This window comes from Streptomyces sp. SudanB182_2057 (assembly GCF_964272715.1).
Classification (GTDB): domain Bacteria; phylum Actinomycetota; class Actinomycetes; order Streptomycetales; family Streptomycetaceae; genus Streptomyces; species Streptomyces rubradiris.
Genome location: NZ_OZ186798.1, coordinates 4119175 through 4174792, shown reverse-complemented (window position 1 = coordinate 4174792; position 55618 = coordinate 4119175). Strand labels below are relative to the sequence as shown.

Here is a 55618-nt window from a genome sequence, read left to right as displayed (position 1 = left end):
GCAGGTACGGGAGGAAGGGGTGCTCGCCGGGCACGCCCAGCCCGAGCCGCTCACCGACGGCACGGCGGCCCGTATCGCCACCGGCGCCCGCGTTCCCGCCGACACCACCGCCGTCCTGCGCACCGAGCACGGCCGGACCGACGCCCAGGGCCGGCTGCACCCCACCCGCGAGATGTTCCACGGCCAGGACATCCGGCCCCGGGGCCAGGAATGCCGGACCGGTGACCAGTTGCTGCCCGTCGGCACCCTCGTCACCCCCGCCGTCCTCGGCCTCGCCGCGGCGGCCGGCTACGACACGGTCACCGTCGTTCCCCGCCCCCGCGTCGAAGTCCTGATCCTGGGCGACGAGTTGCTGACCGAGGGCCTGCCGCACGACGGGCTGATCAGGGACGCGCTCGGTCCCATGCTGCCGCCCTGGCTGCGCGCGCTCGGCGCCGACGTCGTGGCCGTGCGGCGGATCGGCGACGACGCCCGGGCGCTGCGCAAGGCGGTCACCGCCTCCCGGGCCGACCTCGTCATCACCACGGGCGGCACCGCCGCCGGGCCCGTCGACCACGTCCACCCGGTCCTGGAACGCGTCGGCGCCGAACTCCTCGTGGACGGCGTCAAGGTGCGGCCGGGCCACCCCATGCTGCTGGCCCGCACCAAGGAGCACCAGCACCTCGTCGGCCTGCCCGGCAACCCTCTCGCGGCCGTCTCCGGTCTGCTCACGCTCGCCGAACCGCTGCTGCGGACCCTCGCGGCCCGTCCCGCCCCCGAGCCGTACACCCTGCCCCTGAAAGAGGCGGTGCAGGGGCACCCGTACGACACCCGTCTCATCCCCGTGGTGCTGCGCGGCGACCACGCCGTGCCGCTGCACTACAACGGCCCGGCGATGCTGCGCGGCATCGCCGCCGCCGACGCGCTGGCCGTCGTACCGCCGGGCGGGGCCCGGCAGGGGGAGGAGGCGGAGCTGCTGGACCTGCCATGGGCGACCGCCGGAATCGGGGTGTGTTTCACGTGAAACTTCCGGGCCATGACGCCATCGCCCGCCAAGCGGACGAGCATCTCGTGACCCATCGGGTGAAACTCCCGAGAAAAGTGGTGGAGCGTCCGATCCGCCAGGTCGTCAAGCGGCTGGTCATGGCGCTGGCGGTGCTGGTGGCCACCGCGCTGATCGTCTACGCCGACCACGAGGGCTACAACGACAACTCCGACGGCTCCGTGGACCTGCTCGACTCGTTCTACTACGCGACCGTGACCCTCTCCACCACGGGATACGGAGACATCACGCCGGTCAGCGACGGTGCCCGGCTCACCAACATCTTCCTCATCACGCCCCTGCGCGTGCTGTTCCTGATCATCCTGGTCGGCACCACGCTGAAGTCCTCACCGAACGCACCCGTGAGGAATGGCGCCTGAACCGCTGGAGGTCCGTCTTGCGCGATCACACCGTTGTCGTCGGCTTCGGCACGAAGGGACGGTCGGCCATCCAGACCGTCTGCGCGACCGGGCTGAAGAAGGAGCAGGTCGTCGTGGTCGACCCCAGCTCCAAGGCGATCGACGCGGCGGCTGCCGAGGGGTTCGCCGGGGTGATAGGCGACGCCACCCGCAGTGATGTGCTCAAGCGGGCCGAGGTGCACAAGGCGCGGCAGATCATCATCGCCCCGCAGCGCGACGACACCGCGGTCCTCGTCACCCTCACCGCCCGCCAGCTCAACCGGGGCGCCAAGATCGTGGCCGCCGTCCGCGAGGAGGAGAATGCCCCGCTGCTGCGGCAGTCCGGCGCCGATGCCGTCATCACCAGCTCCGGAGCGGCCGGCCGGCTGCTCGGCCTGTCCGTGCTGAGCCCGGCCGCCGGCATGGTGATGGAGGACCTCATCCAGCAGGGCAGCGGCCTGGACCTCGTCGAACGGCCGGTGGTGCGCGGCGAGGTGGGCAAGACGCCCCGCGAGACGGACGACCTGGTGGTGAGCGTCCTGCGCGGGCACCGGGTGCTGGGCTACGACGACCCGTCCGTCGGCACCCTCCAGCTGACCGACCGGCTCATCACCATCGTCCGGGCGACTCCGGGCAACCAGGTCACTCCGGACACCCGCCCCCTGCCACACGGCTGACCGGACCGGCGGGGAGTAGCGTCACGGGCATGCATGCGATCACGATTCCCGAACCTGGTGGTCCCGAGGCTCTGGTGTGGACGGACGTCCCCGATCCGGTGCCCGGCGAGGGCGAGGTGCTGGTCGAGGTGGCGGCCAGCGCCGTCAACCGTGCCGACATCCTCCAGCGCCAGGGCGCCTACTCCCCTCCGCCCGGCGCCTCCCCCTACCCCGGCCTGGAGTGCTCCGGCAGGATCGCCGCGCTCGGCCCCGGCGTCTCGGGCTGGGCCGTCGGCGACGAGGTGTGCGCACTGCTCGCGGGCGGTGGCTACGCCGAGAAGGTCGCCGTACCGGCCGGGCAGCTGCTGCCTGTGCCCGAGGGCCTGTCCCTCCGGCAGGCGGCGGCGCTGCCCGAGGTGGTCTGCACGGTCTGGTCCAACGTGTTCATGATCGCCCACCTGCGGGCGGACGAGACGCTGCTGGTGCACGGCGGCTCCAGCGGCATCGGCACCATGGCGATCCAGCTGGCCAAGGCCCTCGGCGCCAGGGTCGCGGTGACCGCCGGTACGAAGGAGAAGCTGGAGCGCTGCGCCGAGCTGGGCGCGGACGTGCTCATCAACTACCGCGAGCAGGACTTCGTCGCCGAGATCAAGCAGGCCACCGACGGCGCGGGTGCCGACGTCATCCTCGACAACATGGGGGCCAAGTACCTGGACCGCAACGTCCAGGCCCTGGCCGTCAACGGCCGCCTGGCGATCATCGGTATGCAGGGCGGGGTGAAGGGCGAGCTGAACATCGGCGCGCTGCTCGGCAAGCGGGGCGCCATCAGCGCGACCTCGCTGCGCGGCCGCCCGCTGGGCGAGAAGGCGGCCATCGTCGCCGCCGTCCGAGAGCACGTGTGGCCGCTGCTCGCCGCCGGGGACGTCCGGCCGATCGTGGACCGCGAGCTGCCGATGCCGGAGGTGGCCGAGGCGCACCGGCTGGTGGAGGAGAGCGGTCACATCGGCAAGGTGCTGCTGGTGGCGCCGTAAGAGAGCCGGTCGGACCCCGTCTCGGCGGGGTCCGACCGGTCAGCTTCTGCGCAGCCTCAGCCCCAGCAGGGCCAGGCCGAGACCCAGGCCGATGAGCACCAGGCCGCTGCCCAGCGGCAGGATCCGCAGGACCGGCTCCGTCACGGCCTCGCTCTGCCGGCTCGCCTGCCGGGTGCCGGGCCGCGTCGCGGGCGGGGTGGAGCCCGGGCCGGCCTCTTGGACCGGCTCCTCGGAGGCGGCGGGCACGTCGGTGGTCTCCGGCTCCGCCGGCTGGACGGCCTGGGTGGCGGCGGCGGAGTCGTCCTCGTCCTCCGTCTCCGCCTCGGGCGGGTCGGGCCGGCCCGGGCGCATCCGCCCCTCACCGGCCCGGCTGCCCGCCCGGGTGGGCTCGGTCCAGGCGAGGGAGCGATAGGGGTGGACCGACGCTGAGGCCGAGTCGGACGGCGTGGGCACGGGGGTGGCGGAGTCCTTCCGCGCGGGACCGGCGGAGGCGGAAGGCCCCCGACCGGGCCGGTCGTGACCCGCGTGGTCCTGGCCTTGGTGGTGCGGTCCCGGGCGGTCCGGTTCCATGTCGCCCCGGCCCGCGTCGTCCCGGCCCGTGTGGTTCCGGTCCGGGCGCTCCTGCTGCGAGGCGCCGTGGTCCGCGTCCGGATGCCGGTCGTGCGGGCGTGCCCCGGCGGAATGGGCAGCGGCCGAATGGGCGTCGGCGGAGTGGTCCGGGGACGGGTGGTGCTCCGGCCCCGGCCGCCCCGGCGGCGCGTCCCGGACGGGACCCTGCCGCCCCTCGCCGTGGCTCGGGGCGGACGCGGGGGCCTGGCTCGGCCCGGCGGCGTACGCGGGCGGACCGCCGTGGACGGCGGCGATGCCGTACCACGGCAGCGTCGCGGCCGTGAGGACGGCCGGCAGCCGCAGACAGCGCGACGTGAGTCGCAGGCGTGGAGTCACGTCGGTGACCTCCCGGAGCCCAGGTGTCGTGACCGATGGATAACCGACGGGAACCAGCCTCACATCCCCGCCCGAAGAGGGCATTCCGGATTGGTCCGTCGGGGCGAAACGGCGGATCCGCGCCACGCGGGGGCACCACGGTGATGAGGTGGCGGCGTGCGAGAGAATGACGGCATGGAGATGCCGAGGAACGAACGGTCGCCGGAGAATCCCCAGATCCTCGTCGTGGGTCAGGACGGGATGGCACTCGGCGGCGGGGACGAGGACTCCCGTGAGACCCCGCTGACCGAGCAGGTGGAGCAGCCGGCCAAGGTCATGCGGATCGGCAGCATGATCAAGCAGCTGCTGGAGGAGGTGCGGGCGGCTCCCCTCGACGAGGCCAGCCGGGTGCGGCTGAAGGAGATCCACGCCAGCTCCGTGAAGGAACTGGAGGACGGCCTGGCCCCCGAACTGGTCGAGGAACTGGAGCGGCTTTCCCTGCCGTTCACCGACGACGCCACGCCGAGCGACGCGGAACTGCGGATCGCCCAGGCACAGCTGGTGGGCTGGCTGGAGGGCCTCTTCCACGGGATCCAGACGACGCTGTTCGCCCAGCAGATGGCCGCGCGAGCCCAGCTGGAGCAGATGCGCCGCGCGCTCCCGCCGGGGGTGGCCGGCCCCGAGGGCGTCGACGAGCACCACGCGGGCGGCCGTTCGGGCGGGCCCTACCTGTAACCCGTACCCCGCGCGACCCGCGCCCGGAGCGGTCCACGATCCGACACCACACGGAAGGGCCCGGCGGACGACCGCCGGGCCCTCGTCCTGTCCCGTGACCGCGGGGCGTGCGCGTGCGCACGGGGGCCGCCGGGGCCCCGACGGCGGCTACTGCGGGGGATTGCCCGTCGACAGGCTCAGTTCGATGGTGCCCACGTCGTCCGGGTCGACGTCGGCGCCCTGGGCGGGGAACTGCTTCAGGACGGTCCCGTCGCCCCAGGTGTTGTCGTCCTCGTGGCGGATGGTCCACTTCCAGCCCGCGGCCTGGAGGCACTCCTTCACCGAGTCGATGTCCTTGTACCGGAAGTCGGGCAGCTCGATCTTGGCCGAGTCCTGCCACGACTCCTGCGGGTCGGTGCACTCGGTCTTGTCGATCCGCCGCGTGTGGTCCGGCCCGCGGTAGCCCGCCCGGTGGGAGGCGGAGGCCGAGGGGACGGCCTCGCCGCCCTTGGCGTCCGCGCCGTCGTCCTTCAGCGACAGCGCGACGATCACCCCGGCGACCACGATGGCCGCCACCGCGACCGAGGTGACGATCACCGGCCGCCTGCCGCGCCCGGAGCCGCCGGACGGCCGGGACGACTGGGCCGGCCGGGGCGAGATCGTGTACGGCGGCGGCGTCCGGGCGGCGGAGCCCTGCGGACCGTAGGCGGCGTGCGGGGCCGGGTAACCGGCCTGCGGCGGGTAGCCGTAGGCCGGGGCGGGCGGTGTCGGCGCGCCGTACGGGTGCGGCGCCGGGGCGGGCGCCGGCTGGTACGGCGTCAGCGGCTGCGCCTGCGGGGCCGAGGCCGCCCGGTCGACCGGCGGGAACACCGCGGCGCCGACGCCCGAACCGCTCTGCCGCGGCCCGGCGTCCGGCACGATGCTCGGCGTCGCCGCCTGGAGGGAGGCCGCGACGCGCAGGCACTCGGCGCGCATGGCCTCGGCGGTCGGGAAGCGTTCGTTCGGGTTCTTCTTCAGCGCGCGGGCGACCAGCGCGTCCACGGCGGGCGGCAGCGCTCGGTTGACCGAGGAGGGCGCCACCGGCTCCTCCTGCACATGCGCGTACGCGATCGCCAGCGGCGAGTCCGCGTCGAACGGCAGCCGCCCGGTGACCAGTTGGAACAGCATGATGCCGACCGAGTACAGGTCGGAGCGGGCGTCCACACCGCGGCCGAGGGCCTGCTCGGGCGAGAGGTACTGCGGGGTGCCCACGACCATGCCGGTCTGCGTCATCGAGGTGACGCCGGACTGCATGGCGCGGGCGATGCCGAAGTCCATGACCTTGACCACACCGCGCTTGGTCGTCATCACGTTGCCCGGCTTGATGTCGCGGTGGACCAGCCCCATCTCGTGGCTGATCTCCAGGGCGGCGAGCACGTCGGCGGTGACCTTCAGCGCCTTGTCGGCGGGCATCGCGCCGTACTGCCGGATGTCCTCCTCCAGGACCGAGCCCAGCGGCCGGCCCTCGACGTATTCCATGACGATGTACGGCGTGGCCATGCCGTTCAGCTCGTCCTCGCCGGTGTCGAAGACGGAGACGATGTTGGTGTGCGTGAGCTTGGCCACGGCCTGCGCCTCGCGGCGGAAGCGCTCGCGGAACGCCTGTTCCCGGCCGAGTTCGGTGTGCAGGGTCTTGATCGCGACCGGACGGTCCAGCACCGTGTCGTGCGCCAGGTGCACCGAGGCCATGCCGCCCTCGCCGAGCAGGTCGCGCAGCTGGTAGCGGCCCTGGGCCAGGGCCTGCCCCGCGTACCGGCCCGGTGCGCCGTGCTGGCTCATCTCTCCGCGTCCCCCACTGGCCGTCCGGCGCCGTGATCCAGCGAACAGGCCTTGATCGAATGTCTCATTCCCGGCCAAGTCTGCCGGAGGGCACCGACACGTCAAGCTCGGTGCCCGTTCCGTGACCGTACGCGCAAGAAGCGTCGCGCAAGCGTTACAGGGGACGTACGACCGGCGCACAGAATTTGCACGACAGCGCCTGCTGGAGGTTTCATGACCGGTCCGTCTCGGGTCCGTCCCGGTTGCGGTTCCGGACCGGCGGCCCCCACGAAGGCTGTAGCGTGGCCGACGGAGACCGTAACAACACCGCGCGCACCGCGGGCAGAAACGACGGCGAGGACTGATGGCACAGACGCAGCGCTCTCAGGGCCCGTCCGACCCCGAGGCGACTGGCGGCGGCATGTCGGACGCGCCGGAGCTGTGGGGCAACGGCGGGCTCGTCGGCGACGGGCGGTACCGGCTCACGCACCGGCTCGGCCGGGGTGGCATGGCCGAGGTGTTCGCCGCCGAGGACGTCCGCCTGGGCCGCACGGTCGCGGTCAAGCTGCTCCGCGCGGACCTGGCCGAAGACCCGGTCTCCAAGGCGCGGTTCACCCGTGAGGCGCAGTCGGTCGCGGGGCTGAACCACCACGCGATCGTCGCCGTGTACGACTCCGGCGAGGACGTGGTGGGCGGCCAGTCCGTGCCGTACATCGTCATGGAGCTGGTCGAGGGCCGCACCATCCGCGATCTGCTGATGAACGCCGAGGCGCCGGGCCCCGAGCAGGCCCTGATCATCGTCTCGGGGGTGCTGGAGGCGCTCGCCTACTCGCACCAGCATGGCATCGTGCACCGTGACATCAAGCCGGCGAATGTCATCATCACCCACAGCGGTGCCGTCAAGGTGATGGACTTCGGCATCGCCCGCGCCCTGCACGGCGCGTCCACCACGATGACGCAGACCGGCATGGTCATGGGCACCCCGCAGTACCTCTCCCCGGAGCAGGCGCTCGGCAAGGCCGTCGACCACCGGTCCGACCTGTACGCGACCGGCTGCCTGCTGTACGAACTGCTCGCGCTCCGGCCCCCGTTCACCGGCGAGACGCCGCTCTCCGTGGTCTACCAGCACGTCCAGGACATGCCGGTGCCGCCGTCGCAGGTCGTCGACGGCACCTGCCCGCCGGAGCTGGACGGCCTGGTGATGCGCTCCCTGGCCAAGGACCCCGACGACCGGTTCCAGACGGCCGAGGAGATGCGCGGCCTGGTCCAGTACGGCCTGCAGATGCTGTACGAGCAGGGCGGCCACACCGGCACCTGGAACACCGGCCTGGTGGAGGCGCCCGACACCCGGCACACCCCGTCGGCCGGTTTCGCGGGCACGACCGTCATGCCGCACCCGGTGGACGCGGGCGGCACCGCGCAGATCCCGCAGCCGATCCTGCCCACGGGCTACGGCAGCGGCGACGACGGCGCCTTCGAGGGGCACGGCAACCGGGGCAGCGGACGCGGCAAGCTGTGGATCCTCGCCGTCCTCGCGGTCATCGCGATCTCCGCGGGCGTGGCACTCGCGCTGAACAGCGCGAACAGCGACGGCGGCAAGGGCGGTACCGACACCAAGCCGACCACCACGCACTCCAAGAACACCGAGAAGGAGTCGCCCTCCCCGACCCCGACCGACGAGGACACCGGCGAGCCGTCGGACACCTCGGCGGGCACCGGTGAGTGGAACACGAGCGGCGGCGGCTCCGGCGGGGTGCCGGAGACCACCCCGTCGTACACCCAGACGCAGTCGGCCTCCCCGCCCCCGAGCAACCAGCCGTCGAGCCCGCAGACCACGCCGTCGCAGCCGACGGGCACGGTGAACGGCGGTACCGACGCCGGCACCGGTGACGGCGGCACGGACGAGGGCACCAGCGAGGGCAACACCGACGAGGGCACCACCGAGGGCGACAGCACCGAGGGGACGACGACCGTCGGCACCACCACCGGCGACACCGCCGGTTGAAGCGCACCGGCGACGACCGGGCCGGCGACACCCTGAGGTGACGCCGGCCGCTCACCGCACGCATCGAGGTGCCACCTCCGTACCCCGTACGGAGATGGCGCCGGCCGTTCACCGCACGAACGCGTCGCACACCGCGTCGTACTCGCGCGTCCACCACACCGCGAGCGCCGACGCGGCCGGGAACTGGCAGTCCGCGCGCGTGTCGCGGCGTTCGTAGTGCCAGCGCAGCATCCAGAAGTCGTTCAGCCGCTCCCACCACACGCGGTGCACGGCCGCCGCCAGCTCCGAGGCCGTGGCACCGGCCGCGCGCCGGTACGCGCGCGCGTAGGCCCGCACTTTGGGCAGGTGCAGCCGTCCGGAGGGCCGCACGAAGAAGATGGCGGCGGCGCGCACGGCCTCCTCCGCGCGCGGCTGCACCCCGAGCCGGTCCCAGTCCACGATGGCGGCCGGGGCGTCGTCCTTGTAGAGCAGGTTGAACGGGTGGAAGTCGCCGTGCACCCAGCCCACCGGGCCGCCGCGCGGCGGGCGCCGGCCCGCGTGCTGCTCCAGCAGCGCGCGGCGCTCCAGCAGCCGGTGCCGGGCGAGTTCGTCGAAGGCGTCGGCGGGCCGGTGCCGGCGCACGTGCGCCAGCAGGTCGTCGATGAGGGCGAAGGTGTCGGCCGGGTCGGCGCTCTCCACGGGGTGCGGGCTCGTCGCCGGGCGGGTACGGCCCTTGGGCGGCATCACCCGCTCCAGACAGGCGTGCACGGCGCCCAGGAGCGCGCCCAGGCGGGCGCTCTCCGCGCGGGTGAGCTGACCGCCGTGGCGGTGTCCGCCGTCGATCCAGGGGTGCAGGGCGTAGGCGTGGCCGCCGACCACCGCGACCGTGCGGCCCCCGCGGTGCGCGAGCGGCGGGGCGACCGGGACGCCGAGGGCGGCCAGGCGCTGGGTGGCCCGGTGCCGGCGCTCGATGGCGGCCGGGTCGGCGGTGTCCGGATCGAAGTGGTGCTTGAGGAAGTACCGGCCGCGCGTGGTGCACAGCCGGTAGCCGCGGTTGAGCAGCCCCTGGTCGACCGGCTCACAGGTGAGGGCGGTACCCGCGGCGTACAGGCGCAGCAGGGCGCCCAGAGGGGGCGCGTGAGGCACGACAGGTGGTACACATGAGCGCGGCACGCGCCAGATGTTAGGGCACGCGGTGAGCCCGTGAGCTGGGCGTTGTCACAGGCAGTCGCCGACGGTCGCTTTCGGTCATGGGATGGGCATTTGCTCGTGCATTCGGGTGACAGTGAAGGGCTTTCCGGTAACGCCGTCGCTTTCCGGCCCCGGGTAACCGGGCGGTAATAACGGGATTTCTCCCGCTTCGCCTACGAGTCCCGTCTCACATCGAACTCTTCCCGTGACCTGGGTCGGCGGGATAACGTGCGCTTGCTCGGGCCTGTCGCAAGGCTGTGACCAGCATGCTTTCCCATCCCCTCGATTTACTTGGAAATCCAAGCAAAATCGCAGGTCAAACGGGGTTTCACAGAAATGTGGGGCACTGGGTAACGTGATGGTTGCAGGGCGCTCGCCGGGGCACCTGTCACGCCTGTTCCCGGCCGAGTGGCACCCACCCCGTGCCCGGTGGTCGAAACAGGTGAGCCGCACTGGCCTACCGGCAACCCCGGGGGCCGGAACGACGGAGGAGCACACGTGACCGTGGAGAGCAGTGCCGCGCGCAAGCCGCGACGCACCGCCGCAGGCAAAGCCGGCACCACCGGCAGCAAGACCGGAGCCACCGGCACCAAGCGCACCACCCGTACCACCCGCAGTACCGCGAAGAAGAGCACCGACCCCGAGCTCGTGCAGCTCCTGACGCCTGAGGGCGAGCGGGTCGAGAACGCCGAGTACGACGCCTACGTCGCCGGCATCACCCCCGAAGAACTGCGCGGCCTGTACCGCGACATGGTGCTCACCCGCCGTTTCGACGCCGAGGCCACCGCCCTGCAGCGCCAGGGCGAGCTGGGCCTGTGGGCCTCCCTGCTGGGACAGGAGGCCGCCCAGATCGGCTCGGGGCGCGCCACCCGTCCGGACGACTACGTCTTCCCGACCTACCGGGAACACGGCGTCGCCTGGTGCCGCGGCGTCGACCCGACCAACCTGCTCGGCATGTTCCGCGGCGTGAACAACGGCGGCTGGGACCCGAACGGCAACAACTTCCACCTGTACACGATCGTGATCGGCTCCCAGGCGCTGCACGCCACCGGCTACGCGATGGGCGTGGCCAAGGACGGCGCGGACTCGGCGGTCATCGCCTACTTCGGCGACGGCGCCTCCAGCCAGGGCGACGTGGCCGAATCGTTCACGTTCTCCGCGGTCTACAACGCCCCCGTGGTGTTCTTCTGCCAGAACAACCAGTGGGCGATCTCCGAGCCCACCGAGAAGCAGACCCGCGTCCCGCTGTACCAGCGCGCCCAGGGCTACGGCTTCCCGGGCGTCCGGGTCGACGGCAACGACGTGCTGGCCTGCCTCGCGGTCACCAAGTGGGCGCTGGAGCGCGCCCGCAACGGCGAGGGCCCCACCCTGGTCGAGGCGTACACCTACCGCATGGGCGCCCACACCACCTCCGACGACCCCACCCGCTACCGGGGCGACGAGGAGCGGCTGGCCTGGGAGGCGAAGGACCCGATCCTGCGCCTGCACCGCCATCTGGTGGCGTCGAACCACGCGGACGACGGATTCTTCGCGGAACTCGAGGCCGAGTCCGAGGCGTTGGGCAAGCGAGTGCGCGAAGCGGTCCGCACCATGCCCGACCCGGACCGGTTCGCCCTCTTCGAGAACGTGTACGCGGACGGACACGCGCTCGTGGACGAGGAGCGCGCCCAGTTCGCTGCCTACCAGGCGTCGTTCGCCGATGAAGGGGGTCACTGAGATGGCCGAGAAGATGGCGATGGCCAAGGCCATCAACGAGTCGCTGCGCCGCGCCCTGGACGCCGACCCCAAGGTCCTGGTCATGGGCGAGGACGTCGGCAAGCTCGGCGGTGTCTTCCGGGTGACGGACGGCCTGCAGAAGGACTTCGGCGAGGGCCGGGTCATCGACACCCCGCTGGCCGAGTCCGGCATCGTCGGCACCGCGATCGGCCTGGCCCTGCGCGGCTACCGCCCGGTGGTGGAGATCCAGTTCGACGGCTTCGTCTTCCCGGCCTACGACCAGATCGTCACCCAGCTGGCGAAGATGCACGCCCGCTCGCTGGGCAAGGTCAAGCTGCCCGTCGTCGTGCGCATCCCCTACGGCGGCGGCATCGGCGCGGTCGAGCACCACTCCGAGTCGCCGGAGGCGCTGTTCGCCCATGTGGCGGGCCTGAAGGTGGTCTCGCCGTCGAACGCCTCGGACGCGTACTGGATGATGCAGCAGGCCATCCAGAGCGACGACCCGGTGATCTACTTCGAGCCCAAGCGGCGCTACTGGGACAAGGCCGAGGTCGACCCCGAGGCCATCCCGGCCCCGCTGCACAAGGCGCGCGTGGTCCGCGAGGGCACGGACCTGACCCTGGCGGCCTACGGCCCGATGGTGAAGCTGTGCCAGGAGGTCGCGGCCGCGGCGGCCGAGGAGGGCAAGCACCTGGAGGTGCTGGACCTGCGCTCGGTCAGCCCGCTGGACTTCGACGCGATCCAGGCATCCGTGGAGAAGACCCGCCGCCTGGTCGTGGTGCACGAGGCACCGGTGTTCTTCGGCTCCGGCGCGGAGATCGCCGCGCGGATCACCGAGCGCTGCTTCTACCACCTGGAGGCACCGGTGCTCCGGGTCGGCGGCTACCACGCCCCGTACCCGCCGGCCCGTCTGGAGGAGGAGTACCTGCCCGACCTGGACCGCGTGCTCGACGCCGTCGACCGCTCGCTGGCGTACTGAGGAGAGGGACGTGACGACGATGACGGATGCGTCCGTACGCGAGTTCAAGATGCCCGACGTCGGTGAGGGGCTCACCGAGGCGGAGATCCTCAAGTGGTACGTCCAGCCGGGTGACACGGTCACCGACGGCCAGGTGGTGTGCGAGGTGGAGACGGCGAAGGCCGCCGTCGAACTGCCCATCCCCTACGACGGCGTGGTGCGCGAGCTGCGCTTCCCCGAGGGCACCACGGTGGACGTGGGCACGGCCATCATCACGGTCGCCGTGGCCGGCGCCGCCGCGCCCGAGGCCCCTGGAGCTCCCGAGGTACCCGCCGAGCAGCCCCAGGCGGAGCCCGCCCCGGCCGCGGAGGAGCCGAAGCCGGAGGGCCGCCAGCCGGTCCTGGTCGGCTACGGCGTGGCCACCACCTCGACCAAGCGCCGCCCCCGCAAGGGCCCCCAGGCCGACGTGCCGGGACCGGCGCAGGCGATCCAGGCCGAGCTGAACGGCCACGGCGGCGCGCTCGCCGAGAAGGCCCGCCCGCTGGCCAAGCCCCCGGTGCGCAAGCTGGCCAAGGACCTCGGCGTCGACCTGGCCTCGGTCACCCCGTCCGGCCCGGACGGCGTCATCACCCGCGAGGACGTCCACGCGGCGGCCGCCCCGCGCGCCGCCGAACCGGTCACCGAGGCCCCCGCCGCCCCGGCCGCCCCGGCCGCCGCCCCCGCGGCTCCGGCGCCCGCGGCGTCGTACGACGCCACGCGCGAGACCCGCGTCCCGGTCAAGGGCGTCCGCAAGGCCACCGCGCAGGCGATGGTCGGCTCGGCGTTCACGGCACCGCACGTCACCGAGTTCGTGACGGTGGACGTGACCCGCACGATGCGGCTGGTCGAGGAGCTGAAGCAGGACAAGGACATGCAGGGGCTGCGGGTCAACCCGCTCCTGCTGATCGCCAAGGCCCTGCTGGTCGCCATCAAGCGCAACCCGGAGATCAACGCCTCCTGGGACGAGGCCAACCAGGAGATCGTGCTCAAGCACTACGTCAACCTGGGCATCGCGGCGGCCACCCCCCGCGGGCTGATCGTGCCGAACATCAAGGACGCGCACGACAAGACCCTCCCGCAGCTGGCCGAGGCGCTCGGCGAACTGGTGACGACGGCCCGCGAGGGCAAGACCTCACCGGCGGCGATGCAGGGCGGCACGGTGACCATCACCAACGTCGGCGTCTTCGGCGTCGACACCGGAACGCCCCTGCTGAACCCGGGTGAGTCCGCGATCCTCGCGGTCGGCGCGATCAAGCTCCAGCCGTGGGTGCACAAGGGCAAGGTGAAGCCGCGCCAGGTCACCACCCTGGCCCTCTCCTTCGACCACCGCCTGGTCGACGGCGAACTGGGCTCCAAGGTCCTGGCGGACGTGGCGGCGATCCTGGAACAGCCGAAGCGGTTGATCACCTGGGGCTGAGGCTCCGTCGACGGGTAATCTCCGGCAAGCGAAGGGGACGGCCGCAACTTGCTCTTGCGACCGCCCCCTTCGTCATTCAGTGCCTGTCAGCCCTGAGTGAGCACGTACACCGGTGCTCCGTCCTCCGCACCGCCCCGCGAACGGATGCAGGCGTGCTTGCGCAGCAGCCGCAGGCATTCGTTGACGCGGTGCACGGACAGGCCGGTCCGCGCCGCGATGGCCTCCAGCGGCTCGCGCAGCTCGCCCTTCTCGACCAGGACCGGCGCGATGACGACGGCCACCGCCCACACGTCCGCCGTCACGGACAGCCGCTGCCGCCAGTCGGCCAGCAGGGCCTCGGTGGTGGGCGGCACCACCGGATCAGCGCCGGGCAGGTAGCGCGGGAGGGCCATTCCGTCGAGCCGGTCCGCGATCCGCTCCATCGCCCGCACCATGGCCTGCTGGACGGCCAGGGTGGCCTTCTGCAGTTCGATCGACTCGCGCTGCCCCTTCGCCAGTTCCTCGTCCAGCCGGAGGTTGTGCGCCTCCAGCCGGACGATGGCCTCCGCGACCTGTTCCGGCATGGCGTAGGCGATGGGCGCGCCCGGCTCAGCCGGCTGCACCTCGGCCTTGTCGAGAGTGTAAGAACCCTCCCTCTGTACGGTCTCGATTACTTCGGCGACCCACAGTTTGAAGGGCATGCAGGCCGGCTTGGTGCAGGCGTTGACGAGCAGGATGAGACCCTGCAGAGAGATGAGATTCAGATCTCGGCGCCACTCCCTACCTGCGGGAATGCTGAGACCGTAAGCTCCACTTACGGTCTCGAGTGTCTCTCGGTGCTCTTCGGGCAGGTGGTCGGCGAGAGCTTGCCGAGAGTTGCTGTGCCCGAGTTCCTTGCAGACATCCACCGCCGGGAACCAATGGCTTCCGTCCGGCATGGTGAGCCGGCGGACACGGGCTCCGGTGGCCGCGTACACGAAGTCGCTGATGTCGATCGCCTGACGCCGTCCCTCGGCGTCGGGCCGCCTCCTGGGTTCGTTCATGTGAACACCTCCGTCGCGGAACGTAGAACGGAGGAAATCGAATATGCCAACTGCAAGGCTGATATTCGTGATTACAGGTGAATTAGCGGCATGTGGGTGACAAAAGGCGGACCGGTGAGGTAGTCCGGTCAGTCGGTGGACGGCCGGGTGCGGAGGGTGTTGAGCAGGGCCGCGCCCCGTTCCGCGTCGTCCACGCTTACCGCGAAGTCGGCGCGGCGGCCCCGGGGGCGTATGACCAGGCAGTCGCCGGCGCGGAGCATGACCGTCGTGCCGAGGCCGCTGATCCGGTACCCCCAGCCGCCGACCTGGGACGGCAGCCGCCGCTCGGCGCGGGCGGTCTCGATGGCGGCCGGGGACCAGCGGCGGACGGGCCAGCCCAGCGGGCCGAACGACACCTCCAGGCCCGCCTCCGACACCTTCGCCTGGACCGAGGAGAACGTGGCACAGCTGAGCGAGACGACCGTCGACGCCGCGCACGCCGTCCACAGCCCGGCGGGGTCGGCCAGGCCCATGGCCAGGGCGACCAGCGCGACGACGGCCACCAGCCCGGCCACCGCCGCCAGCAGCCGCAGCCAGGGGTTGGCGGTGCGGGAGAACCACACCAGGCGTTCGCCCTCGGGCACCTCCAGCGTGGGCGCGGCGGCCGGGGCGGCGGCGGGCCGCGGGGTGAGCCGCCAGGCGGCCACCGCGGCGACCGCCGCGAGCGCGCCGATCAGGACCACCCCGAGGACCGGCTGGCGGGCCTGGTGCCAGTCGGTGTGGTCCCAGTTCGCCCGGACGACGCACACCTGGGCGCCGACGAGCACCGCCCCCGTGGGCGCCAGCGTCATCGCCCGCCAAGGGTGCGCGGTCGCGCCGGAGCGGCGCGGGCGCACGCTCGTCGCGAGGACGGTCAGCAGCCAGACCCCGGCCGGGAGAAGACAGGCCGCCCACAGGGGGAGCGAGCCGTCGGGGGTGCCGTCACCGCTCCAGTGGGTCGCCGGCCGGCCGGGGAGCCGGTCCCGCGCGGCCCAGGGCAGTCCGGCGAGCACGGCCGTGACGCCCGCCGTCGCGCCGATCGTCCACCACCGTGCGGTGCGGCCCCGGTTCACCGGCCCGGTTTCCACGCCCGTCATGTCAGCCCCCGGATCATCTCGATGACATCGGTCCGGCTGTAGCCCAGCCGGGACGCCTCCGCGACCAGCTCACGCACCCTGATCTGGAGGCCGGAGCGGCGGGACGCCCCCTCGGCGACCGTGATGCCCCGGCCGCGCCGGAACTCCAGCAGGCCCTCGTCCCGCAGCTCGCGCAGTCCGCGCAGCACGGTGTTGACGTTGATGTCGAGGGCCGCGGAGAGGTCGCGGGCGGAGGGCAGCCGGTCGCCGGCGCGGCACTCGCCCTCGGCGATGGCCCGCCGGACCGCCGCGGCGACCTGTTCGTGCAGCGGGCGGGTGTCGGACGTGTCCAGACGCAGCAGCATGGTGCCAATGAAACTAGCACCATGCGTGCCATCGGGGAACCGGGCGCAGCGAAAAGGGGGCCCGTCGCGGCAGGCGACGGGCCCCCTCGGGGTGACCGGGTGTCAGCCCAGGCGGGCGAAGCCGTAGTTGAGGAGCTTCTTCGCGTCCGCCTCGCGGTTGGCGATGGAGGAGGAGGCGAGGACCGTGCCGATGACCGTCTTGTTCTTCCGGGTCGCGGCGAAGACCAGGCAGTACTTGGCCTCCGGGCCGGAGCCGGTCTTCACGCCGATGGTCCCGCTGTAGCTGTTGAGCAGCCCGTTGGTGTTCTTCCAGGGGGCCATCGTGCGGGTGCCGCCCGACTTGGTGCGGGTCTTGGCGGTGTACGTCTTGGTCTTGACGATCGCGCGGAACGTGGAGTTCTTCATCGCGCTGCCGGCGATCTTCGTCAGGTCGCGCGGCGTCGAGTAGTTGCTGCCGTTGCCGATGCCGTCGAAGGAGTCGAAGTGCGTGTTTTTCAGGCCCAGGTTCTTGGCGGCGGTGTTCATCTTGCCGATGAAGTTCTTCACGCGCGCCGCCCGGGTCGAACCGGAGCCGTACTTGTCGGCGAGCGCGTAGGCGGCGTCGCAGCCGGACGGCAGCATCAGGCCGTACAGCAGCTGCCGGACGGTCACCTGGTCGCCGACGATCAGATGGGCCTGGGAGGCGTTGTTCTTGACGACGTAGTCGCTGTACGCCTTCTGGATCGTGACCTTGGCGTCGAGGTTGAGGTTCGACTGGGCGAGCACGACCTTGGCGGTCATGATCTTCGTGGTGGAGCCGGTGGCGAGCCGGGTGTCCGCCTTCTTGCCGTACAGCGTCGCGCCGCCGGCGTTGTTCATCAGGTACCCGCCCTTGGCCACGATCGAGGGCGCGGTGACGGCCTGTGCGGGCGCCGCGGTGAGGGCGCCGGTGGCGGCCAGCGCGCCGGCGGTGACGGTGACGACAGCGGCCCTGCGGAGTTTGGTGCCCTTGATGCCGGTAATCAACTGATGTACCTCGAATGTATTGAATGCCCCTGATGTGCGGCCGAGTTGAGGTGAGTGCGCAAAAGGGCCGCGTATGTGTGACACGTAAGTAGCACAGAAGGTTGTGCGGTCGCCGGGGGATGAACGTTTCCAGGCCGCGAGGGTCCGCATCGTGGACGGTCCACCGCTTGCGCACGTGTTGTATCTATCCTGTGGGCATGAGAACGGCCGTCGAGCACTCCGCGCCCCAGTCCCTCAAACAGCCACCCGCCGCCGAACGCGTGTACACCCATGTCAAGCAGGGCGTGCTCGACCGCCGCTACGAGGGCGGCACCCTGCTCACCGAGGGTGAGCTGGCCGAGGCCGTCGGGGTCTCGCGCACGCCCGTCAGGGAGGCGCTGCTGCGGCTGGAAGCCGAGGGTCTGATCCGCCTCTACCCCAAGAAGGGCGCCCTGGTCCTGCCGGTCTCCGCGCAGGAGATCGCGGACGTGGTGGAGACCCGCCTGCTGGTCGAGGAGCACGCCGCCCGCAAGGCCGTACCCGCCCCGCCGGGTCTGCTGGAGCGGCTGACCGAGCTGCTGGAGCGGCAGAAGGCGCAGGCCGCCGCCGGAGACCTGGCCGCCGCCGCGGTCACCGACCGCTCCTTCCACGCCGAGATCGTGCGCAGCGGGGGCAACGAGATCCTCTCCCGCCTCTACGACCAGCTGCGCGACCGCCAGCTGCGGATGGGCGTCGCCGTCATGCACTCCCACCCCGACCGGATCGCCAAGACGCTCGCCGAGCACGAGGAGATCCTGGACGCGCTGCGCGCCGGGGACGCCCAGACGGCCGTCGGGGTCGTGCACCGGCACGTGAGCTGGGTCTCGAACCTCGCGCGGGGTGAGGTCCGATGAGCGCCCCGGAGCGCGGCGCCGCCCTCCCGGGCGACCCGCCGGGCGGCCGGCGGGCGGTCGTCGTCTGGTCCATAGGCGTGGCGGTCTACTTCGTCGCCGTCATCTTCCGTACGTCGCTGGGGGTGGCCGGGCTCGACGCGGCCGACCGCTTCCACGTGGGCGCCTCCGCCCTCTCCACCTTCTCCATACTCCAGCTGCTGGTCTACGCCGGCATGCAGATACCCGTCGGCCTGCTGGTCGACCGGCTCGGCACCAAGAAGGTGCTGAGCATCGGCGCGCTGCTGTTCACCGCCGGACAGCTGGGCTTCGCCTTCTCCCCCTCCTACGGCACCGCCCTCGCCTCCCGGGCGCTGCTGGGCTGTGGCGACGCGATGACCTTCATCAGCGTGCTACGGCTGGGCACCCGCTGGTTCCCGGCCCGGCGCGGCCCGATGGTCGCGCAGCTCGCGGGGCTGGTCGGCATGGCGGGCAACCTGGTCTCCACCCTGGTCCTGGCCCGGCTGCTGCACGGCATCGGCTGGACCCCGGCGTTCGCGGGGAGCGCGCTGGCGGGCGCGGTCGTCCTGGTGCTGACCCTGCTGTTCCTGAAGGACCACCCCGAGGGGCTGGAGCCGGAGCCGTCCCCGCACCGGGGCGCCGCCTACGTCCGCGGGCAGATCGCCGCCGCCTGGCGGGAGCCGGGCACCCGGCTGGGCCTGTGGGTGCACTTCACCACCCAGTTCCCGGCGATGGTGTTCCTGCTGCTGTGGGGCCTGCCGTTCCTGGTCGAGGCGCAGGGGCTCAGCCGTGCCACGGCCGGCGAGCTGCTCACCCTCGTCGTGCTGTCCAACATGGTGATCGGCCTGGTCTACGGCCAGATCGTGGCCCGGCACCACGCGGCCCGGCTGCCGCTGGCGCTGGGCACGGTGGGCGCGACCGCGCTGCTGTGGGCGGCGACCCTGGCCTATCCCGGGCGGCACGCGCCGATGTGGCTGCTGGTGGTGCTGTGCGCGGTGCTCGGCGCGTGCGGACCGGCGTCCATGCTCGGCTTCGACTTCGCCCGGCCGGCCAATCCGCCCGAGCGGCAGGGCACGGCGTCCGGCATCACCAACATGGGCGGCTTCATCGCCTCCATGACGACGCTGTTCGCGATCGGCGTGCTGCTGGACGCGACCGGGGACGACTACACCGTGGCCTTCGGCTCCGTGTTCGTGCTCCAGGCGCTCGGGGTGAGCCAGATCCTCCGGCTGCGGGGGCGGGCGGCCCGGCGGGAGCGGGAGCAGTTGATCTCCAGCCGCATAGAGACGGTGCACGTGCCCGCGTAGCCCTACGGCGGAAGTGCGCTTCCGGTGGCAGGGGTTACGGGGTGACCGCGAAGTTGCGCAGGATGGCCGCCGCCAGCTCCTGGTCGCCCTCCGTCTTCACCCGGTCCGCCACCGCCTCGGGCGTGACCCGGCCGCAGGCCAGGCGGACGTAGGTCTCCCAGTCGAGGGTGAGGGTGGCGGCCGGGCCGAGGGCGGGCACGGTCTCCACGGTGCCGCGGCCCTGGATGTCGACGCGGACGGTGCGCAGGAACTCGACCGGGCCGTGCACGTCGAACACGATCGCCGAGCTGCGCGGGGCGTTCGCGTCCCGCGCGACCACCTCGGGCAGCGCCTCCAGGAGCACGTCCCGGGTGACGTACGCGCCCGGCGAGTCCAGGCTGCCGGGGCGGCCGAGGGCCGTGCGCAGGTCCTGCTCGTGCACCCACACGTCGAACGCCCGCATGCGGTAGGCCTGCTCCAGGGTGATCTCCTTGCCGAGCGGGCCGCGCACCAGGGTGCCGGGGTCCCGGGACTCGCCCCGCAGCTGCCGGTTGCGGCGGATGACCGTGTACTCCAGCTCGGCCGTCATCTCCGGCGCGGTGTGGTGCCGGCGGACGTCGACCTGCATCTCCATGTAGCGCTGGTGCTCGGTGGCGACGTGGAAGAGGTCGCGCGGCAGGGCGTGGATGGGGCGCGGGTCGCCGAGCATCTCGCAGTCCATGCCGATGACGTGCGACACGATGTCGCGCACCGACCAGCCGGGGCACGGGGTCCGCCGGTTCCACTCGCCCTCGACGAGTGACTGGGCCATCTCGGATATCGCTTCGATGGAGTGCGTCCAGGCGTCGGCGTAGGGCTGGAGAGTGGGATGCAGACTCACGGAACGGGACCCCTCGGCGGTCGGTACACGGGCGGGTTTGCGGCGGCTTTGCCGGCGGACGGCGGCTGCACTTCGGCGGGTGTCTTGAGACGCTAAGTTACGCTGCGGACAGGCACCCCGGCAGTGCTTTCGTGTGACGATCGTAGGCCCGTATGGACGACTCGAATCCCAGGACGGTGGTAGTGTGCGCGCCTCGCTGATCCAAGCAGCCGTGGACGAGCGGGAACCGGTCGACTCCCGGCGGCGGCGCCTGGCCGCGCTGGTGCGTGAGCAGAGCGGCGCCGACCTCGTCGTCCTGCCGGAGCTGTGGACCACCGGCGCCTTCGCCTACGAGGAGTTCGGCCGCGAGGCCGAGCCGCTGGAAGGGCCCACCTACGAGGCGATGGCCAAGGCGGCGAGCGACGCGGGCGTGTGGCTGCACGCGGGCTCCATCCCGGAACGCGATCCCGAAGGCCCCCTCTACAACACCTCGCTCGTCTTCTCCCCCTCCGGTGAACTGGCCGCGGCCTACCGAAAGATCCACCGCTTCGGCTTCGACAAGGGCGAGGCCGTGCTGATGGGCGCGGGCCGGGACCTGGTGACGGTCCGGCTGCCGGAGACCACGCTCGGCGTGGCCACCTGCTACGACCTCCGGTTCCCCGAGCTCTTCCGCGCACTGGTCGACGCCGGCGCCGAGACGCTGGTGATCCCGGCGGGCTGGCCCGAGCGGCGGCGCGCGCACTGGACGCTGCTGGCCCGGGCGCGGGCGGTGGAGAACCAGGCGTTCGTGCTCGCCTGCGGAACGGCCGGGACGCACGCCGGAGTTCCCCAGGCGGGGCACTCGATCGTGGTGGATCCGTGGGGCGAGGTGCTCGCGGAGGCCGGACCCGGCGAGGAGGTCCTCACGGTCGACATCGACCCGGCGAAGCCGGCCGCGACCCGCGAGCAGTTCCCGGCGCTGAAGGACCGCGTCCTGGGCCTGGAACCGCCCCGGCACCGGGCCTGAGCCTCCTCGCGACCGGGGTCGGGCCTCTCCCGCGGCCGGGGCCGGTCCTCTCCGGTGGCCGGGATCAGTCCTCCTCGCCCTCCTTCTCGGCGAGGTGGATCACGCACACCGCGACCGCGATCAGCAGCGCCGGATCGGCGTCCTCCCGGACGACGTCCACGCCGTAGGTGTCGCGGACGGTCAGCCAGCGGCGGGTGATCACCGCCAGGAGTTCGCCGTCGTACTCGACGGCGAACTCGCGGTCCAGGATTTTGCCGCTCACGTCCAGCTCGGTGCCGTCCGCGAGGGCGACCCGGTAGTGGTTGCGCAGCAGGGACAGCCGCTTGCGCCGGATGCGGGCCAGGACCTCGCCGTCCCGTTCGATCACCATGGTGTCGCGCAGCGCGAACATCTTCTGGTGGATGTCGATCAGGACCCGGCCCTCGGTGTCCTTCAGCTCGAAGGTGTCCCGCAGCCGCATGGCTTTGCCGTCGACGAGGTAGACCTTCCGGCCGTGCTCGTCCTCGATCCACCAGTCGTCACCGATGCCGAGGATCCGGTCGCGTACGAGGAATCTCATACGGAGCATGCTTCCCCGGGCCCGGGCGATCGTCACAAACCCGTCATACGGGCACGGCTCCCTCTCCCGGCACCCCGCCGAACCGCTTGCGGTACGCCGACGGGCTCAGCCCCGTCTCCCGGCGCAGCCGGGCGCGCAGGTTGGCCGCCGTGCCCAGACCGCTGCGCGCCGCCACCACGTCCAGCCGCTCCTCACCCCGCTCGATCAGCCGGCAGGCCAGCGCCACGCGCTCCCCGGTGAGCCAGGCCAGCGGTGTCGTGCCGAGCTGGCCGCGGAAGCGGCGGTGCAGGGTGGCCGGTGAGACGGCGGCGCGGGCGGCGAGATCGCCGACGGTCAGCGGCTCGCCCAGGTGTTCCTGCGCCCAGGCCAGCAGCGGGCCGAGGGACTCGTCGGGCACCTCGGGCACCGGGCGCTCCACGAACTGGCGTTGCCCGCCGTCGCGGTGGGCGGCGAAGACCAGGCGGCGGGAGACGGCGTTCGCCGTCTCCGCCCCGTGATCGCGGCGCCAGATGTGCAGTCCCAGGTCGAGCGCCGCGGCGCTGCCCGCGGCGGTGAGGATGTCGCCCTCGTCGACGAACAGGACATCGGGTTCCAGCCGCACCGCGGGATGCAGGTCCCGGAAGGTGTCCGCCCACATCCAGTGGGTGGTGGCCCGGCGGCCGTCCAGCAGCCCGGCCTCGGCGAGCGCGAAACTGCCGGTGCAGAAGCTGACGACGCGGGTGCCCCGCGCGTGCGCGCGGCGGATGGCGGCCAGGACGTCGGGCCCGCGCGGCACGACGTTGTCCGGGCGGCCGGGCACGATCAGGGTGCCGGCCGTGTCCACCGCCTCCAGGCCGGACAGGCCGCTCATGGTGAAGAAGCCGTGGTTCATCCGGATCTCGGGGGCGGGCGCGCACAGCGTCACCTCGTAGAGAGGCCCGTTCAGGCCCAGTTCCGGGCGGGGCAGCCCGAACATCTCGGTGGCGACACCGACTTCGAACGGATTGGTGCCCGCGTCGACGAGCACCGCCACCCGGTGCGGGGGGTGAGAGGATCCTTGCGGCATATGCGATTCCTAGCACTCGTACGGCGGCCCGGCCACCCGCACGATGAGCGCATGGCACACACGGAACACACCGCACCGGTCCTCCTGGACCAGGCCCTCGCCTCCTTCACCGAGCAGTGGAGCCCCCGCATCGTCACCACGGTCAACGACTACGACGTGCGCGTGGCGAAGGTGGAGGCCGAGCACCTCTGGCACGTGCACGAGAACACCGACGAGTTCTTCCTGGTCCTGTCCGGGGAGCTGCGCATAGGTCTGCGCGAGCCGGCCGGCGAGCGCACGGTGGTGCTGCCCAGGGGCTCGGTGTTCACCGTCCCGCGCGGCACCGAACACAAGCCGTACGCGCGCGTGCCCACCGAGATCATGCTCTTCGAGCCCACCGGCACCCTCACGGTGGGCGACCGGCGCGAGGAGGTACCGGAGTACGTGGACGTCACCGCGGGCCACGCCCTCGGCTGACCGGACGGTGGAATCCACCCGGCGGCGAGGCGGCGGGCCGGTGAACTTCTCACCCCGTCACGGAAGTCGCCCAACCAAGCGGGAGCGACCCGAGTCGGAAGGTGCGTAAGGCGCACGGCCGCGCACGTCCTCCCGGAGGTTTGCCATGCTCGCTCGTCCCGCCCGCCACCGGCTGCTCCGCGCCGTCCCGGCGACGGCCCTCGTCCTCGGTACGGCACTGGCCGTACCGCTCGCCCTGGCCGGTCCGGTCGGCGCCGCCCCGGCGCCGGCCACCGCCGAGGTCAACCAGTACGACTGGCAGCTCACCTACAAGGCGGCCCCCGGCCAGTCCAACAAGGTCACCGTCACCGCCTCGCTCACCGCCGACCGCACGGGCATCACCTATCTCGTCGACGACGTGGTGCCGGTCGGGGCGGGCCACGGCTGCGGCCACCCCGTCGCCGCTGACCACACCAAGGTCTCCTGCACGGTCACCCTCGTGGACAGCCAGGACCCCTACGCCGCCCTGGTCATGGACCTCGGCGACCGCGGCGACACGGTCGCCTACAAGAACGCCACCGACCAGATCTACTCCTACGCCGAGATCGCGCTGGGCGCCGGTGACGACAAGGCGACCGACTCGGGCCGCCTCGACGGCGCCTACGTCTCGGGCGGCGCGGGCGACGACACCCTCACGGTCGGCAAGGAGGGCCTGGCCTGGGGCGGCGACGGCAACGACACGATCACCGCGGCCGGCGGCGGCAACATCGCGCAGGGCGGCAAGGGCGACGACACGCTGCGCGGCGGTGCCGGGTCCCAGTCCCTGTCCGGCGACGACGGCAGGGACACGATCACCGGCGGCACCGGCGCCGACGAGCTGTACGGCGGCAAGGGCGACGACGTCCTGTACGGCAACAGCGGCAACGACAAGCTCTACGGCAACAGCGGCAACGACCGGCTCTACGGCGGCCCGGGCCGCGACACCCTCTCCGGCGGCCCCGGCCGGAACGTGGTCCGCCAGGACTGAGGTCACCGGGCCCTTATCCACAGCCGGGGCGCCCCGACAGAGTTGTCCACAGGCGCCGAAACGGTCGTCGGCGCGAGGTGGCACCCTGGATCCATGACCGACTCCGCACCCCGACGCGCCCGAGTACGCGCCCCCGAGCTGATCGGCAAGGGCGGCTGGCTGAACACGGGAGACCAGCAGTACACCCTCGCCGACCTGCGCGGTCGCATTGTCGTCCTGGACTTCTGGACCTTCTGCTGCATCAACTGCCTGCACGTCCTGGACGAGCTGCGCGAGCTGGAGGAGAAGCACCGGGACACGCTCGTGGTGATCGGGGTGCACTCGCCGAAGTTCGTGCACGAGGCCGAGCACCAGGCCGTCGTGGACGCCGTCGAGCGCTACGGCGTGGCGCACCCGGTCCTGGACGACCCGGAGCTGGCCACCTGGAAGCAGTACGCGGTGCGCGCCTGGCCCACCCTCGTGGTGATCGACCCCGAGGGCTACGTCGTCGCCCAGCACGCCGGCGAGGGCCACGCGCACGCCATCGAGCGGCTGGTCGAGGAGCTGGAGGCCGAGCACGAGGCGAAGGGCACCCTGCGCCGCGGCGACGGCCCCTACGTGCCGCCGGAGCCCGAGCCGACGACGCTGCGCTTCCCCGGCAAGGCGCTGCTGCTGCCGTCGGGGAACTTCCTGGTCAGCGACACCACCCGGCACCAGCTGGTAGAGCTGGCCGAGGACGCGGAGACGGCTCTGCGGCGGTTCGGCACCGGCACGCGCGGCTTCGCCGACGGCGGCCCGGACCAGGCGTCCTTCAACGAGCCGCAGGGCCTGGCGCTGCTGGCCGACGGCTCGGTGGTGGTCGCCGACACCGTGAACCACGCCCTGCGCCGCCTGGACCTCGCCACCGGCGAGGTGACCACCCTGGCGGGCACCGGCAGGCAGTGGTGGCAGGGCTCGGCCACCTCAGGCCCGGCCCGCGAGGTGGACCTCTCCTCCCCGTGGGACGTGGCGGTCTTCGGCGGCAAGGTGTGGATCGCGATGGCGGGCGTCCACCAGCTGTGGACCTACGACCCGGACGGCGGGACGGTGGCCGTGGCGGCCGGCACCACCAACGAGGGCCTGGTGGACGGCCCCGGCGCCGAGGCATGGTTCGCCCAGCCCTCCGGCCTCGCGGCCACCGCCGACCGGCTGTGGCTCGCGGACTCCGAGACGAGCGCCCTGCGCTGGGTGGACACCGACGGGCACGTGCACACCGCCGTCGGCACCGGGCTGTTCGACTTCGGTCACCGGGACGGCGCCGCCGGTCAGGCGCTCTTCCAGCACCCGCTGGGCGTGACCGCCCTGCCGGACGGCTCGGTCGCCGTCGCAGACACCTACAACCACGCGCTGCGCCGCTACGACCCCGCCACCGGCGAGGTCACCACGCTCGCCACCGATCTGCGCGAGCCCAGCGACGCCGTCCTCGTCGGCGAGGACATCGTGGTGGTGGAGTCGGCCCGGCACCGGCTGACCCGGCTGCGGCTGCCCGAGGAGGCGGTGCGCGTGGAGTCGGTCGCCCACCGCACCCGGCGGGCGGCCACCGAGGTGGCCCCCGGCCGCCTCCGCCTGGATGTGATCTTCCAGGCCCCGGCCGGCCAGAAACTCGACACCCGCTACGGCCCCTCGACCCGCCTGCTGGTCTCCGCCACCCCGCCCGAGCTGCTGCTCAAGGGCGAAGGGGCGGACACGGACCTGTCCCGCGAGCTGGAACTGAACCCCGCCGTGTCCGAGGGCGTCCTGCACGTCTCCGCGATGGCCGCCAGCTGTGACGACGACCCCGCTGGGGGCACCTCCCGGTCGAAGACTGGGGGAGAATACCCCGCCTGCCACGTGCACCAGCAGGACTGGGGTGTCCCGCTGCGCCTCACCGCGGGCGGGACGGACCGTCTGCCGCTCGTCCTGGCGGGCATGGACGAGCAGTAGACGGACGGCGCGTCAGACGCCGTAGCCGTCCGAGTAGCCGTCGACGCGGTGGTGGCGGTGGGGCTCCTCCTCCACCACCGGTGTCGTCGGCGGGACGACCACGCGGCGGCGGCGGGCGATCCCGCTGAACGTCGCGACGCCGATCAGGCCCACGGCCATCAGGATCAGGCCGACGACGGTGACGTTGACGCCCTTCATGTGCCAGTCGGTCGCGAACGTCAGAATGGCCCCCACGCCGATGAGGATGATGCATCCGCCGAGACCCATGAGACCTCGCCTCCCCTTCCGGTTCCGGAATCTCCGGTGCCGTCCGGGTACCCGGCGGGGTCCCGCCTAGGCCCTGAGGGAGCGACCTAGCCCTCCAGGAAGGCCGTCAGGGCGTTCGCGAGGAGGAACGGGTCGTCGGCGCCGCACAGTTCGCGGACGCTGTGCATGGACAGGATCGCCACGCCGATGTCGACGGTGCGGATGCCGTGCCGGGCCGCGGTGATCGGGCCGATGGTGGTGCCGCACGGCATGGAGTTGTTCGACACGAAGCTCTGGAATGGCACGCCCGCCTTCTCGCAGGCGGCGGCGAACACCGCGCGGCCCGAACCGTCGGTCGCGTAGCGGTTGTTGACGTTGACCTTGAGGAGCGGGCCGCCGTTGACCCGGGGGTGGTGCGTCGGGTCGTGCCGCTCGGCGTAGTTGGGGTGCACGGCGTGACCGGTGTCGGAGGAGAGGCAGACCGAGGCGGCGAAGGCGCGGGCCCGGTCCTCGAACGTCCCGCCGCGCGCGAGCACCGAGCGCTCCAGGACGGAGCCGAGCAGCGGTCCGTCCGCGCCGGTGTCCGACTGGGAGCCGTTCTCCTCGTGGTCGAAGGCGGCCAGCACCGGGATGCGGGTGAGCGGGGCACCGGAGGCCGCGACGGCGGTGAGGGCGGCGGCACCGGCGTGCACGGACAGCAGGTTGTCCATGCGCGGGCCGGCGACCAGCTCCCGGTCCCGGCCGAGGTAGGCCGGCGACTCCACCGGATGGGTCATCAGGTCCCAGCCGGTCACCGAGCCCGCGGCCAGCCCGGCCTCCTGCTCCAGGAAGGCGATGAGGTCGCCGTCGCGCACCTGGTCGCCGAGGCCCCACACCGGCTGGAGGTGCCGCTGCTTGTCGAGTTTGAGCCCCTCGGAGCCGACCGAGCGGTCCAGGTGGATGGCGAGCTGCGGCACCCGCAGCAGCGGCCGGTCCACGTTGACCAGGACGAAGGAGCCGTCGCGCAGGGTCAGCCGGCCGGCCAGGCCGAGGTCCCGGTCCAGCCAGGAGTTGAGCAGCGGGCCGCCGTAGATCTCCACGGCGATCTGGCGCCAGCCGTGCGCCCCGCTGTCCGGGCGCGGCTTGACCCGCAGGCTCGGGGAGTCGGTGTGCGCGCCGATGATGTGGAAGGGGGTGTGCGCCTCGGCGCCCTCGGGCACGTACCAGGCCACGATCGCGCCGCCGCGCAGCACGTACTTGCCGCCGTGCGTCCCGTCCCAGGCGTCCGTCTCCGCGACCTGCCGGAAGCCCGCCTTCTCCAGCCGCTCGGCGGTGTTCGCCACGGCGTGGTACGGCGACGGGCTCGCCGCCAGGAAGGACATCAGGTCGTCGGTGTGGCCGCGGTCGAAGCGGGCTGGTGCGCTCATGGGATTCACCTTAACGACGTGCACGGGCCCGCTCCCGGAAAGAGAGCGGGCCCGTGCGAGGAATCGACGGGGTCGTCCGGAACGTCGGAAAACCGGACGCCCGGAACGCCGGGGCCTAGAACGCGGCCTCGTCCAGTTCCATCAGGTCCAGCTCCACGTTGCCGGCGACCTTGCGGGCGAGGGTGACGCCCGGCAGGACGTTCGCCGCGAAGAACTTCGCCGCGGCGATCTTGCCGGTGTAGAAGACCTTGTCCTTCGCCGAGGCGGTGGCCAGCTTCTCGGCGGCGACCGCGGCGCCCTTGAGGAGGAGGTAGCCGACGACCACGTCACCGGAGGCCATGAGCAGGCGGGTGGTGTTCAGGCCCACCTTGTAGATGTTCTTGGCGTCCTGCTCGGTGGCGGCCAGGTCGGTCAGCATCAGGCCGACGATCGCCTCCAGCTCCACGGCCGCCTTGGCCAGCTGCTCGCGGGCGCCGGCCAGCTCCTCGCCGCCGGTGCCGAGCGCCAGGAACTTCTTGATGTCCTCGGCGAGGGAGTTCAGCGCGGCGCCCTGGTTGCGGACGATCTTCCGGAAGAAGAAGTCCTGGCCCTGGATCGCCGTGGTGCCCTCGTACAGGGTGTCGATCTTGGAGTCCCGGATGTACTGCTCGATCGGGTACTCCTGGAGGAAGCCGGAGCCGCCGAAGGTCTGCAGCGACTGGGCCAGCTGCTCGTAGCCCTTCTCGGAGCCGTAGCCCTTGACGATCGGCAGCAGCAGGTCGTTCAGCGCGTGCTCGGCGGAGGCGTCCTCGCCGTTCGCCTCCTTGACCTGGATGGCGTCCTGGACCGAGGCGGTGTACAGCACCAGGGCGCGCATGCCCTCCGCGTACGCCTTCTGCGTCATCAGCGAGCGGCGCACGTCGGGGTGGTGGGTGATGGTGACCTTGGGCGCGGTCTTGTCCATGAAGTTCGCCAGGTCCGGGCCCTGGACGCGCTCCTTGGCGTACTCCAGCGCGTTCAGGTAGCCGGTGGACAGCGTGGAGATCGCCTTCGTGCCGACCATCATGCGGGCGAACTCGATGATGCGGAACATCTGGCGGATGCCGTCGTGCTTGTCGCCGATCAGCCAGCCCTTGGCGGGGTGCCGGTCGCCGAAGGTCATCTCGCACGTGTTGGAGGCCTTCAGGCCCATCTTGTGCTCGACGTTGGTGGCGTAGACGCCGTTGCGCTCGCCCAGCTCGCCGGTCTCGAAGTCGAACAGGTACTTCGGCACGAGGAAGAGGGACAGGCCCTTGGTGCCGGGGCCGGCGCCCTCGGGGCGCGCGAGCACGTAGTGGAGGATGTTCTCCGACATGTCGTGCTCACCGGAGGTGATGAAGCGCTTCACGCCCTCGATGTGCCAGGAGCCGTCCTCCTGCTGGACGGCCTTGGTGCGGCCGGCGCCCACGTCGGAGCCCGCGTCGGGCTCGGTGAGCACCATGGTGGAGCCCCACTGCTTCTCGGTGGCGATCTTGGCGATGTGCTTCTGGACCTCGTTGCCCTCCTCGAAGAGGATGCCGGCGAACGCGGGGCCCGAGGAGTACATCCACACGGCCGGGTTGGCGCCCAGGATCAGCTCGGCGTAGGCCCAGATCAGGGAGCGCGGCGAGGTGGTGCCCCCGATCTCCTCGGGCAGGCCGAGCCGCCAGTACTCGGAGTCCATGAAGGCCTGGTAGCTCTTCTTGAAGGACGCCGGGACCGGCGCGGTGCTGGTCTCCGGGTCGAAGACCGGCGGGTTGCGGTCGGCGTCGGCGAAGGACTCGGCCAGCTCGTTCTCCGAGAGGCGGGTCATCTCCTCCAGGATGCTCTTGGCGGTGTCGACGTCCATCTCCTCGAACGGGCCGGTGCCGTACACCTTGTCGCGCCCGAGTACTTCGAAGAGGTTGAACTCGATGTCGCGGAGATTCGACTTGTAGTGCCCCATGGCGACGGCTCCGTAGAGGGATCGGCGAGGCACTGACTCCTCGCACCTAGTTCACGTACCAACAAGTAGCTACGATGATGCTACCCGTCGGTAATAAGACGCAACCCCGATCCGGGCATCTGTGACGCGTCTCAAGCGGCACCGAGGGCGCCTTGTACATGCCAGGTGCATGCCCTCCGTGCGCCCCCTGGACACCCCGCGCGCCCCGCCGTTCGGGCGAGGGCCGGTGCCGCCGGTACTCCCCGGCCGGCGCGCGGAGTTCCTGTGCCGTACTCCATCCGGGTGACGGGGCGGCTCGGTACGCTTCTGCCCATGTACGGCTACGACCAGAACGTGGGCGCTCAGCAGCAGTACGCCCCGCCGCAGCAGCAGATGCCGGGCGGTGTCGGCGGGTACGGCCAGCAGCCGCCGCTCTATCCGGAGCCGTCCCCGCCCTCGCTCGCGGACGCGGTGCGCGCCTTCACCACCGGGCAGATGGCCGCCGAGGACTTCCAGCAGATCTTCGCCACCTCCAAGGTGTACTGCCCGCGCGGCGACACCCCGGGTTTCCTCGCGCTGCACAACACCCAGCAGCCGGTGATCCCGATGTTCACCTCGTTGAAGGAACTGCGCCGGTACGCGGGCAAGGAGTCCAAGTACTTCGTCATCACCGGCGCCGAGGTGATCGACCTGCTGCCCACCGGCTACGGCTTCGTCCTGGACATGGAGGGCGAGCACCGGATCGTGTTCGACGCCAAGGCGGTCGAGCAGATGGTCGACTTCGCGATGCGGCGCATGTACGGCGGCGGCTGAGCGGTCGCCCGGACGGAGGCCCGGAGGGAATTCCCTCCGGGCCTCTTCTGTTGGGGGTGACAAGAAGTTCAACGCTCAACTAAAGTGGGCGTACCAAGGAGGTACCCGCCATGCCCGCAGTGACCGTCGAGAACCCGTTGACGCTGCCCCGTGTGACCGCTCCCGCCGATGCCGTGGCACGTCCCGTGCTCGCCGTCACGACCGCCCCGAGCGGTTTTGAGGGTGAGGGATTCCCGGTGCGCCGGGCGTTCGCGGGGATCGACTACCGCCACCTCGACCCGTTCGTCATGATGGACCAGATGGGGGAGGTGGAGTACGCGCCGGGCGAGCCCAAGGGCACCCCCTGGCACCCGCACCGCGGCTTCGAGACCGTCACCTACATCATCGACGGCGTCTTCGACCACCAGGACTCGCACGGCGGCGGGGGCACCATCACCAACGGCGACACCCAGTGGATGACGGCCGGCTCCGGCCTGCTGCACATCGAGGCCCCGCCGGAGTCCCTGGTCGTGTCCGGCGGCCTCTTCCACGGCCTCCAGCTGTGGGTGAACCTCCCCGCCAAGGACAAGATGATGGCCCCGCGCTACCAGGACATCCGCGGCGGCAACGTCCAGCTGCTGACCACGCCCGACGGCGGCGCGCTGCTGCGCGTGATCGCCGGCGAGCTGGACGGGCACACCGGGCCCGGCATCACGCACACCCCGATCACGATGATCCACGCGACGGTGGCGCCGGGTGCGGAGGTCACGTTGCCGTGGCGGGAGGACTTCAACGGGCTGGCGTACGTCCTCGCGGGCCGCGGCAGCGTCGGCGGGGAACGCCGGCCGATCCGCCTCGGCCAGACGGCGGTCTTCGGCGCGGGAGGCTCGCTGACCGTGCGCGCGGACGAGCGGCAGGACTCCCACACCCCGGACCTGGAGGTCGTCCTCCTCGGCGGCCGGCCGATCCGTGAGCCGATGGCCCACTACGGCCCGTTCGTCATGAACACCCGCGACGAACTCCAGCAGGCGTTCGAGGACTTCCGCAAGGGCCGCCTGGGGACCGTTCCGGCCGTGCACGGGATGACCGAGGACGGAATGTAGGGACGGGGGCCGGCGGCCGGGTACCGAGGACGGGAGACGACCGGTCGGCACCGGCTTTCCGGGGACGCGAGCGGAAACGCTCCGCTTCCCGCCTACTCCGCGCGGTGCGGCTTGTGGCGGGTGACGTGGAGGCGTACCTCCGTGGGCGGGTCGGGCCGGCCGGTGGACCGGCGAGCGGTGCGGAGGGGGCCTTCGCAGAGGGCGCCGAGGGCGGCGCCCGGCGCGGCCCCGGGAGCGAGGGTGAGCCCGACGCGGGTGTGGTGGCGGGCCGGCCGGCCGGTGATGCGTACGGTCGCGTGGTCGACCCCCGGCAGGGCCCCGGCCTCGGCCGCGATCGCGTCGCTCAGCGCCCGGTCGCGCAGTTCGACGCCCTCCTGCGGGGGTGTGCCGCCGACGGGCAGGGAGCCGGGGCGGCGCCGGCGCAGTTGAGCGAGCAGCCACCACAGGGCGAGCAGGGCGACGAGGGCGAGCGCGGCGATCACCGCGGGCCACCACCACCAGCCCTGGCCGCTCCAGCGGGTCCGGTCGGCGGAGCCGAGCAGGACGTCGGCCGGGGCGGTCAGGGGCCAGCCGTCGGGCGGGACCAGACCGCGCCGCCGGTAGAGGTCCAGTCCGGCGAAGAGGATCAGCAGCCCGCCCCCGAGCAGGACCAGTCCGGCGAGGCCCAGCAGACTGCGGTTGAGGGTGGATCGCGGCGTCATGGCGGACTCCGGTGCTGCGGGGGTCGGTCAGTCGGTGCGTCGTCGCACGCGTACGGCGATGCGGGGCGGACGGGCGAGGGCCAGCCGGTCGCACTCTTCGCCGAGGGCGGCGGTGAGGTCCTCCTTCACCTGCCGGGGGTCTCGGAAGCGGACGTCCGCGCGCGCTTTGACGCGGTGGCGGCGTACCCGGACGCGCGCCGCGCCGACCCCGGGGACCCGCGTCGCGGCGTCCCGCAACAGGGCGGCGGCCCCGTCCCGGTCCAGGGCGGCCCGCAGCCGGGGGCAGTCGGCGGGGCGGCGCAGGGGCAGCCAGTGCCGCAGACCGGGAGTGAGGGCCAGGGCGAGCAGCCAGACGCCGACGGCGGCGGCGACGGCGGCGCCCGTGAGCATCCACACGTCGTCCACGGGGCGGGTGGCCAGCGCGTCGGCCAGGTGCCGTCGCCACGCCGCCGCCGGACGTCCCGCCCGTACGGCGATGACGTCGGCCAGCGCCGCGACCGCCGCGACGAGGACCACCGCGGCGACCAGCGCGGCCGGGACACGGCGCGCGGACCACGGCCGGCGGGTCCGGCGCCCGCTGCCGCGCCCACCGCCCGGCACGTCGCGTCCGGGCGGACCGGACTCCTTGGTCAGCGGCACCGTGGCGCGGTGGCCGGACGGCGCGGAGCCGCGGCCGGGAGGGCCGGGGTCGGGTGTCATGGGGGTGCCCCTTCCTGCGTGGGGGATCCCGCGGTCAGGACCGCCGGGTGGCCGCTCACCGGACCCGTCCCCGGCCCGCTTCGGCGGCGGTCACCAGCCGCCGGACGGTGAGGGTGACCTCTCCCACCCGCAGGCCGGTCAGCTGGGCCACCCGGTCGGCGACGTCCCGCCGGATCCGCGCACAGACCTGGGGGATGTCGGTGGGATAGGGCAGGTCCAGGGCCAGGTGCAGGCGCACCGATCCGGTACGGACGGCGGCGGTGGCGCTGGGTGCCGTCGGCCCGCCCCGCTCCGGCGGTACGGCGGCGCGCCGGGACTGGGCCGTGCGCGCGGCCTGTGTCGCGATGCGGGCGACCACCCGGTCCGGGATGACGGTGGCGCCCCGCTCGGCCGGGGGCGGCAGACCGGCGCCCGACGCCTCGCCGAGGGAGCCGGGACGGGTCCTCAACGCTGCCTCCGGGCCCGGAGGTCGAGGTCGCCCTGCACGGCGAGCCCGACGAGCAGCCCCACCGCGCCCAGGACCAGCACCAGCAGAAAGGCCCAGAAGCCGCCGAAGTAACCGGCGAAGCCCAGGGCCATGCCGGCCACCAGGCCCGTCGTCGCTGCGTTCATCGTGTACTCACCTCACGCGGCCCTCGTCCGGTTCGGCCTCTTCCTCGTCGTCGGGCAGCCGGACGTCGTCGACGGCGACGTTCACCTCGACGACCTCCAGGCCGGTCATCCGCTCCACGGCGCCGATGACGTTGGTGCGGACGTTGCCCGCGACGTCGACGATGGAGACGCCGTACTCGACGACGACGTCCAGGTCCACCGCGGCCTGACGCTCGCCGACCTCGACCTTCACTCCCCGTGTGACGGCTCCCGCGGCGCCTCCGGGAACGCGTTCCCGCATGGCCCCGAAGGCGCGTGCCATCCCCGCTCCCAGGCTGTAGATGCCCGGTACCTCACGGGCGGCCATGCCCGCGATCTTGGCCACCACGCCGTCCGCGATGGTGGTCCTCCCCCGTGTCTCGGCCGGAGCCCCGGCCCCGGTACGGCCCTTGAGCGCGCTCACGCCCGTGTCGGGCCCGCCGCCCCCGCCGACGCTGGTGGTGTTGTCCGTCATGGCGGTCGCCTCGATCGGTCGCTCGGTCGGACACCGGTGTGGCACCCGTCGCAGAGTTGGACATAGCGGGCATCGCGTTTCTCACGCGAATGGAGTGTGATGTGCGTCACAACTCCCTCTGGGTACCCGGACGGCCCCGAGCCTCGTGCGGGGCGTCATGGTCGAACGCACTGTCCCACCACCGCCGGAACCCGGCCTGCCAGGGCGCGACCTGCCGGACGGCTTGCTGGCCGTGCGGGCGGCCGAGGGAGACGAGGACTCCTTCGCCGTTCTCGTCCAGCGGCACGGCCGGCCCCTCCTGGCCCTGGCCCGCTGCATGCTCGGTGACCCCCAGGACGCCGAGGACGCGGTGCAGGACGCCTTCGTCAGCGCCTGGCGGCGACTTCCGGAATACCGCCACGGCGCGGAGTTCCGTACCTGGATGCACCGGATCACCGTCAACCGCTGTCTGACCATGCGCCGTCGCCGGCCGTCACCGCTCCCGCTGGACGCCGTCGCCGAGCCCGCGGCGAAGGACGCCTGGAGCCAGCCCGCCCGGTCCGCCGAGCAGCACGCGGCCACCGCCGCCCTGTGCCGCGCGCTCGGTGATCTGGACGCCGGGCAGCGGATCTGCTGGATCCTGCGGGAGGTGCAGGGCCTGTCCTACAAGGAGATCTCCCAAGTGACCCGGACCAGCGAACAGACGGTGCGCGGCCGGCTGTTCCGGGCCCGCCGGTCCCTCCAGGAGGCGATGAGCCCATGGCGCTAGACGGCCCGCGGACGCGGCCTTCCGAACCGTCCGCCGACGACGGTCCTCCGTTCGAGGGTGACGAGGTGCTCACCTGCGGCCGGCTGCTCAGCCGGGCCTGGGAACAGGCCCGTGACGCGGTGCCGGACGCCGACCCGCACACCCGCTCCTGTCCCCACTGCCGCGAGGCCGCCGCGGGACTGGCCGCGGTGAGCGCGGCCACCCGGGCACTGCGCGCCGAGGACCCGCCCGGCCTCCGCGCGCTCGCCGCACGCGTCATGGACATCGTCAGGGCGGAGGTACGGCACGGCCGGCTGCTGCCCCTGGCCGGCCCCGGCCGGGAAACGCTCATCGCCGAAAGCGCCGCGGCGAAGGTGCTCCGGCGGGCCGCCGACACGGTCCCCGGTGCCAGGGCCGCGACCTGCCGGCTCGTACCCGTGGGCGACGGCACCGGCGTGCGGGTGACCATGACCCTGGCCGCGGCTCTCGACCACCCGCTGCCCGAGCGGGTCCGCCAGGTGCGCCGGACGGTCCTCCGCTCGGCCGGACAGGACCTGGGCATGGCGGTCACGGCCGTCGACATCGCCGTGGTCGACGTCCTGGAGCCGGAGCCGGAGCCGGAGCCGGAGCCGGAGCCGGAGCGGGGGCGGGGGCGGGGGCCGGAGCAGGGACGGGGGCCGGAGCCGTTCCGCCGTCCCGGCCTCCCGGGCGGCCGAGGTACGTGACGACCGGGGCCGGGCGGACGTGCCTCGCCCGGCCGGCCCCGTACGGCGGGACAGCGGGCGGTGGGCGTGATCGGCTGGGACCGTGCTCCCGCTGCCCGAACCCGTGCGCCGGCTCGCCGCCTGGTGCGTCGTGCTGCTGCTCGTCGCGGGGGTGGGCTGGGTCGGCGTACAGCTGTGCGGTGAGCTGCGGACGGCCGTCACGCCGGTGCTGCTCGCCCTGCTCGGCACCGCGCTGCTCGGACCGCTGTACCGGCGGCTGGTGCGGGCGGGGGTGCGGGCGTCGGTGGCGGCCGGGCTCACCTGTGCCGCCGTCGTGGCCGTCGTCGGCGGCGCCGTGTACATCGTCGTCGCCGCGCTCGTCGACAGCGGCGCGGAGATCATCGCCTCGCTGCGGGACGCCGCCAAGGGGGTCGCCCGGCACTTCGGGGCCGCGGGGGCCGGCCTGGACGACCTCGTGGCCAAGGCGCCCGAACTGCTGCGCAGGTTCGGCGGGACGGCCGTGTCCAACGTCGTCAGCGGGGTCGGTGTGGTCGCCGAGGGCGTCGCCATGGCCGTCCTCGCACTGCTGCTCGTCTTCTTCTTCCTGCGTGACTCCCACCGCGCCTTCGTGGCCCTGCGCGCCGTCGCGCCCGGCGGCAGCGCCGACACCCTGGAGGCCATCGCCCGGCGGGCCTTCGCCGCGGTGGAGGGGTTCATGCGCGGGACGACCTTCATCGCGCTCATCGACGCCCTGTGCATCACCGTCGGCCTGCTGGTCCTCAGGGTGCCCGGCGCGATCGGGCTCGGCGCGCTCGTCTTCGTGGGTGCCTACATCCCCTATCTCGGCGCCTTCATCTCCGGCGCGGTGGCCGTGCTGGTCGCCCTCGCCGACCGGGGCCTGGTGATCGCGCTGTGGGCGCTCGGAGTGGTGCTCGCGGTGCAGGTGCTGGAGGGGCATGTGCTGCAACCGGTGATCCAGAGCAGGACCGTGCAGATGCACCCGGCCGTGGTGCTGGTGGCGATCACCGCGGGCGCCTCCGTCGCGGGCATCCTCGGCATGCTCCTCGCGGTACCGGTGACCGCGGCGGCCTTCGGGGTCTGGGCGGAGCTGCGGGACCGCCGGGAGCAACCGCCGGGCGACCGCTAGCGTGCCTACGGGACGTACGATCCGGGCGAGGCGCCGGGCGCTCCCGCCCCCGTCCGTTCCCGCAGTTCGAACCAGATGCTCTTGCCCTCGCCCCGGGGGGCCACCCCCCACGCGTCCGCGAGGAGCTCGATCAGCATCAGACCGCGGCCGGAGGAGGCCAGTTCGCCGGGACGGCGCTTGTGCGGGAGGTCGTCGCCGGTGTCGAAGACCTCCACCCGCAGCCGCCGCCCGCCCTCGCCGCAGAGGACCTCGGCGAGCAGCAGCGCGTCGGCGTCGGTGTGCACCAGCACGTTGGTGACCATCTCGGAGACCAGCAGCACCGCCGAGTCCACCTGCTCGCGCGAGGCCCAGTCGTGCAGCAGCTCGCGCAGGTGCTGACGGGCCTCGGCGATCCGGTCCGGCTCGTCCTGGGCCACCGACAGCAGGGTGCGCCGCACCGGGGGCCCGGCCGTGGCGGTGCCGTCGCGCCCGCAGACCGCGGCCGGCCGGCACAGCAGCACCAGCGCGATGTCGTCCTCGCGGCGGTCGGCCAGCGGCCCGGTGGTGTGGTGCGAGGACGGCCCGTGCACCGCCTGCACCAGCGCGTCGGCCAGCGCCTCCAGGTCCTCCTGGCGGTACTCGCCGGCCCGGTGGTCCTCCAGCAGCACCCGCAGCCGGCGCCAGCCGCTCTCCAGGTCGTGCCCGCCGGTCTCGATCAGGCCGTCGGTGCACAGCATCAGCGTCTCGTCCGGTTCGAGGGTGAACCGGGTCGTCGGGTAGTCGGCATCCGGGTCGACGCCCAGCGGCAGCCCGCCCGCCGTCGGCCGCATCATCACCGTGCCGTCCGCCATCCGGATCACCGGGTCCGGATGCCCGGCGCGGGCGACCTCCAGCATGCCGGTCACCGGGTCGGCCTCCACGTACAGGCAGGTCGCGAACCGCGGGTCGGCCGGGGCGCCGGGCCCGGAGCCGTCGGTGACCCCGTGCAGGAAGCGGGAGGCGCGGGAGAGGACGGCGTCAGGCCGGTGCCCCTCGGCGGCGTAGGCGCGCAGCGCGATCCGCAGCTGGCCCATGATTCCGGCGGCGCGTACGTCATGGCCCTGGACGTCCCCGATGACCAGCGCGAACCGGCCGGAGGGCAGCGGGATCATGTCGTACCAGTCGCCGCCCACCTGGAGTCCGCCGCCGGTCGGGATGTACCGGGCGGCGATCCGCATCCCCGGGACCTCCGGGCCCAGCGACGGCAGCATGGTGCGTTGCAGGCCCTCCGCCAGCTCCCGCTCCGACTCGGCGGCGCCGGCCCGGGACAGCGCCTGGGCGAGCATCCGGGCGACCGTGGTCAGCACCGCGCGCTCGTCGGGCGTGAACGCCACCGGGTAGGTGAACGCGGCCATCCAGGCGCCCCGCGTGCGCCCGGCGGCCGTCAGCGGCAGGAACGCCCACGAGTGGCGGCCGAAGCGGCGGGCGAGCGGCCAGGTGGCCGGGTAGCGGTCCCGGTACTCCTCCGGGGAGGACAGATAGACGGCCCGCCCGGTGCGGACCACCTCGGCGGCCGGGTAGTCGGTGTCCAGCGGCATGTTGGAGAAGGGGTTCATGTCCCCGGGGTGGTGCCCGTGCTGGCCGGTGATCGTCAGCCGGTCGCCCTCCACGCCGTAGACCACGAGCCCGTCCGGGGAGAACCCCGGCATCGACAGGCCCCCCGCCACCCGCAGCACCTCGGCCGTGGACCGTGCCTCCGCCAGCGCCCGGCCCGCGTCCAGCAGGAACGCCTCCCGGGAGCGCCGCCAGTCGCCGGTGACCGCGCTGCGCGCCGCGGCCGTGCCCGGGGCGGGCTCGGTCACCTCCTGGAGGGTGCCGATCAGTTCGTAGGCGCGCCGCTCGGGGTCGAAGGACGGCTTGGACCGGCTGCGCACGACCCGCAGGATGCGGCCGTCGGCGTCCATGACCCGGATGCGGACCTCGGCGAGCGTGCCCTCGGCGGCGGCCAGCCGCACCACTCCGGCGACCTCGTTCCAGTCGACGGGGTGCAGCCGGGCCCGGGCCTGGGCCTCGGTGAGGGTGACCGGCCGCGCGGGCAGCCCGAGCAGCCGCGCCGCCTCCGCGTCCAGGGTGACCAGGCCGGCGGCCGTGTCCCAGTGCCACAGCCCGGTCGCGAGGGCGGCGAGGACCTCCCCGACGGACGGCAGGGGCTCGCCTGTGCGCATTGTCCCACTTTATTGAGGGGTGACCGATAGGTGCCACCTAGGCGGGCGGACGACAATCCCGGGGAGCCGTTCTTGGGGTGCCCGGTACCCTTGGGATGGCCTAGGCCGTACCCGCCTGGCGACACCCGATCCGCACAGACTGGATGAACGACGATGCATCGGTACAGGTCCCACACCTGCGGCCAGCTCCGCGCCTCTGACGTCGGCACCGACGTCCGGCTGAGTGGCTGGCTGCACAATCGGCGCGACCTGGGCGGCATCCTCTTCATCGATCTGCGCGACCACTACGGCATCACGCAGCTGGTCGCCCGCCCCGGCACCCCGGCGTACGAGGCCCTGGACAGGATCTCCAAGGAGTCCACGGTCCGCGTCGATGGCCGCGTCGTTTCACGTGGAACCGAGAACGTGAACCCCGACCTGCCCACCGGTGAGATCGAGGTCGAGGTCGCCGAGGTCGAGCTGCTCGGCGCGGCCCAGCCGCTGCCCTTCACGATCAACGCCGAGGACGGGGTCAACGAGGAGCGGCGCCTGGAGTACCGCTTCCTGGACCTGCGCCGCGAGCGCATGCACCGCAACATCATGCTGCGTACGGCGGTCATCGCCGCCATCCGCCAGAAGATGACGGCGCTCGGCTTCAACGAGATGGCCACCCCGATCCTGACGGCGACCTCCCCCGAGGGCGCCCGTGACTTCGTGGTCCCCTCCCGGCTGCACCCGGGCCGGTTCTACGCCCTGCCGCAGGCCCCGCAGCAGTTCAAGCAGCTGCTGATGATCTCCGGCTTCGACCGCTACTTCCAGATCGCGCCCTGCTTCCGCGACGAGGACGCCCGCGCCGACCGTTCGCCGGGCGAGTTCTACCAGCTCGACGTCGAGATGAGCTTCGTCGAGCAGGAGGACGTCTTCCAGCCGGTCGAACGGCTGATGACCGAGCTGTTCGAGGAGTTCGGCGGCGGCCGTCACGTCACCTCCCCGTTCCCGCGGATCCCGTTCCGCGAGGCGATGCTCAAGTACGGCTCCGACAAGCCGGACCTGCGCGCCAAGCTGGAACTGGTGGACATCACCGACGTCTTCGAGGGCTCGGAGTTCAAGGCGTTCGCCGGCAAGCACGTGCGCGCCCTGCCCGTGCCGGCCGTCCAGGACCAGCCGCGCAAGTTCTTCGACCAGCTCGGCGACTTCGCCGTGTCGCTCGGCGCCAAGGGCCTGGCCTGGGTCCGCGTCGGCGAGGACGGCGCGCTGACCGGCCCGATCGCCAAGTTCCTCACCGAGGAGAACGTCGCCGAGCTGACCAAGCGCCTGTCGCTGGCCCCCGGCCACGCCGTCTTCTTCGGCGCGGGCGAGTTCGACGAGGTCTCCAAGATCATGGGCGCGGTCCGCGTCGAGGCCGCCAAGCGCGCCGGCCACTTCGAGGAGAACGTCTTCCGGTTCTGCTGGATCGTCGACTTCCCGATGTTCGAGAAGGACGAGGACACCGGGAAGATCGACTTCTCGCACAACCCGTTCTCGATGCCGCAGGGCGGCATGGAGGCGCTGGAGACGCAGGACCCGCTGGACATCCTGGCCTGGCAGTACGACATCGTCTGCAACGGCGTCGAGCTGTCCTCCGGCGCGATCCGGAACCACGAGCCGGACATCATGCTCAAGGCGTTCGAGATCGCGGGCTACGACCGCGAGACCACCGAGCGCGAGTTCGCGGGCATGCTCCGCGCGTTCCGCTTCGGCGCCCCGCCGCACGGCGGCATCGCCCCGGGCGTGGACCGGATCGTCATGCTCCTCGCGGACGAGCCCAACATCCGCGAGACGATCGCCTTCCCGCTCAACGGCAACGCCCAGGACCTGATGATGGGCGCCCCGACCGAGCTGGAGGAGTCCCGCCTGCGCGAGCTGCACCTGGACATCCGCAAGCCGCAGCCCAAGTAAGCGGAAACCACCGGGGCTCAGTCGCCCTGATCGTCGGACGGCGCGTCCGGGGACGCGCCGTCCTCCAGCAGCCGTTCGGCGATGTCGTCGGACCAGCCCTGCGCCCAGGCGCGCAGGGCGGCGACATCGTCCTCGGCCAGGCCGTACCGGAGGAAGTCCCGGTCGGCGTAGAAATCCGTGCCCGTCAGCCGCGACTGGAGGGTGGGCAGGTCGAACGGGTCGTGGGCGTGCCGACGGCCCAGTTCCTCCAGGTCCGGCAGCGAGAACCGGGCCGCGCAGGCGCGGGCGTCGACGAGGTCGACGGCCGCGCCCCGGTCGTACAGCGCCCGGATCTTCGTGCCGACGGCGTCCGCCAGGCAGAGCGCCGGGCCGTGGCCGGTCGGCCCCGGCGGCTGCCAGAACGTCTCCTTGTGCAGCGCCAGCGCGCACGGCTCGCCGGTGGGCGGGTCGGTCACCGTCAGCCGCACGGTCAGCGCGGTGACCGCGCCGGTCACCACCCGCCACCCCCGCTCCTGGAGGGCCGCGCCGACGGCGGCGGCGATCCGCTCCATGGGCTCGGCGCTCTCGGTGGCCAGGTCGACATCGGCGTGCGGGCGGCTCAGCAGACCGTGCGCCTGGAGGGCGTAGCCGCCGGCCAGCACCAGACCGTACGGGCCGCCCGCACGGGCGGCGTCCGCGAGGAGCCGGCGATGGGGTTCGGGGATGTCCACACCGACGATTCTCCGGCCTGCCGCGCCCTGGGCGCGACACCTGACCAGGCCGTACGGGAAAATCCCGCGCCGACGGCAACCTCCCGGCGCCGGGCGGCCACTGAGGAGTCGTAAGGCATGTACGACAGACTCTAAGGACTCCTCCGTGGCAGCTCCCTCCCACCGCCGGTCCCTCCGCAAGCGGCGCGTCCTCGTCGTGTCCGCCGCCGTCGTGGCCGCGGGCGTGGGCGCCGGGGTGTTCGTGCTGAACGCGAACGCCGACGCCGCCGACCTGTACCACCAGACCCTCGCCGCCAAGGACGGCTGGGCCGCCTCCGGCACGGGGACCACCGGCGGCGCGAAGGCCGACTCCGCGCACACCTTCACCGTCTCCACCCGCGCCCAGCTCGTGAAGGCGCTCGGCTCGGCCTCGGACACCACGCCCCGCATCATCAAGGTCAAGGGCACGATCGACGCCAACACCGACGACAGCGGCAAGAAGCTGACCTGCGCCGACTACGCGGCCGGCACCGGCTACTCGCTGTCCGCCTACCTCAAGGCCTACGACCCGGCCACCTACGGCCGCTCCAAGCTGCCCTCGGGCACCCAGGAGAAGGCCCGCGCCGCCGCCCAGGACAAGCAGGCGAAGAACATCGTCTTCAAGGTGCCGGCCAACACCACGATCGTGGGCGTGCCCGGCACCGGCGCCGGGATCACCGGCGGCAGCCTCCAGGTGAAGAACGTCGACAACGTCATCATCCGCAATCTGACCTTCTCCGCCACCGAGGACTGCTTCCCGCAGTGGGACCCGACCGACGGCGACGACGGCAACTGGAACTCGCAGTACGACTCCGTCTCCCTGCGCGGCGCCAGCCACGTCTGGGCGGACCACAACACGTTCACCGACGCGCCCCACTACGACAAGGCCAACCCGGAGTACTACGGCCGCGAGTACCAGATCCACGACGGCGCCCTCGACATCACCAACGGCTCCGACCTGGTCACCGTCGAGCGCAACCGGTTCACCGACCACGACAAGACGATGCTGATCGGCTCCAGCGACAAGGACAGCACCGGCAAGCTGCGCGTGACGATTCACCACAACGTGTGGAAGGGCATCGTCCAGCGGGCCCCGCTGGCGCGCCTCGGCCAGATCCACCTCTACAACAACGTGTACGACACGACGACCGTCAACGGCTACGCGCCCCAGTACAGCGTCAACTCCCGCGCGAAGGCCCAGGTCGTCGCGCAGGCCAACTACTGGACGGTGCCGAGCGGCGGCAAGGTCGCCAAGCTGCTCAGCGGCGACGGCACCGGCTCGGTCGCGGGCAGCGGCAACCTGGTCAACGGCACGGTCACCGACCTGGTCGCCGCGTACAACGCCGCGAGCTCCAAGAAGATCAAGACGACCGTGAACTGGACCCCGGCGCTCACCGCGGGCCTTCAGACCTCGGCGAAGAACCTGCCGGCGGAGCTGGCGGACACCACCGGCGCGGGCGTGCTGAAGTAACCCCCTCGCCCGCGTAAGGGCGCCGGGCCGCGAACGGCCCGGCGCCCTCCTCACGCGGACGGAAGCGGCGGGATCAGCCCTCTTCGCCGCCGAAGCGCTCCTTGTACGCGGCCAGGTCGTCGTCCGTCAGCTTGGCGAACAGCACCGGCGGCACCGTGAACGGGGTGCCGGCCGGAACGGCGGCCAGGGTCTTCGCCTCCTCGGCGGTGACCCAGGCGGCGGTGTCGTCGGGCAGGGCGAAGGCGCCGCGCATCGCCGCCGAGGTGGCCGGGATCAGCGGCTCGGACACCACCGCGTACAGGTGGATCAGGTTCATCGCCGTCCGCAGGGTGAGGGCGGCGCCCTCCTTGTCCGTCTTGATCTCCAGCCAGGGGGCCTTCTCCTCCAGGTAGGAGTTGCCGGCCGACCACAGGGCGCGCAGCGCGGCGGCGGCCTTGCGGAACTGCAGGGCCTCCATCTGCTGCTCGTACTCGGCGAGCAGCCGGGCGATCTCCTCGCCGAGCCGCGCCTCCGCCTCGCCGGGCTCGCCGCCGGCCGGGACCTCCTCGCCGAACCGCTTCTTGCTGAAGGACAGCACGCGGTTGACGAAGTTGCCGAGGGTGTCGGCCAGGTCCTTGTTCACCGTGGCGGTGAAGTGCTCCCAGGTGAACGACGAGTCGTCCGACTCCGGGGCGTTGGCGATCAGGAAGTAGCGCCAGTAGTCGGCGGGCAGGATGTCCAGGGCCTGGTCGGTGAAGACACCGCGCTTCTGCGAGGTGGAGAACTTGCCGCCGTAGTAGGTCAGCCAGTTGAACGCCTTGACGTAGTCGACCTTCTTCCACGGCTCGCGCACGCCCAGCTCGGTGGCCGGGAACATCACCGTGTGGAAGGGGACGTTGTCCTTGGCCATGAACTCGGTGTAGCGGACGGTGTCGTCGGCGTCGTACCACCACGCCTTCCAGTCCCGGTTCTCCGGGTCCTGGTCCGCCCACTCCTTCGTCGCGCCGATGTACTCGATCGGGGCGTCGAACCAGACGTAGAAGACCTTGCCCTCGGCGGCCAGCTCCGGCCAGGTGTCCGCCGGGACCGGGACGCCCCAGTCCAGGTCGCGGGTGATCGCGCGGTCGTGCAGGCCCTCGGTCAGCCACTTGTGGGCGATCGAGGAGGCGAGCTGCGGCCAGTCCTTGTCGTGCCGGGAGACCCACTCGCGGACCTCGTTCTCCAGCTTGGACTGGAGCAGGAAGAGGTGCTTGGTCTCGCGGACCTCCAGCTCGGTGGAGCCGGAGATCGCCGAGCGCGGGTCGATCAGGTCGGTCGGGTCCAGCACGCGGGTGCAGTTCTCGCACTGGTCGCCGCGGGCCTTGTCGTAGCCGCAGTGCGGGCAGGTGCCCTCGACGTAGCGGTCCGGCAGGAAACGGCCGTCGGCCGGGCTGTACACCTGGCGGATCGCCCGCTCCTCGATGAAGCCGTTCTCGTTCAGCTTGCGGGCGAAGTGCTGGGTGATCTCGACGTTCTCCGGGCTGGAGCTGCGGCCGAAGTAGTCGAAGGCGAGCGCGAAGCCGTCGTAGACCGCCTTCTGCGCGTCGTGCGCGCGGGCGCAGAACTCGGCCACGGGCAGGCCCTGCTCCTTGGCGGCCAGCTCGGCGGGGGTGCCGTGCTCGTCCGTCGCGCAGATGTAGAGGACGTCGTGGCCGCGCTGGCGCAGATAGCGGGAGTAGACGTCCGCCGGGAGCATGGACCCCACCATGTTGCCCAGGTGCTTGATCCCGTTGATGTACGGAAGGGCGCTGGTGATGAGGTGTCGAGCCATCGTGGCTGCTCCCAGGTCGCTGCTTTTCTGCGGTTTCGAACCTTCAAATCGTAGCCGACACGGGTGGGCCGCCCGCTTCCCGTTTCGCTGGGTGGGAAGGGGCGGCCGGGTCGCTACGGTGCGTTACGGGCGCCAGTCGGCGAGGACGCCCTCGTACAGCTCGGTGTCCGTCAGCTCGCGGGGGGTGGGGCCCGCGTGGAAGAAGGACGCGTTGGGAGTCTTCAGCCGGCGGAGGTAGTCGAAGGCCTTGTTGTCGTGGTCGCCGAAGGCGACGAAGGAGAAGAAGACGCCCGGGTGGGTCCGCGCGGCCTCGGTGAGGGCCTGGGTGGCGGGGGTCTTGGCGTCGGGGGCGCCGTCGGTCTGGAAGACGACGAGGGCGGGGACCGGGTCGCTGTCGACGTCGACGTGCGTGTCGTAGTGGTCGAGTACGGCGGCCACGGCGGCGTGGTAGCTGGTGCGGCCCATGCGGCCGAGGCCGGCGTGCGCGTCGTCGATCTTCGTGTCGTGGCCGGGGGCGAGGGTGAGGTCGGTGGTGCCGTCGACCTCGGTGGAGAAGAAGACGACGTGGACCGCGGGGTCGGGGCCGGGGTCGAGGTGGGCGGCGAGGGCGAGGGTCTGATCGGCGAGGGACTGGGCGGAGCCGTCCTTGTAGTACGGGCGCATGCTCGCGGAGCGGTCCAGCACGAGGTAGAGCTTCGCTCGGGTGCCGGTGAGGTTCTTCTTGCGGAGCGTGGTGGTGGCGGCCTTGTAGGCGGAGGTGAGCGCGGGGGTGCGGGACTTGACCCTGGCGAGGGGGGTGGCGGGCCTGGGCTTGGGAGCCGCCTCGGCTTCGCCTTCGGCGGTCGTGCGGGGTTCGTTGTCGGGCGCGGGGCGCTCCTGCGGGTCGGCGTGCGTCGCCGCCTCGGCTTCGCCTTCGGCGGTCGTGTTCCCACCCGCACCACCCGTGCGGCTTTCGTGGTCGGGTGCGGGTGGCCCCGGCGGGGTGTCCTCGCCATCGGCGGCCGGCGGGTCCGTCTCCGCCGACGGTTCGGGATTCGGGTCCGCCGGGGATGACGCCTCCGCCTGCGGCGCGGGTTCGGCTTCTGTCTCCGGCTCCGGTTCAGGCTCGGTTACCGCTTCGGGCACCGGCTCGGGTTCGGCTGCTGCCGCTACGGGCTCTGGCTCGGCTGCCGTCTTCGGCTCGGGCTCGGGTGCGGTGGCTGCTTCTGACACGGGCTCCGGGGCAGCTGTCGGCTCCGGCTCCGGGTCGGCGGCTGGTGCTGTCTTCAGCTCCGGCTCGGGCTCGGCTGCTGCTCCCGGCTCCGGCTCCGGCTCCGGTTCGGCGGCGGCTGCCGTCTCCGTCGCTGCTTCAGGCTCGCGGCCTGCCTCCGGCACAGCTTCCGGCTCCGGTTCGGTCGAGGCTGTTGTCTCCGGTGCCTCCTCCGGCTTCGGGACCGTCTCGGCCTCTGCCTTCGGCTCCGGCTCCGGTTCAGGTTCGGCCGCTGCTTCCGCGATGGGCTGCGGCTCGGCTGCCGTCTTCGGTTCCGGCTCGGCCGCCGCCCTCGGCTCGTTCGTCTCCGGCTCCGCCGTCGGCTTCGGCTTCGCCGCTTCCGGGTCCGTCGTGGAGGGCTCGTCGGTCCGCTGATCCGCCGGAGGCGCCTGGTGGGGGACCTGGACCTTGTCGAAGGCCGCTGCCACCAGGTCGTGCTCCTCGGCGGGGGACCGGCGGGGCTCCGGGACCGGGGGCTGCTCGTGGGAGTCGGAGGTCTCGGGGGTCTCGGGGGTCTCCAGGGCACCCTCCGGCTCGGTGGCTCGTGGCTTGCGTGAGCGGCCGAACGCGTTCCGCAGGAGAGTGAGAATGCCCATGTGCGCAACCCTTCGCGTGAGTTGTAGCCCGTCGATCGCTGGCCAGGACGGACACGTAAGGTTAGCGGCCCACCGGTGCCGGACCGGTCAACGCGGCGACGTGATCGAGCGGGCCGCCGCCACCTCCTGGCGCAACGGCTCCAGCACACTCTCCGCCGGCCCGGTGAGATCGGTGCGCACGGCGGTCGGGGTCCGCGCCCGCCGTACGTCGTCGGCCAGCTCCCGCAGGCGCAGGGTCACCTGCGCGATCTCCGCCGGCGTCGGGGGCGCCGCGCCGTGCTTGACGCGGACCCGGGCCGCCGTCGTGGCGTCGACGATGCGCTCCACCGCCACCACCAGCGGCCACCACGCGGCGGCCCGCCGGCCGGTCGGTGGCGGCTCGGTCAGGGCCCGCTGGAACTCCGTGCGGACGACGGACAGGTCGCGGTAGAGGCGGCGGCGCATCCGGGCCCGCGCGGCCGGGTCGACGCCGGGGCCGAACGCCCGCTCGACGTAGACCGCCGTGTCGGCCACCGCGTCGGCCAGCCGGTCGCCCACCCGGGTGTGCCAGCTCTCCGGCCAGCACAGGTAGCCGGCCGTCAGGGCGATCGCGCAGCCCAGCAGCGAGTCGTTCAGCCGGGGCAGCAGCAGTGCCGTGCCCTGGCGGTTGAGGACGTCGGACAGCAGGAGGATCACCGGGGTGATGGCCGCGGTCTGGTAGCCGTAGCCCCGCGGGGTCAGGGCGGGGATCAGGGGCGCGAGGAGGAACAGGACCGGCACGTCCCACCAGCCGAGGGGGACCTCGGCGAGGACCACCGCCGCCACCACCAGGCCGGCCACCGTGCCCACGGCGCGCATGAGGGCGCGGGAGAACACCGAGCCGAAGTCCGGCTTGAGGACGAAGGTGACGGTCAGCGCGACCCAGTAGGAGCGGGGGACCGGGACCAGGGAGACCAGCGCCTGGGCGAGCCCGATGCAGAGCGCCAGCCGGACGCCGTAGCGCCAGGAGTTGGCGGACAGCATGACGTTGCGCGCGGCCCGGGCCGTGCGGACGCCGAGCGTGGCCGGGCGGCCCAGGCGGTCGTCGATGCCCCGGGGGTCCACGTCCGGCGCGGCGACGACCTCGGCGGTGTGGCGCAGGGCGTGGTCCACCGCCCGGGCCGTCTCCGTGGCGGGCACCGGGAGGTCCGGGAGCGTCGTGGGAGCCGTGCCCGCCGCCACGTCGCGGGCCAGGGCACGGACCGCTTCGGGGATCCGCGGGGGCAGCGGGCGGGCCGCCAGATGGGCGGCGGGGGCCGCCTCGATCACCGGGGTGATCGCGTTCAGCTGGGCCAGCAGCCGGGTCAGGTCCGGGCTGCGGCCGTGGTGGCGGGCGCGCCGGGCGAGGATCAGGTCGTAGGACTCGTTCAGGGACTGGGTGACCGTGCGGCGGGCCTCCTCGTACGCCTCGGCGCGGTCGGTGCCGGCGGTGGCGAGCAGATCGGCGACCGCGCGGTAGGTGGCGGCGACCGCGGTCCGCTCGGGGACCCCCGCGCGCAGCGGCCAGGCCAGCAGGGCGAGGAGCAGGACCAGCAGGCCGCCGCCGGTCATCAGGGCCGGGGCCAGCCACCAGGGGGAGGGCATCGGCAGGCCCGCGCCGACCACGCAGTTCAGGAGCAGCAGCAGGCCGGAGACCGAGGCCACCGCGCCGATCGTGGAGATCATGCCGGAGACCAGCGCGACGCCGGTGACGGCGGCGACCGCGTACCAGCCGTGCCCGTACACCAGGGTGCCCAGGGTCACCCCGACCGCGCCGAAGAGCTGGGGGACGGCGATGTTGAGGATGCGCATCCGGTAGGCGTCGGCGGTGTCGCCGATGACCCCGGACAGGGCGCCCATGGAGGCGAGAGCGCCGTACGCGGGGCGGTCCGCGGCGAGGCCGACCGCCAGCGGGAGGGCCATGGCGACGGCGGCCCGGGCCACGGCGGCCCAGTTGACCGGTGCCTGCTGGGGTCTGAGGTTCCGCACCAGCCAGTCGGGAGGGGTCAGGCCGATGGGGAACTCTCGGGGCATGGGCCCATTATGGGGGAGTGGTGGTTTTTGGGGCGTTTCCCGGCGGGCGGGGAGCGGGCCCGCGGGCCGTCGCACCAGGGCCGGGGCGGGGCTACGCGTCCTCGTCCAGGCGGGTCAGGAACGCGGCGAGGTGCCGGTTGAACTCCTCGGGGCGCTCCAGGTTGGGCAGATGGGCGGCGCCCTCGATGACGTGCAGGACCGAGTCGGGCAGGGCCGCGTGCATCTCCTCGGCGTCGGCGACGGGCGTATAGGTGTCGTCGGCGCCGACCAGGACCAGAGCGGGCACGGTGACCCTCGTCAGCAGGGCCCGGTAGTCGGGGCGTTCGGCCCGGCCGCGCAGGGCCGCCGCGGCGCCCTCGGGCGGGGTGGCCGTCATCATGCGGTGCACGTGCGCCTTGACCCCGGCGTCGGCGTAGGGGGCGACCATCTTCTCCAGCACCTCGTCGGCGTAGCCCCGCATGCCCTCGGCCAGCAGCCGGTCCGCCATGGCGTTGCGGCCCCGTTTCCCCTCGGGGGTCTCGGCGGCGGGGAAGGTGTCGGCGAGGACCAGGCCGCGGATCCGGTCGCCGAAGCGGTCGTGGCACTCCATGACGATCTGGCCGCCCATGGACAGACCGGCCAGGACGAAGGAGTCCACGGCCAGGTGGTCCAGCAGCTCGGCGATGTCCTCGGCGTGGCGGGAGAGCGGGACCGTGCCGGGGGTCACGGGGGAGGCGCCGTAGCCGCGCAGGTCGGGGGCGATCACCCGGCGGCCGGCGGAGAACTCCGCGAGCTGCGGGTCCCACATCGTGTGGTCGAAGGGGTGGCCGTGGACGAGGACGAGGGGAACCCCGGCAGAGGTTTCGGGGCCTTTGTCGGTGTAAGCGAGGAAGGGCGGCATGGGCACGACCCTAGGTGTGGCGCTTCGCTCGGCGCAATAAGATCTTTGCCCTCGGTGCAATCCAACGCACCGGAGAACAGGGGGACTTGTGGACGACTACCGGCGCATCGCCGACCGGATCGCGGCCGACATCACCGGCGGACGGCTCCGCCCCGGCCAACGGCTGCCACCGCAGCGGGCGTTCGCCCGGCGGCGGGGCATCGCGCCGTCCACGGCGGGGCGGGTGTACGCCGAACTCGTGCGCCGGGGGCTGGTGGTGGGCGAGGTCGGGCGCGGTACGTTCGTCCGGGCCACCGCGCCGGACGGGCAGCCGGGGCTCGCCCTCACCGAGGCGGCCGGTGCCCCGCTGGTGAACCTGGAGCTGAACTACCCGTCCGCGCCCGGCCAGGCCGAGCTGCTGGCCCCGGCCCTCACCACCCTGCTGCGGCCGGACGCCCTCGGTCAGGCGCTGCGCCCGGCCGCCGCCGCGGGCACCCCGGCGGCCCGGGAGGCGGTCGCCGCGCTGCTGGCCCAGGGCGGGCTGCGGGCCGGGCCGGAACGGATCGTGTTCACCGGCAACGCCCGCCAGGCGATCGCCGCCGCGCTCGCCTCGCTGGTCCGGCCCGGCGGCCGGGTCGGGGTGGAGCCGCTGACGTATCCGCTGGTCAAGGAGATCGCGGCGCGCCTCGGCCTGGTCCTCGTGCCGCTCGCCACGGACGCCGAGGGGCCCGTGCCCGAGTCGGTGGCGGACGCCCACCGCGCGGCGCCGCTGTCCGCCCTCTACCTCCAGACCGCCCTGCACAACCCGACCTCGCTGACCACGAGCGCCGGGCGGCTGCGCCAGCTCGCCGACTGTGTCCACAGGCTGGGGATACCGGTGGTCGAGGACCGGATCTGGGCCTTCCTCCAGCCGGGCGGCACGCCCCCGCTCGCCGCGCTCGTGCCCCACCTGGTGCACCTGGTGGACAGCCTGTCCAAGCGGATCGCGCCCGGCCTCACCGCCGGTTTCGTCGTCGCGCCCCGGGACCGCGCCGAGGCGGTGGCGCGGGCCGTCCGGTCCGGCGGCTGGAGCGCGGGCGGCTTCGCGCTGGAGGCGGTGGTGCGCTGGCTCGGCGACGGCACGGTGGACCGGCTGGTGGCCGCCAAGCGGCAGGACGCGCGGCGCCGCCAGCGGCTGCTCGCCGAGAAGCTGGCCGGGTTCGCCGTACGCTCCGACCCGGCCGCCTACTTCGCCTGGTGGGAGCTGCCGCCGCCGTGGCGGGCGGACACCTTCACGGCCGCCGCGCTGGACCACGGGATCGCCGTCACCCCCGGCACGGCCTTCGCCGTCGGCACCGGCCGCGCCCCGGACGCGATCAGGCTCGGCCTCGGCTCGGCGCCGGAACGGGAACTGGCGCGGGCGCTGGTGACCCTTGCCGGGGTGGCGCGGGAGGGGGCGGACGGGGGCGGTGGGTGAGCCGGGGACGCTGCCGGTACCGGTCAGGCCCGGGCTCGGGTCGGTGCCGGGGCGGGGGCCGGGGCCGGTGCGGGTGCCGGTGCCGGTCGGCGGTGTCGTGCGGGGCGGGGCAGCCGTGGCCGGCGGGCGAGCCGGACGGTGAGGGCGACGGCGAGGCCGAGGCCGAGCAGCAGCCAGGCGGCCGTGCGCAGGGAGCCGGTCAGGGCGTCGTAGACCGCGCCCGCCGCGCCGTGCGACACACCGGCCGGCAGGTCGGCCAGGGTCAGGGCGCGGCCGACGCGGAGGGCGAGCATCAGCAGCGCGCCGCCCAGGGCCGTGCCCAGGGCGGTGGCGGCCACCGCCCGGCGGCGGCGGACGGCGAGCGCGATCCCGCCGACGGCGAACGCCACGGACGCGGCCGGCAGCCAGGTACCGGCGACTTCGAGCACGTGGAACCCCTTCCGGAACGCGGCCAGCCGGTGCGCCGGGAGCACGGCGACCGCGGTGTGCTCCACCGGGATGCGCGCGGCGAGCGGCACGTGGTCGCGGGCGAGCTGACGTTTGACCTGGGCGGTGACGGGGGCCAGGTCGACGGTGACGGCACCCTCGTCCCCGGCCCGCAGGGCGCGCAGCACGGCGTCGTGGGTGACCCGGTTGCCGGTGTCCCAGGCCAGCCGGAACGCCCGGGTCTGGGTGAAGGAGCGCACCGCGTCGCGCACGAACGGGCGCACCGTGCCGGGCGCCGGGCGGACGTCCAGGTGCTGGTCCACCGCGCGCAGGAGGCCGTCGCCGACGGTGTCCGCGACGGCCTCCCGCACGGCCGGGTCGGCGGCGAGCGGCGCCATGGCGGTGACGTACCGGCCCGTGTCGGCCAGCCCGTACGCCGCCCAGGCCGCCAGCGCGCCGAACGGGGCGAGGAGGCAGGCCAGGGCGATCAGTACGGCCGACAGGGCGCTCCTGAGGCGTCGTGAGGGCACATGTCCAGGCAAGGGCCCCGGGCACCGGGGCGCGAGCGGGAGCACTGCGTTCGGGCGACGGGAGGACCCGACTGGCGCACTCGCGGACCCGTCTGGCGCACTCGCGGACCTGTCTGGCGCGCTCGCGGACCCGCTTGGCGCGCTCGCGGACCGCCTGGCGGCATGCCGGACTCGCGGGACGGCGCGGAAGGTCCCGCCCTCCGGTGAAGGGGCCACCTGAACGGGTGAACCACGCCACGCCACGCCCGCGCACGCCCGCGCACGCCGGGCGTACGGCGCCCGGCGGCCGCGTGCGCTCAGCGGAGGAGTGCCGCTCAGCGGATCCGGCGTCCGAAGGCGTCCTCCCGCGTGTAGTAGCGGTAGAAGAACGCCATGAAGGTGGCCGCCGCGATCAGCAGCGAGATCAGGATCGTCCGGAGCACCGGCCTGCCGCTCTGGGCGTACAGGAAACCGAACGCGCAGCCGACGAACGCCGTCCACAGCAGCGCGTGCGCCTCCCGGATCATCCGGGGCCCCAGCGCCAGCAGCGCCATGCACAGCACCGCGAACACCAGCGCGCTGACGAAGCCGAGCAGCAGGTTCCAGCCGGTGATCGGGCCGCCGGAGCGGTTGTTGGCCGCCACCCAGTAGCCGTAGAGCAGGCCCAGCCCGACCGGCACGACGAGCCGGGCCAGCTTGTGGGTGCGGGCGTCGAAGACGTCGGGCGGGCGGGCGCGCACGTCGCTCGCCCGGCCCTCCACCTCGGGCGTACGGCCGGGCCGGGACATGCCGCCGGGCGCGGGTGTGGCGTGAGCCATGAGGGCACTCCTCTCTCCTCGCCCCCGATCTGCCTCCGCTACCAGGGCACACCGGGGCGCGGGGCCCGGCAACTCGGCCGGGAGGGCGCCGGGTTCCCGGATGCGTCCGGTTCTCCCCCGTGCTTCGCTGAGGACATGGAGGGCTGCCGGCCGTGACGTGGATGGAGTACGGGCGGCGACCGCTGCTGCGGGTGGGCGGGCGGAGCGTCGCCTGGCTGGTCCCGCTGCTGCTCCTCGCCGGCGTCGTCCTGGCGGACTTCAGTACCGGCGAGAGACTGCGGATGATCTCCTGGATCGTCCTGGTCCCGGGCATCTCCTCGGCGATCTGCGGGGCCCGGACGACGGCCGGGTACGGACTGCTGGCGGTGGCCTCGTACGTCTTGGTGGACACCGCCTGGCCCGAGCAGTACCAGGCCGGGCTCGGCGACTTCATCCTGGTTGCCGTCGGCGGCGCCCTGGCCACCCTCGCCGCCGCCGTGCGGGTGCGCCGGGAACGGCAGGTCGTGCACATCCGGGACATCGCCGACACCACCCGGCGCACCGTGCTGCGCCCGCTGCCGCCCGACTGGGCCGGGCTGGAACAGGCGGGGGTGTACCTGGCCGCCGACGTCGAGGCCCGGGTCGGCGGCGACTTCTACGACATCCAGCCCAGCCCGCACGGCACCCGCGTCCTCGTCGGCGACGTGCAGGGCAAGGGACTCGGCGCGGTGGAGGCCGCCGCCGCGCTGCTCGGCACGTTCCGCGAGGCCGGGTACCACGAGAAGGAGCTCGCGACCGTCGCCGAGCGGCTGGAGATCCGGATGCTGCGGCACCGCTCCCACACCGTCGCGCTCGGCGGGGCCGACGGCGACCGGTTCGCCACGGCCGTCCTGATCGCCTTCCCCGGCGACGCGCCGCAGACCCTGGAGATGGTCAACTTCGGCCACGAACCACCACTGGCCGTCGGCCCGCGCGGGGTCCGCGAGCTGCCCAGCGGCGAGGGCGTGCCACTGGGCTGCGCCGACCTCACGGGCGGCCGGCTGCCGCCGGTGCGCCGGGTGCCGCTGGCGACGGACGAGACGCTGCTGCTGGTCACCGACGGGGTGACCGAGGCGCGCGACGGGCCCGGCGACTTCTACGACCTGGCCCGCGAGGTCGCCCGCGCGGTCCGCGCCGACCCGCGCCGGGCCGCCCCGCACCGGCTGGTCCGCCGGGTCCGCGACGGCGTGCTCCGGCACAGCGGGGGGCGGCTGGAGGACGACACCACGATCTTCGCGGTGCGCCGGCTGCCCGGCGGCGGGGGCCCGCCGGGCGAAGACCTCGAACAGGGACGTTTGCGGTACTGAGGCCCCGGCGCGCGGTGCCAGCGGTTACGGTGCTGGCTGGAGAGCGGATCTACGGAGCCCTCGGGACCGACGGGGTCCACGGGTGACAGGGGGGAGGCATGATGCCTGGAACCGTGCTGCTGCTCGCGGCCTCGCCGGTGGGCCGGGGGCGCCTGGTGGACGCGGCCGGTGTCCTGCCGGTGCTGGCGGCCGTAGCCCCCGCCGTGCTGTCCGGCGCCGACACCGCGAACGTCGTGGAACTCGCCGACCCGCTGGAGCCACAGGCCGTCCTGACCCGGCTGCGGGCCGCGGCGGCGGCGCCCGGACCGCTCACCGTGTACGTCACCGGGCAACTGCACCTCGACCGGCGCCAGCACCTGCCCCACCTGGCCCTGGCCCGCACCACGGCGGCCACCGTCCGCTACACCGCGCTGCCCTGGCACTGGATCCGCGAGGAACTGCGGCTGCGCTCGGCCGCGGACACCGCGCTCGTGGTCGATCTGCACGCCGACGCCGAGACCTGGAAGCACATCACCGAGCGCGGCCTCGACTGCGGCCCGTGCACCGCCGTGTACGGGCGTGTCGCCCCGCCCGCCCGGCGGGGCCTGGCCGAGCCGGCGTACATGAAGACGGTCGCCACCCTGCTGCGCAGCGGCCACCGCCCCCCGCTGGGCACCCTGCACGAGCAGGCCCTGAGCCGGATCCCGGAGGAGACCCGGGGCAACCTGCTGCTGGCACACCCGGGCGGCGGGGCGCCGGGACCGGCGGCACCGCCGACCCCGGCCGTACTCGCCGTACCGCCCGGCACGGGGCCGGCCGGCGGGGTGCCGGGATCGCAGGTGCCGGGTTTTCCAGCGCCGGGACCGCCGGAGCCGGGGCTGTCGGGGCCGGGGCTTTCGGGGTCGGTGCTGTCGGGGTCGGGGCTGCCGACGCCGTGGGGTCCGGCCGCGGACCGGCCCGACGACGGGCTCGGCGGTCCGTCCGGGGACCGGCTCGGGCAGCGGTCCGGCGGTCCGTCCGGGGACCAGCCCGGCGCTCCGTCCGGGGACCGGCTAGGGGGCCGGTCGGGAGGTCCGTCCGGAGACCGACTCGGGGACCGGTCCGGCGGTCCGTCCGGGGGCCAGCCCAGCGCTTCATCCGGAGATCGACTCGGGGACCGCTCCGGCGGTCCGTCCGGGGACCGACTCGACGGCCGCCCCGGTGATCCACTCCCCGTCCCGCCCGGCGAGCCGGCCGACCGGCCGCCCGTCGGTTCCGATCCGCATGCCGCCATCAGTGCCGCCGTTCAGGGGGGCCTGCACGGCGAGGCGGACGGGCTGGCCGCGCGGTACGAGGAGACCGCCGTGCGGGCGTACGGTGCCGGGTCCGAGGA

At 73.1% G+C, this 55618-nt stretch carries 49 protein-coding genes and 1 pseudogene (2 of these 50 running past the window's edge); 24 read left to right on the top strand and 26 right to left on the bottom strand.

Going from position 1 to position 55618, the window contains the following annotated elements; translation table 11 throughout:
- From ACSURM_RS18135 to ACSURM_RS18125, 3 genes and pseudogenes are all read left to right on the top strand, one after another.
- Positions 1-1003: the 3' portion of a molybdopterin molybdotransferase MoeA gene (locus tag ACSURM_RS18135; protein ID WP_436956301.1), read on the top strand. The gene continues 416 nt to the left of window position 1, outside the view; only the last 1003 of its 1419 coding nucleotides appear in the window; the start codon falls outside the window, past its left edge; it ends in the stop codon at positions 1001-1003.
- Positions 1000-2096: pseudogene (locus ACSURM_RS18130) on the top strand (potassium channel family protein). Before ACSURM_RS18135 ends, ACSURM_RS18130 begins: the two are co-directional and overlap by 4 nt.
- 29 nt (positions 2097-2125) lie before the next feature.
- Positions 2126-3106 carry an NAD(P)H-quinone oxidoreductase gene (locus ACSURM_RS18125; protein ID WP_436956300.1) on the top strand — a complete coding sequence of 327 codons (981 nt, stop codon included), beginning with the start codon at positions 2126-2128 and terminating at the stop codon, positions 3104-3106.
- Positions 3107-3145: 39 nt separating this feature from the next.
- Here the strand turns inward: ACSURM_RS18125 and ACSURM_RS18120 are convergent, their stop codons facing one another.
- On the bottom strand, positions 3146-4051 hold the full coding sequence (locus ACSURM_RS18120; RefSeq protein WP_436956298.1) for a hypothetical protein: 906 nt from the start codon (positions 4049-4051) through the stop codon (positions 3146-3148).
- Between the two features lie 174 nt (positions 4052-4225).
- On the opposite strand from ACSURM_RS18120, the gene ACSURM_RS18115 reads away from it, so the two are divergent.
- Positions 4226-4765: a bacterial proteasome activator family protein gene (locus tag ACSURM_RS18115; protein WP_436961132.1), complete on the top strand. Its 540-nt coding sequence runs from the start codon at positions 4226-4228 to the stop codon at positions 4763-4765.
- A 147-nt stretch (positions 4766-4912) separates the two neighbouring features.
- Here the strand turns inward: ACSURM_RS18115 and ACSURM_RS18110 are convergent, their stop codons facing one another.
- The gene (locus ACSURM_RS18110; protein ID WP_436956297.1) at positions 4913-6562 is read right to left on the bottom strand and encodes a protein kinase domain-containing protein; all 1650 of its coding nucleotides are present in this window, start codon (positions 6560-6562) and stop codon (positions 4913-4915) included.
- A 343-nt stretch (positions 6563-6905) separates the two neighbouring features.
- On the opposite strand from ACSURM_RS18110, the gene ACSURM_RS18105 reads away from it, so the two are divergent.
- On the top strand, positions 6906-8546 hold the full coding sequence (locus tag ACSURM_RS18105; protein WP_436956295.1) for a protein kinase domain-containing protein: 1641 nt from the start codon (positions 6906-6908) through the stop codon (positions 8544-8546).
- 108 nt (positions 8547-8654) lie between these two features.
- Here ACSURM_RS18105 and ACSURM_RS18100 read toward each other — a convergent pair whose 3' ends face one another.
- Positions 8655-9671, bottom strand: a complete 1017-nt coding sequence (locus ACSURM_RS18100; RefSeq protein WP_436956294.1) for a phosphotransferase — start codon at positions 9669-9671, stop codon at positions 8655-8657.
- 543 nt (positions 9672-10214) lie between these two features.
- On the opposite strand from ACSURM_RS18100, the gene pdhA reads away from it, so the two are divergent.
- From pdhA to ACSURM_RS18085, 3 genes are read left to right on the top strand one after another with little or no spacing between them, the layout of a single operon-like run.
- Entirely contained in the window at positions 10215-11432 is a 1218-nt protein-coding gene (pdhA, locus tag ACSURM_RS18095) for a pyruvate dehydrogenase (acetyl-transferring) E1 component subunit alpha (protein WP_436956292.1), read from the top strand.
- Between the two features lies 1 nt (position 11433).
- A complete protein-coding gene (locus tag ACSURM_RS18090) occupies positions 11434-12411 on the top strand; it encodes an alpha-ketoacid dehydrogenase subunit beta (protein WP_436956291.1) in 978 nt (325 codons plus the stop codon).
- A 10-nt stretch (positions 12412-12421) separates the two neighbouring features.
- Complete coding sequence (locus tag ACSURM_RS18085) at positions 12422-13846, top strand: dihydrolipoamide acetyltransferase family protein (protein ID WP_436956290.1); 1425 nt, start codon at positions 12422-12424, stop codon at positions 13844-13846.
- Positions 13847-13932: 86 nt separating this feature from the next.
- Here the strand turns inward: ACSURM_RS18085 and ACSURM_RS18080 are convergent, their stop codons facing one another.
- The 4 genes from ACSURM_RS18080 to ACSURM_RS18065 form a co-directional block, all read right to left on the bottom strand.
- A complete protein-coding gene (locus tag ACSURM_RS18080) occupies positions 13933-14868 on the bottom strand; it encodes a BRO-N domain-containing protein (protein WP_436956288.1) in 936 nt (311 codons plus the stop codon).
- A 128-nt stretch (positions 14869-14996) separates the two neighbouring features.
- The gene (locus tag ACSURM_RS18075; RefSeq protein ID WP_436956286.1) at positions 14997-15983 is read right to left on the bottom strand and encodes a DUF1648 domain-containing protein; all 987 of its coding nucleotides are present in this window, start codon (positions 15981-15983) and stop codon (positions 14997-14999) included.
- The gene (locus ACSURM_RS18070; protein ID WP_436956284.1) at positions 15980-16327 is read right to left on the bottom strand and encodes a GntR family transcriptional regulator; all 348 of its coding nucleotides are present in this window, start codon (positions 16325-16327) and stop codon (positions 15980-15982) included. Before ACSURM_RS18070 ends, ACSURM_RS18075 begins: the two co-directional genes overlap by 4 nt.
- A 102-nt stretch (positions 16328-16429) precedes the next feature.
- Complete coding sequence (locus ACSURM_RS18065) at positions 16430-17332, bottom strand: D-alanyl-D-alanine carboxypeptidase family protein (protein ID WP_436956282.1); 903 nt, start codon at positions 17330-17332, stop codon at positions 16430-16432.
- Between the two features lie 197 nt (positions 17333-17529).
- On the opposite strand from ACSURM_RS18065, the gene ACSURM_RS18060 reads away from it, so the two are divergent.
- Positions 17530-18204, top strand: coding sequence for a GntR family transcriptional regulator (locus tag ACSURM_RS18060; RefSeq protein ID WP_436956280.1), 675 nt, complete (start codon positions 17530-17532; stop codon positions 18202-18204).
- Entirely contained in the window at positions 18201-19508 is a 1308-nt protein-coding gene (locus tag ACSURM_RS18055; protein WP_436956278.1) for an MFS transporter, read from the top strand. The genes ACSURM_RS18060 and ACSURM_RS18055 overlap by 4 nt, the downstream gene beginning before the upstream one ends.
- Positions 19509-19542: 34 nt before the next feature.
- On the opposite strand, the gene ACSURM_RS18050 is transcribed toward ACSURM_RS18055, so the two are convergent.
- Complete coding sequence (locus ACSURM_RS18050) at positions 19543-20367, bottom strand: maleylpyruvate isomerase family mycothiol-dependent enzyme (protein WP_359041167.1); 825 nt, start codon at positions 20365-20367, stop codon at positions 19543-19545.
- A 184-nt stretch (positions 20368-20551) separates the two neighbouring features.
- On the opposite strand from ACSURM_RS18050, the gene ACSURM_RS18045 reads away from it, so the two are divergent.
- Positions 20552-21352, top strand: a complete 801-nt coding sequence (locus tag ACSURM_RS18045) for a carbon-nitrogen family hydrolase (protein WP_436956276.1) — start codon at positions 20552-20554, stop codon at positions 21350-21352.
- Between the two features lie 64 nt (positions 21353-21416).
- On the opposite strand, the gene ACSURM_RS18040 is transcribed toward ACSURM_RS18045, so the two are convergent.
- Together ACSURM_RS18040 and ACSURM_RS18035 are read right to left on the bottom strand one after the other, a co-directional pair.
- A complete protein-coding gene (locus ACSURM_RS18040) occupies positions 21417-21911 on the bottom strand; it encodes an LURP-one-related/scramblase family protein (protein ID WP_436956274.1) in 495 nt (164 codons plus the stop codon).
- Positions 21912-21954: 43 nt separating this feature from the next.
- Positions 21955-22956, bottom strand: coding sequence for a GlxA family transcriptional regulator (locus ACSURM_RS18035; RefSeq protein WP_436956272.1), 1002 nt, complete (start codon positions 22954-22956; stop codon positions 21955-21957).
- Between the two features lie 51 nt (positions 22957-23007).
- Between ACSURM_RS18035 and ACSURM_RS18030 the strand changes: the two genes are divergently transcribed.
- The 3 genes from ACSURM_RS18030 to ACSURM_RS18020 all read left to right on the top strand — a co-directional run bounded on the left by ACSURM_RS18030 (position 23008) and on the right by ACSURM_RS18020 (position 26359).
- Positions 23008-23412 carry a cupin domain-containing protein gene (locus ACSURM_RS18030; RefSeq protein WP_436956271.1) on the top strand — a complete coding sequence of 135 codons (405 nt, stop codon included), beginning with the start codon at positions 23008-23010 and terminating at the stop codon, positions 23410-23412.
- 145 nt (positions 23413-23557) lie between these two features.
- On the top strand, positions 23558-24418 hold the full coding sequence (locus tag ACSURM_RS18025) for a calcium-binding protein (protein ID WP_436956269.1): 861 nt from the start codon (positions 23558-23560) through the stop codon (positions 24416-24418).
- A 93-nt stretch (positions 24419-24511) separates the two neighbouring features.
- Positions 24512-26359: a thioredoxin-like domain-containing protein gene (locus ACSURM_RS18020; protein WP_436956268.1), complete on the top strand. Its 1848-nt coding sequence runs from the start codon at positions 24512-24514 to the stop codon at positions 26357-26359.
- Positions 26360-26371: 12 nt separating this feature from the next.
- On the opposite strand, the gene ACSURM_RS18015 is transcribed toward ACSURM_RS18020, so the two are convergent.
- From ACSURM_RS18015 to ACSURM_RS18005, 3 genes are all read right to left on the bottom strand, one after another.
- On the bottom strand, positions 26372-26626 hold the full coding sequence (locus ACSURM_RS18015) for a hypothetical protein (RefSeq protein WP_030609484.1): 255 nt from the start codon (positions 26624-26626) through the stop codon (positions 26372-26374).
- Positions 26627-26712: 86 nt separating this feature from the next.
- Entirely contained in the window at positions 26713-28011 is a 1299-nt protein-coding gene (locus tag ACSURM_RS18010) for a M18 family aminopeptidase (protein WP_436956266.1), read from the bottom strand.
- Between the two features lie 115 nt (positions 28012-28126).
- A complete protein-coding gene (locus ACSURM_RS18005) occupies positions 28127-29953 on the bottom strand; it encodes an acyl-CoA dehydrogenase (RefSeq protein WP_436961131.1) in 1827 nt (608 codons plus the stop codon).
- Between the two features lie 312 nt (positions 29954-30265).
- Between ACSURM_RS18005 and ACSURM_RS18000 the strand changes: the two genes are divergently transcribed.
- On the top strand, positions 30266-30745 hold the full coding sequence (locus ACSURM_RS18000; RefSeq protein ID WP_030609496.1) for an SseB family protein: 480 nt from the start codon (positions 30266-30268) through the stop codon (positions 30743-30745).
- A gap of 110 nt (positions 30746-30855) precedes the next feature.
- On the top strand, positions 30856-31827 hold the full coding sequence (locus ACSURM_RS17995) for a pirin family protein (protein WP_436956264.1): 972 nt from the start codon (positions 30856-30858) through the stop codon (positions 31825-31827).
- A 92-nt stretch (positions 31828-31919) separates the two neighbouring features.
- On the opposite strand, the gene ACSURM_RS17990 is transcribed toward ACSURM_RS17995, so the two are convergent.
- Genes ACSURM_RS17990 through ACSURM_RS17970 form a run of 5 tightly spaced genes read right to left on the bottom strand, consistent with a single transcriptional unit; the run spans position 31920 to position 34332 of the window.
- On the bottom strand, positions 31920-32528 hold the full coding sequence (locus ACSURM_RS17990; protein WP_436956263.1) for an alkaline shock response membrane anchor protein AmaP: 609 nt from the start codon (positions 32526-32528) through the stop codon (positions 31920-31922).
- A gap of 27 nt (positions 32529-32555) precedes the next feature.
- The gene (locus tag ACSURM_RS17985; protein WP_436956261.1) at positions 32556-33227 is read right to left on the bottom strand and encodes a DUF6286 domain-containing protein; all 672 of its coding nucleotides are present in this window, start codon (positions 33225-33227) and stop codon (positions 32556-32558) included.
- Between the two features lie 55 nt (positions 33228-33282).
- A complete protein-coding gene (locus tag ACSURM_RS17980; protein WP_436956259.1) occupies positions 33283-33675 on the bottom strand; it encodes an Asp23/Gls24 family envelope stress response protein in 393 nt (130 codons plus the stop codon).
- Positions 33672-33839, bottom strand: a complete 168-nt coding sequence (locus ACSURM_RS17975; protein WP_436956257.1) for a hypothetical protein — start codon at positions 33837-33839, stop codon at positions 33672-33674. The genes ACSURM_RS17980 and ACSURM_RS17975 overlap by 4 nt, the downstream gene beginning before the upstream one ends.
- A 7-nt stretch (positions 33840-33846) precedes the next feature.
- Positions 33847-34332, bottom strand: a complete 486-nt coding sequence (locus ACSURM_RS17970; protein WP_289968851.1) for an Asp23/Gls24 family envelope stress response protein — start codon at positions 34330-34332, stop codon at positions 33847-33849.
- Positions 34333-34489: 157 nt separating this feature from the next.
- Between ACSURM_RS17970 and ACSURM_RS17965 the strand changes: the two genes are divergently transcribed.
- From ACSURM_RS17965 to ACSURM_RS17955, 3 genes are all read left to right on the top strand, one after another.
- Positions 34490-35080, top strand: a complete 591-nt coding sequence (locus ACSURM_RS17965) for an RNA polymerase sigma factor (RefSeq protein WP_436956255.1) — start codon at positions 34490-34492, stop codon at positions 35078-35080.
- Positions 35071-35784 carry a hypothetical protein gene (locus ACSURM_RS17960; protein ID WP_436956254.1) on the top strand — a complete coding sequence of 238 codons (714 nt, stop codon included), beginning with the start codon at positions 35071-35073 and terminating at the stop codon, positions 35782-35784. Before ACSURM_RS17965 ends, ACSURM_RS17960 begins: the two co-directional genes overlap by 10 nt.
- An 82-nt stretch (positions 35785-35866) precedes the next feature.
- Positions 35867-36910 carry an AI-2E family transporter gene (locus ACSURM_RS17955; RefSeq protein WP_436956252.1) on the top strand — a complete coding sequence of 348 codons (1044 nt, stop codon included), beginning with the start codon at positions 35867-35869 and terminating at the stop codon, positions 36908-36910.
- Between the two features lie 5 nt (positions 36911-36915).
- On the opposite strand, the gene ACSURM_RS17950 is transcribed toward ACSURM_RS17955, so the two are convergent.
- Complete coding sequence (locus tag ACSURM_RS17950; RefSeq protein ID WP_436956250.1) at positions 36916-39093, bottom strand: SpoIIE family protein phosphatase; 2178 nt, start codon at positions 39091-39093, stop codon at positions 36916-36918.
- A gap of 153 nt (positions 39094-39246) precedes the next feature.
- Between ACSURM_RS17950 and aspS the strand changes: the two genes are divergently transcribed.
- Positions 39247-41010, top strand: coding sequence for an aspartate--tRNA ligase (gene aspS / locus ACSURM_RS17945; RefSeq protein ID WP_436956249.1), 1764 nt, complete (start codon positions 39247-39249; stop codon positions 41008-41010).
- Positions 41011-41027: 17 nt separating this feature from the next.
- Here the strand turns inward: aspS and ACSURM_RS17940 are convergent, their stop codons facing one another.
- A complete protein-coding gene (locus ACSURM_RS17940) occupies positions 41028-41720 on the bottom strand; it encodes a nucleotidyl transferase AbiEii/AbiGii toxin family protein (RefSeq protein ID WP_436956248.1) in 693 nt (230 codons plus the stop codon).
- 145 nt (positions 41721-41865) lie between these two features.
- Here ACSURM_RS17940 and ACSURM_RS17935 point away from each other — a divergent pair, with 145 nt between their 5' ends.
- A complete protein-coding gene (locus tag ACSURM_RS17935; protein WP_436956246.1) occupies positions 41866-43209 on the top strand; it encodes a pectate lyase family protein in 1344 nt (447 codons plus the stop codon).
- A 73-nt stretch (positions 43210-43282) separates the two neighbouring features.
- On the opposite strand, the gene metG is transcribed toward ACSURM_RS17935, so the two are convergent.
- The 4 genes from metG to ACSURM_RS17915 all read right to left on the bottom strand — a co-directional run bounded on the left by metG (position 43283) and on the right by ACSURM_RS17915 (position 49754).
- Positions 43283-44998 carry a methionine--tRNA ligase gene (metG, locus tag ACSURM_RS17930; RefSeq protein ID WP_436956245.1) on the bottom strand — a complete coding sequence of 572 codons (1716 nt, stop codon included), beginning with the start codon at positions 44996-44998 and terminating at the stop codon, positions 43283-43285.
- Between the two features lie 123 nt (positions 44999-45121).
- Positions 45122-46843, bottom strand: coding sequence for a VWA domain-containing protein (locus tag ACSURM_RS17925; protein ID WP_436956243.1), 1722 nt, complete (start codon positions 46841-46843; stop codon positions 45122-45124).
- A gap of 87 nt (positions 46844-46930) precedes the next feature.
- Complete coding sequence (locus ACSURM_RS17920; protein WP_436956241.1) at positions 46931-48874, bottom strand: FUSC family protein; 1944 nt, start codon at positions 48872-48874, stop codon at positions 46931-46933.
- A gap of 91 nt (positions 48875-48965) precedes the next feature.
- Entirely contained in the window at positions 48966-49754 is a 789-nt protein-coding gene (locus tag ACSURM_RS17915; protein WP_436956240.1) for an alpha/beta fold hydrolase, read from the bottom strand.
- Positions 49755-49842: 88 nt separating this feature from the next.
- Here ACSURM_RS17915 and ACSURM_RS17910 point away from each other — a divergent pair, with 88 nt between their 5' ends.
- Complete coding sequence (locus ACSURM_RS17910; protein WP_436956239.1) at positions 49843-51189, top strand: PLP-dependent aminotransferase family protein; 1347 nt, start codon at positions 49843-49845, stop codon at positions 51187-51189.
- 23 nt (positions 51190-51212) lie between these two features.
- Here the strand turns inward: ACSURM_RS17910 and ACSURM_RS17905 are convergent, their stop codons facing one another.
- Positions 51213-52145, bottom strand: a complete 933-nt coding sequence (locus ACSURM_RS17905) for a hypothetical protein (protein WP_436956237.1) — start codon at positions 52143-52145, stop codon at positions 51213-51215.
- 314 nt (positions 52146-52459) lie between these two features.
- A complete protein-coding gene (locus ACSURM_RS17900) occupies positions 52460-52942 on the bottom strand; it encodes a hypothetical protein (protein WP_436956236.1) in 483 nt (160 codons plus the stop codon).
- A gap of 161 nt (positions 52943-53103) precedes the next feature.
- Here ACSURM_RS17900 and ACSURM_RS17895 point away from each other — a divergent pair, with 161 nt between their 5' ends.
- On the top strand, positions 53104-54267 hold the full coding sequence (locus ACSURM_RS17895) for a PP2C family protein-serine/threonine phosphatase (RefSeq protein ID WP_436961130.1): 1164 nt from the start codon (positions 53104-53106) through the stop codon (positions 54265-54267).
- A 98-nt stretch (positions 54268-54365) separates the two neighbouring features.
- Positions 54366-55618, top strand: the 5' portion of a protein-coding gene (locus ACSURM_RS17890) for a hypothetical protein (protein WP_436956234.1). 304 nt of this gene lie beyond the right edge of the window; the window shows 1253 of its 1557 coding nt (coding positions 1-1253); its start codon is at positions 54366-54368; the stop codon falls past the right edge of the window.

Excerpts from the sequence above, each read along its gene's own strand:
- ACSURM_RS18125 (WP_436956300.1), top strand. The coding sequence starts at position 2,126 with ATGCATGCGATCACGATTCCCGAACCTGGTGGTCCCGAGGCTCTGGTG.
- ACSURM_RS18115 (WP_436961132.1), top strand. The coding sequence starts at position 4,226 with ATGGAGATGCCGAGGAACGAACGGTCGCCGGAGAATCCCCAGATCCTC.
- ACSURM_RS18110 (WP_436956297.1), bottom strand. The coding sequence starts at position 6,562 with ATGAGCCAGCACGGCGCACCGGGCCGGTACGCGGGGCAGGCCCTGGCC.
- ACSURM_RS18105 (WP_436956295.1), top strand. The coding sequence starts at position 6,906 with ATGGCACAGACGCAGCGCTCTCAGGGCCCGTCCGACCCCGAGGCGACT.
- ACSURM_RS18090 (WP_436956291.1), top strand. The coding sequence starts at position 11,434 with ATGGCCGAGAAGATGGCGATGGCCAAGGCCATCAACGAGTCGCTGCGC.
- ACSURM_RS18080 (WP_436956288.1), bottom strand. The coding sequence starts at position 14,868 with ATGAACGAACCCAGGAGGCGGCCCGACGCCGAGGGACGGCGTCAGGCG.
- ACSURM_RS18075 (WP_436956286.1), bottom strand. The coding sequence starts at position 15,983 with ATGACGGGCGTGGAAACCGGGCCGGTGAACCGGGGCCGCACCGCACGG.
- ACSURM_RS18070 (WP_436956284.1), bottom strand. The coding sequence starts at position 16,327 with ATGCTGCTGCGTCTGGACACGTCCGACACCCGCCCGCTGCACGAACAG.
- ACSURM_RS18060 (WP_436956280.1), top strand. The coding sequence starts at position 17,530 with ATGAGAACGGCCGTCGAGCACTCCGCGCCCCAGTCCCTCAAACAGCCA.
- ACSURM_RS18055 (WP_436956278.1), top strand. The coding sequence starts at position 18,201 with ATGAGCGCCCCGGAGCGCGGCGCCGCCCTCCCGGGCGACCCGCCGGGC.
- ACSURM_RS18040 (WP_436956274.1), bottom strand. The coding sequence starts at position 21,911 with ATGAGATTCCTCGTACGCGACCGGATCCTCGGCATCGGTGACGACTGG.
- ACSURM_RS18035 (WP_436956272.1), bottom strand. The coding sequence starts at position 22,956 with ATGCCGCAAGGATCCTCTCACCCCCCGCACCGGGTGGCGGTGCTCGTC.
- ACSURM_RS18030 (WP_436956271.1), top strand. The coding sequence starts at position 23,008 with ATGGCACACACGGAACACACCGCACCGGTCCTCCTGGACCAGGCCCTC.
- ACSURM_RS18025 (WP_436956269.1), top strand. The coding sequence starts at position 23,558 with ATGCTCGCTCGTCCCGCCCGCCACCGGCTGCTCCGCGCCGTCCCGGCG.
- ACSURM_RS18020 (WP_436956268.1), top strand. The coding sequence starts at position 24,512 with ATGACCGACTCCGCACCCCGACGCGCCCGAGTACGCGCCCCCGAGCTG.
- ACSURM_RS18015 (WP_030609484.1), bottom strand. The coding sequence starts at position 26,626 with ATGGGTCTCGGCGGATGCATCATCCTCATCGGCGTGGGGGCCATTCTG.
- ACSURM_RS18010 (WP_436956266.1), bottom strand. The coding sequence starts at position 28,011 with ATGAGCGCACCAGCCCGCTTCGACCGCGGCCACACCGACGACCTGATG.
- ACSURM_RS18005 (WP_436961131.1), bottom strand. The coding sequence starts at position 29,953 with ATGGGGCACTACAAGTCGAATCTCCGCGACATCGAGTTCAACCTCTTC.
- ACSURM_RS18000 (WP_030609496.1), top strand. The coding sequence starts at position 30,266 with ATGTACGGCTACGACCAGAACGTGGGCGCTCAGCAGCAGTACGCCCCG.
- ACSURM_RS17995 (WP_436956264.1), top strand. The coding sequence starts at position 30,856 with ATGCCCGCAGTGACCGTCGAGAACCCGTTGACGCTGCCCCGTGTGACC.
- ACSURM_RS17990 (WP_436956263.1), bottom strand. The coding sequence starts at position 32,528 with ATGACGCCGCGATCCACCCTCAACCGCAGTCTGCTGGGCCTCGCCGGA.
- ACSURM_RS17985 (WP_436956261.1), bottom strand. The coding sequence starts at position 33,227 with ATGACACCCGACCCCGGCCCTCCCGGCCGCGGCTCCGCGCCGTCCGGC.
- ACSURM_RS17975 (WP_436956257.1), bottom strand. The coding sequence starts at position 33,839 with ATGAACGCAGCGACGACGGGCCTGGTGGCCGGCATGGCCCTGGGCTTC.
- ACSURM_RS17970 (WP_289968851.1), bottom strand. The coding sequence starts at position 34,332 with ATGACGGACAACACCACCAGCGTCGGCGGGGGCGGCGGGCCCGACACG.
- ACSURM_RS17965 (WP_436956255.1), top strand. The coding sequence starts at position 34,490 with ATGGTCGAACGCACTGTCCCACCACCGCCGGAACCCGGCCTGCCAGGG.
- ACSURM_RS17960 (WP_436956254.1), top strand. The coding sequence starts at position 35,071 with ATGGCGCTAGACGGCCCGCGGACGCGGCCTTCCGAACCGTCCGCCGAC.
- ACSURM_RS17950 (WP_436956250.1), bottom strand. The coding sequence starts at position 39,093 with ATGCGCACAGGCGAGCCCCTGCCGTCCGTCGGGGAGGTCCTCGCCGCC.
- aspS (WP_436956249.1), top strand. The coding sequence starts at position 39,247 with ATGCATCGGTACAGGTCCCACACCTGCGGCCAGCTCCGCGCCTCTGAC.
- metG (WP_436956245.1), bottom strand. The coding sequence starts at position 44,998 with ATGGCTCGACACCTCATCACCAGCGCCCTTCCGTACATCAACGGGATC.
- ACSURM_RS17925 (WP_436956243.1), bottom strand. The coding sequence starts at position 46,843 with ATGGGCATTCTCACTCTCCTGCGGAACGCGTTCGGCCGCTCACGCAAG.
- ACSURM_RS17920 (WP_436956241.1), bottom strand. The coding sequence starts at position 48,874 with ATGCCCCGAGAGTTCCCCATCGGCCTGACCCCTCCCGACTGGCTGGTG.
- ACSURM_RS17915 (WP_436956240.1), bottom strand. The coding sequence starts at position 49,754 with ATGCCGCCCTTCCTCGCTTACACCGACAAAGGCCCCGAAACCTCTGCC.
- ACSURM_RS17900 (WP_436956236.1), bottom strand. The coding sequence starts at position 52,942 with ATGGCTCACGCCACACCCGCGCCCGGCGGCATGTCCCGGCCCGGCCGT.
- ACSURM_RS17895 (WP_436961130.1), top strand. The coding sequence starts at position 53,104 with ATGGAGTACGGGCGGCGACCGCTGCTGCGGGTGGGCGGGCGGAGCGTC.